Origin of the sequence: Hydrogenophaga flava NBRC 102514 (assembly GCF_001571145.1) — a bacterium.
In the GTDB taxonomy this organism is placed as follows: Bacteria; Pseudomonadota; Gammaproteobacteria; order Burkholderiales; family Burkholderiaceae_C; genus Hydrogenophaga; species Hydrogenophaga flava.
On record NZ_BCTF01000007.1, the window covers coordinates 1 to 57,671 of the forward strand.

The window sequence follows — 57,671 nt, forward strand, 5'->3', positions numbered from 1 at the left end:
GAACCAGTTCGGACGCAACCAGGACGGAGCCGTAGAGCTCATCCGCAGCTCCAGGCAGCGCAAAGCTCACAACGAACCAAATCGGGCAGAAAGTAGGAATCTGAACAGCACCCCAAGTGCTCAGTCCCAGGTCCAGAAGAGAGCTATTTGCTTGCTCTTCCCCAAACTCAGCAGTAGTGACAAACATTCCAATGACCTCCAGCGGTCATTGTTACGTATATGCGGGTGATGTTCAAGCGGGTGACATTTGCGTCACTTTGTTTAAACTAAACCTGTGATGCCCAAAAAGAAACTCACAGAATCTATTCAGCAGTGCAGCGCACGGGAAGCCCTGGCGTTCAATATGGTTCGTCTTCGCGCAGAGCACCGCTGGAGCCAAGAGGACCTTGCGTACGAAGCGCAAGTGCACCGGACTTTTGTTACCCAGGTTGAACGTCAGCAACGCAACATCACGTTAGACAACCTCGAGAAACTTGCCAAGGCGCTGGGCGTGACTCCAAGTGCCTTGCTTGCTGAGTAACTGTTAGGTTTGAGTGCTGGAGTTGTCGGACCTGACGGTGGCGCTGTCTTTGTCCCTACGACTTCAAGTGCGACGGCTTCTTTCTCGCGCTCAGGAGGTCTCTCAGCGATGTTTCGCGGGGCCATTGCGAAATCTCATCGTCCATCTCGATAGACACAGAAGTAACCTTCTGGCCTGAGTCAGTAGATACACAGAATACCGTTCCGCGCGAGAAGTATCTCGTCGAATAGTCAGCCCCGTTCTCGGCCGCTAGCGCTACACCTTGCGCTCCGAGATTGTCTTCGAGCACGCCGAACTCCAGGAGAGCGTGCCTCGTCAATAGCTGCTCGATGAACGTGCCATCGTCGAATTTCCATGCGTCGGCTTCGATTCGTACGTCTCCCTGGCACCAGTCCGCAAACAGCACTCGCTGAATTTCAGCACTCGTAAAAACTATGTCCTTCATGCAACCTCCAAAAATGTGGGTGCTGACCACCAGCCCCCTTTCCGATGTAGCGGGGGTGTTTATCTGAGGCGCAGACGCCTCGAGTTCCTTGGACGGCTACGAGTAGAGGTTGGAAACGCCGTCAAACAGTGAAGATGCCGCGAGAATGTCACCTAGCTTGCAACCAAATGTTAGACTGATTGCAGCTCTGGCTGCACCAGATTGAGCCGAGCCTTCGTCTAAAGAATCAAGAGCAGGGGGCGGCAATGGGTCTGACGTTTTCGAAGAGCGTCCGCTTCGGCGCTGTTCGCTTTAATTTCTCTGGCGCCGGCATTGGGATGTCGGTAGGTATCCCTGGGCTTCGCATCGGTACCGGACCTCGTGGCGCATACATAAGTGGGGGAGTAGGGGGATTCCGCTATCGGCGTAGCCTTGGCGCCGTCCCGAGCAGACCTACCAACCCTCGCAGACCTGCCGCGTACTTGCAGGGTGAAGGTGCGCCAGCACCTGAGTATGTAGAAGCATCACCCACCGTCGTTAGCACCAAGGAACACGACACGCTTAGCGTGTTGGAGCTCACTGACTCGAACAGCGATGGCCTCCTCCAGTCAATGAACGAGCAGCGTCGAAAGACGCTACTCTGGCCTTTCGTGGCTGGGGCGCTTTTTCTTCTCTACTTTGCGCTTGCCAATGCGACGAAGTCTTGGCCAGGTTTGGGTCACCTGGCGCTCGCTTTCGCCTTCTCGGCAGTTGTGGTGTGGGTGTCCTGGCGGGACAAGATGCGCAAGGTCACTGTGCTCTTCTTCGAACCAGATACAACCGTCACTGAGCATTTCGATGCACTAAGCCGTGCGCTCTCCCAAGCAGCGTCGATGCGCAAGCTCAAGGCAGTAGACAGCACCTCGCGTTACGCGGATAGCAAGTACTCGGCAGGTGCTAGTGAAGGTTTGAAGTTTTCGCAAACATCCTTGGCCATGGGGCAGGGGCCGGGAATTGTGGCAAATGTTGACGTGCCAGTGATAAAGACAGGACGCACAACGCTAGCTTTCTATCCGGACCGGATACTTGCCTTTCAAGGAAGCTCCGTCGGAGGAATCGCGTACGACAGCCTTGTAGCTGTTGAGGAACACGCTCGCTTCATCGAACACGAGTCAGTGCCAAGCGATGCACAGGTAGTCGACCATACTTGGCAGTTCGTCAATCGAAACGGTGGCCCTGACCGCCGCTTCAAGAACAACAAACAACTACCCATCTGCGCGTACAGCAAGTTGATGCTGTCAACACGAAGCGGTTTGGACATTCGTCTGCTCGGTTCAAGGGCGCGTGGGTTCGAACCTCTGGTAGTTGCATTGTCAGAGATGGGCTAAGTGGTGTTGTTGTACAGGTCGTAAGAGGAGTACTCGTGGAGCATGTAAACAAGTCCGCGCGGTGGCTACGCGATTTCGAGAGATTCCTCCCGCTCAAGAGCCAGTTTGTTCTCTCCGGCAATGTACGTGACTTGCAGGTGGTCGAGGTGCAGCCAGGTGTCGTCACTGCCCAACCCTTGAACCAGTGTGTCGCCACTGCACTCAAGCGGGCAGGCTATGCCCATACGGTTCTTTTTCAGCCGCTTGCAGGCTTCAGTGTTCTGACCGTGCCGGGGGAGACCTCTGGGGCGGGCGTGTCCTTACTGCAGGAGCTTGGACTGGCAGCCGAAGGTGCCCAAGGGCGGGCGGGAGCGGAGTTGTTGGCAGGAGCGCTGGAGCGAATCGTGAGACGCCAAGGTGAGCCCATCGCACTGGTTGTCGATTTTGCTGCCCGTCTGTTGACTCGCCCGAATGACCTTTCTGCCGCCGAACACCATTTGTTTACGCAAGCTCTGGTGCTTTCACAGCAAGCGGCACCTCGACCTGTAGGCGCAGACCGACGCCCATTTTTTAGCACCCTGCTTTGGATAGTGGAGAAGGAGGGCGACCTCCCGGATTGGTTCATCGTTGGCAATCCCCGCTTGCGCCACATTCCAGTACCTCGGCCAGACAATCGCGCGAGGCGAGCCCTTGCTCCGGCGCTGCTCAAACCACTCGCTGGTGCTGCTCAGGCCACGCCCGAAAGCATGAAGAAAGCCCTGGATAAATTCGTCGACGATACCGAGGGGATGCTCCTCCTGGACGTGAACTCGATATCGGTCTTGGCACGAGTTGAGGGCGTTCCACTGGACAAAATTGCTGATGCTGTTCGCCGGTACAAAGTTGGCGTCACAGAAGACCCTTGGCTGCAGATTGGAAGGGAAAAAATTCGGAATGCGGAGTCCTTCATTCGCCAGCGAGTCAAAGGACAACCAGATGCGGTTGTGCACATGCTTGACATCGTTAAGAGAGCTGTGACTGGGGTTGGCGGGGGTAGACGGGGCGGTCGACCCCGAGGGGTGGCGTTCCTCGCTGGGCCTACCGGCGTAGGCAAGACCGAGCTCGCAAAGACCATTACAAGCCTCCTTTTCGGGGACGAGAGTGCCTACATTCGCTTCGATATGTCTGAGTTCAGTGCTGAGCACGCGGACCAGAGGCTGCTAGGCGCACCACCTGGGTACATCGGATACGACGCAGGAGGAGAGCTCACGAACGCAATTCGAGAAAAGCCTTTCAGTGTGGTCCTCTTCGATGAGATAGAAAAGGCGCATCCGCGGGTTCTGGACAAGTTCCTACAGATTCTGGACGACGGTGTGCTGACGTCTGGCCGCGGCGACCGGGTCTACTTCTCCGAGGCCCTCATTGTCTTCACGTCGAACTTGGGCATTTACAAGATGACTGAGTCTGGAGAGCGCGAATTGAATGTCTCCCCGCAAGAGTCGTACGAAGTGGTCAAACAGAAGGTCGAGTCGGAAGTCGAGCGGCACTTCAAGTTCGTGTTGAACCGGCCGGAAATTCTGAATCGTATGGGCGAGAACATCATAGTTTTCGACTTCATCCGCGAGGATATCGCCGGTCAGATTTTTGAGCAGATGGTTGCAAGCACTCTGGCAGATATGAAGGAGCAAGAGCTCGACGTAGCTTTGGCGCCAGACGCGATGAACAGCCTGCGTGCGCTGTGTCTTGAGGACTTATCAAACGGCGGCCGTGGTATCAGAAACAAAGTGGAAGCCCACCTCATCAATCCTTTGGCTCGTGCGCTTTTTGACGCAGATGCCACTGCTGGCAGCTCGGTCTTGGTTAGTAGTCTTCAGGCTGACAAGCTCTCACTGACCTCTGCGTGATGAAGCTTGCTCTTTCGCGCGTGCACTTCCCTGTGACCACACTAGGCCCAGGCAGGAGGTTGGGTATCTGGCTACAAGGTTGCTCAATCCGCTGTCCTGGTTGTATCTCATCTGATACCTGGGCCAAGAGGACTCCCGATGTGGAAGTGTCCAACCTCCTCGAACAACTTGATTGTTGGCTTCAGGAGTGCGAAGGCGTCACGATTTCCGGCGGTGAACCGTTTGAACAGGCGGATGCACTGGAGCAACTTCTCTACGGAATACGTGAACGGACTGCAGTGAGCGTCCTTGTCTATAGCGGCCTACCGCTCGAGGAACTCAGACAACACACTGTGGTCATGAGAGGGCTCGTCGATTGCCTAATTTCCGACCCGTTTGATGTGCACATGAAGCAATCGAAGTACCTGAGAGGTAGCGACAATCAACGAATGACTTGCATGACCCCTTTGGGTCAGCGAGTGTTCGGTTCGCTGGACCGAGAACAAGCGGATACAGACCGCCAACTAGACGTGATGTTCGACGACAACGGTGAGGTCTGGTTGGTTGGCGTGCCGAGCAGAGGTGACATGCAGCGCTTGAAATCGGTTCTGGCAGGACAGGGGACCTCCCTCACTACCACGGAGGCACGCTCGTGACTGACCTTGTCCGTTACTGTCCAAGCTGCCATACCGAACGCTCGCTTCACGAAATTTCATGTGAAGGAGAGGTCAGTGGCCATCAATGCAACTGGCCGCTGCTGGAGGTTCAAATCACCCCGGCGGGGTGGCGGCCGGTCGAGGTCGTTCCTGCCGAATCCGCACCCACCGCTACACCATCGAATGGAGCCATTTGTGCCAATGGGCACCCCCTAGACGTAGGCGACTTCCTTTGTTCGGTTTGCGGAGCAGAGGCTGCTGGTGGCGAACAATCAACTGGGGTGGGTGAGTCCTCTGCGACCGCAACTTCAGAGACCGTTATTGCAGGGTGGCGAGTACTTCGACAAATCAGTTCGACTGCAGGGCGGCGGGACAGGTACTTCGTCGAAGAAGACGGAAGTGAGCGCTTCGGCATTCTCACTTTGTATCACCACGGTTGGGAGCCGGACCCGGCGGTCTATGAAGCTCTAAAACGCGTGTCGCTTGAGCACGTGCCGCAAGTTCTGGCAACTGGTCGCTGGGAGGACCGAGCCTTTGAGGTAACGGAGGAACTCGCCGGCGGAACACTTGCGGACCTGGGCATCGTGGCAACTGACTACGCCGGTGTGCGGCGTATCGCCTACGAACTAGGCAAGGCCCTCGATGCACTTTCTGAGGTCGGCCTTCGCCACCGAGACATCCGCCCAGGCACGTTGTTGGTTCGCAATCGAGACCCTGTCGACCTTGTCATAGGAGGCTTCGGGTCCGCACGCTTGTCGGAATACGACCTAGACATCGTATCGCCGCTTGAAGTAACCCGGTACACCGCACCTGAGGCAGTTGCAGGCGGGGTTGCCGCAGCATCTGACTGGTGGAGCTTGGGCATAGTACTGTTGGAGCAAATCACCAGTGGCAGGTGCTTTGAGGGTATTGAGCAACAGGCGTTCCTAATTCATGTTCTCGCCAATGGCGTTCCGATTCCAAGGGATATACCCGCGGAAGTGGCGCTCCTACTTCGCGGCTTGCTTGCGCGGGATAGGCACAAGCGTTGGAGGTGGAAGGAAGTGCAAGCCTGGCTTGAAGGCCATGCGCCTGATGCGCCAGAGTCTGGGGGTGAAAACGCTGGTGCTGGAGATGGACCAGCTCTCGCTCTGGGCGGGAAACAATTCCGTACTCTTTCGTCCTACGCCTTGGCAGCTGCAAGTGCTGCCGTATGGGATGAAGCAAGAGACCAACTGGTGCGCGGAGTAGTCACCGACTGGATACAGGCAAAAGGCGCGTCAGCGAAGCTTGTTGCTGGACTTAGGCGGATTGCTAAGGACGAATCCGTTACAGATGACTGGCGCTTGCTTGTCGCACTGAAGGTACTCAATCCAGACATGCCTCCTGTGATGAGGGGTGCCATTGTCGGCCCGAAGTGGCTATTGGAAAGCCCACTTGAAGGGTATTCACTGGTCACAGGGCCTGTGCCTGACCTCCTGCACGAACTGGACCAAGACAACTGGCTGCTACGACTGAAGCTAAGGGCAACGGCTGTTCGCGAACGGGCTGACCACCTCGCAATTGACCTGGACGAGGACACGCTCCGAATCTACCTGCTGGTCACTTCTAGGGCCCGCCTAAGCGCGGAGTGGGACAGCCGCAGGCGCGTGTTCCCGGATTCAGAGCATCTCGGACTTCTGAACCTCCTTGAGCGGCGCAGTCTCAGCGAGGAAGACCTTATCGTTGTCCTGAGCGCGGCACCTAGTCAGCTTCGCTCTTGCGACGCCATAGTGGAAGAGGCCCGACAGCTTGCGCTAGCTGGTGCGGTGACAACCTTCGACGTCACAGCCGCGGCTGATATGGTCACTTGGCCGCGCGGAGAGATTCTGGAGGCTTCGGCGGAACGGGTCGAAGGCTTTGCCCGTTGTAGCTATGCGATGGTGAACGAGTGGGCTGACCGCTTCCGCCTAGAAAAACGTATGCCGTTGGCGCAAGCACTGGTGCTTCTGTCTGTGCCGAAGGAGCAATGGCAAGAGCCGCATCGGCAGCAGTACTTTTCTCATCTGCTCTCCTTCTTTGAGAAAAAGGTGGTCACTACGGTCATGCGCGGTCCGCTAGTGCGAATGACCATTGGCAAAAGTACTGCGCGAGTAGACCTGAGAGAGCTCCATACGAGGCGAATGGATGCTGGTGGTTTGCTAGACCATTTGCTCAAGCGCAATGCAACAGCATTGCTCTTGGACCCCGAAGCGCTAGACCCGCTTGGCACGACTGCCTACCGATTGCAAGCACTGGACCGCCAAAGCCAGTTGTACAAGCGCGATACAGGCATTGACGGCCTGTATCTTGGTTTTCCTTTCCTGCTGACCAAGGAAGCGAAATCGGGCGCGAGGACGCGTATTGCACCTGTACTGCTCTGGCCGGTGCGTGTACACCACGAGGTGGGCGCGAGAACCAACGTACAGCTCTCGTTCGACAACGACCGAGAGGAAGTTCGACTCAACCCCGCACTCGAGAGTTTGGTTGGGCAGGAGACGGTCAAAAGATGGGCTTCAGTGGCCGAGGAGATTCTTGGACGCTCAGCCCTTCGCGCGGCGGACGTGGTGGATGCGTTTGGAGCATTGGCCACTCCACGTTCAAGAGAGTTGACCGCATTGCCAGGCCCGAAAGTTGAAGTGCCCGCAAGGGGCATGGAACTTGAGTGCGCTGGTGTCCTGTTTCACATGACCTTCATGGGTCAGGCTATCGGGGAGGAGATTCGGCAACTGAGGGCCATGCCGCCCTCCGGAACGGGGTTGGAGACCGCGCTTCGCCTGAAGGCAATCGAAACTGAAGCGCTCCCACTGCCAGTAAGGCCGAAGGAAGTAGACCGCTATTTCACAGTCTCTTCAGACCCATCTCAAGAAGACGCAGTGCTCAGAGCCAGGACTGCGCCGGGTCTGCTCGTGGAAGGGCCGCCCGGAACGGGTAAGAGCCAAACAATTGTGAACATGGTGGGCGACTCCATTGGCCGGGGAAAAAGCATTCTCATCGTTTGCCAAAAACACGCAGCTCTGGAGGTCGTGCACAAGCGCCTCGTAGCAGAGGGTCTGGGCGAGCGCATCGTCATGGTCAACGACGTCAATAAAGACCGAGAGCCAATCATTAGGGCTGTTCGTGAGCAGTTGGAGTCTCTTGCACGGCGACTTTCCGACAATGCACCGCAGATTGCCCGGAGGCGCGAGGCTACGGCTGCGCGCATTGAATCGAATGAAGCTGCCTTGGACAAGCACCATTCGGCCTTGCATCAGGTCAATGAATCTGTTGGTCTGAGCTATCGCGTTCTGCTTGGCGAGCTCATCGAACTGGAGCAGGCTGGTGTCGTGCCAGAGGTTCCCGCCTTAAGAGCAATGCTCCAACGGCTGAACATCGGGCAGTTGGCTATGTTGGAGGAAGAGGTTGCTCCCGTAGTGAGGCACTGGCTGCCCGCGAAATTTGAAGGGAGTGCCTTGGCACAACTGCAGCCGTTCGCTGCAGATTTGGCGACCTTGAACGACTTCCGCGAAGCCTTCGAAAATCTCGAAAAGGCCGAGGATGCTCGGCACCAAGTGCTGACCACCCGGCTAGCGAGCTTCGAGGTTGAAGACCCAAAGCCACATAGGACTTGGCTCTCGTCATACGGCAGCGAGTTTCTTGAGATGCGGGATGAGGAACGAGTGCTCCTTGCAAAGTGGCTGGAGTTGTTCAGGCATACGAAAGAAGGAGAGCTTCCCGGGCTGAAGAGCATTGACGAGCTCAAGAAGCTTCGTGGTGCACTCTCTGCTTGTCGAGTCCAGGACTATGACAAGAAGCTTTCACCGGTCATGTGTCGTGTCCCTAAAGACAAGTTGGAAAAGCTTAGGGTTCTGACTACTGAAGCTCTGGAGCCGCTCGGATTTTTCGCGAAACTAAATGTCTTTCGCATGATGCGGAAGGGAAAGGTTACGAAGTTTCTGCAATCCATTGGCGATGTCGGTTCTGCTGACCGTATGGTGAGCTTGCTGGCTGCCGTAAAGCTGGAACAGAGTTGGCGCTCCTTACGCAAAGCCGTTGACGAGGCGCATGCGCGCTTGTCATTGCCAGGCCTGGAGTCAGATGCTGGCCCGACGTTGCTGTCGACGGTTTCAAAGACGCTTGCCGAGCTGCAAGCCGTCGCCTCCCAAGCCGCACATCTCCAAGCTGCACCATGGTCGGAGCGGATGGACAAGGCAGCACTTTCAAACACTCGCGATGCCTTCCTCAAGCTGTACGCCGAATTTGATGCAGCTTTTGCACGCCACCAGGTGCGAACAGATAGCCTTGTCGCGCTTGGCTCGCTTACACCATGGATGCAGCCAACCTGGGCGCAGGAATGCCGACAAGCCGTACTCAAAAACGAGGGCAACGGCCAACGTGTTCAACCTATAGTCGCAGCAAAGCCATCCCTCGCGGCTTATCAGCTGTTTCGCGGGCGGGCAGCCCAAATGTCAGAGCAGGCGCTACAAGCCTTAGCTTTGCTCAGGTCGAAAGAGGGACAGTTCCAATCCTTCTCGCTTGGAGACCTGGAGGATGTCGTACGGCGCGTTCTGGGACGAGAGGCTCGGCTTGCATGGAAGCAAGTGATGGAACAGAGCACCCCCGAACTTGCGATGGAGAGAAGGGAGCTCGCCAGCAAGGTGCAAGTCCTGGAACAACTTGACCAAGACATGCGGGTTCTCAATCGCCAACTGCTACAGGTCAACTTTGACCTGGCGGGAGTGCGGCCCCTTAGGGAGTGGGAAGACTTCACGCGACTGCGAGGTCAGCGGGCGCGTCGTCTTCGTGAGTTCATTGAGCTGGGTGCCGGTCTCGGACTGATGAAGTTGCGCTCAGTCTGGATGATGAATCCAGACGTGGCTAGTCGTGTTCTCCCCTTAAAGGCAGGGCTCTTTGATACCGTCATTTATGACGAGGCATCTCAGATGCCTGTGGAGTTCGCCTTACCAACACTTTTCCGCGGCAAGGTAACGGTGGTCAGTGGCGACGAGAAGCAAATGCCGCCGACAACGTTCTTCGCGAGCAAGGTAGAAAGCGACGAGGCACACACGTTCGATGGAGAACTCCCGGACGAGGATGCCACTTCCGAGGAGAAGGACGCATTCGAAGAGAACTGGAACCGCAGGGAAATCAAGGATTGCCCAGACCTGCTGCAACTTGCCCGAGCAAACCTCCCCAACACGCGACTGCAAATTCACTACCGGTCTTCGTACCGCGAGCTCATCGACTACTCGAATGCAGCGTTCTATGCGAATGACCTTAGCGTTCCGGTCAGGCACCCGAGGGACATTGTTAGAGCGGCCAAGCCAATCGAAATGGTTAGGGTGGACGGCGTCTACGAAGAGCAGACCAATCCAGAGGAGGCGCGGCGCGTGGTCGACATAGTTGCGCAGTTGTGGAGTACACCTTTGGGGCAGCGTCCCTCCGTCGGGATAGTGACGTTCAATCGCAAACAGGCCGAGCTCATCGAGGATGGCTTGGAAGCGCGAGCGGAAGCAGATGCTGCTTTCCGAACTGCCTATAGCCAAGAGTCAGAACGCTACGAGGACGGTGAAGACATGAGCGTCTTCGTCAAGAACGTTGAGAACGTGCAAGGTGACGAGAGAGATGTCATCGTGTTCTCGTCCACATTTGGACGCAACGCTCAGGGCTCATTCCTACGGTTCTTCGGTGTGCTGGGGCAAAAGGGTGGAGAGAGGCGACTGAACGTCGCCGTTACTCGCTCACGCAAGAAGGTCTACATGGTGACTTCCATGCCTATCCCTGAAATTAGCGACCTTCTCAGCACGCGCCGCGCGCCTGCTTCTCCGCGAGATTACCTGCAGGGCTATATGGAGTACGCCCGCTTGGTGTCTTCAGGCGAATTCGAATCGGCAAAGTCACTGTTGGGGCGTATCACGCTTAGGCGTGATGTGAAGGGCGTCACCTCGTACAGCAGCGGCAGTGACGACGCTTTCTATCGCTCCGTGGGCGATTTTTTGCGCTCGTTAGGGCACCAGGTGGGGGCCACCGAGGACGCTGATGCGTTCGGTCTTGACTATGCCATCGAGCATCCGGAGACTGGCCTCTTCGCAATTGGTATCGAGTGCGATTCCCCACGCCACCCATTGCTACAGCACGCCCGAGCACGTGAGGTTTGGCGACCTCAGGTTCTGGGAAGGTCGTTGCCTTATCTGCACCGAGTCTCCTGCCACGGGTGGTACCACGACGGGGAGCAAGAACGCGGGAGACTTCTCTATGCCGTCAAGAAGGCGCTCGATGTGAGGCACGCTTCATGAGTGGACCCAAAGTAGTCAGAGTCGTAACCCGCGAAGAATTGGTCGCTGCTGGCGAGTCCCTCCTTCACAGGCTCGACGAAGCGCTATCGGAGTGGGAGCGAACTTGCGCGGCACTTGGCGTCAGTCCTACCGACCAGAAGTCTTGCAAGGACCGTCGTGATGAACTGGAGAAGATGCTGCGCGCAGACAAGTTTGGAGAGTTCGGGCAGGCCGCGGTAGCTGAGATTGATTTTCTAGAGTCAGATGCGTCTCGTCGGCGAGAAAGAGCAGCTCAAGCGCGCGCTCAGGAGCGTGCCCGATTGGTGAGTGGCCGTGAGCTTGCGAGCGTGTTGTTACGCCAAGTGACCAATGACGCGCCCGAACGACCGGCATTGGAGCTGGCGGCTGCAGGGGAGCTCACATTGAAAGAGTTGGACGCAGTACTTGCACGAGCGAGACTGTCGATGTTCCGCCCGACAACAACGCAACTCAGCGCGACTCAGCAGACCCTAGCTGCACGCCTCGCCGGTAGCGAAAGCTCGATGGTTGATTTTGAAGAATGGCGTGAGAAGTTGGTGGGAGGTGCTTCGAGACTGGAAGCATTGCTTGCGCATATCTCGGAACTGGAGTTGCTGGGTGAGGCCAGTCGTGCAGACGAACTGCACAAGGAGGTCTTGACTGCTGCTGCCATTGAAGATGACGGTTTGCGAGGGATGCGCCTCGATTCGATGGTTGTCGCTCTCAAGAAGGCCAAAGATGATGTTGTGGCCCGTGAGCGGCTGCGCCGCCAGGTAGCTCTAGTCGCTGCAGAGTTAGAGCGCTTCAATGAAGCCGCCGAAGTCATTGCTGTCATGAGGGCTGCAGCCGCCGCCCCAGCGTCCGACCTCAGGAGGGTGCTTGAGGTCGCTGAGGAACAGCTTAGGGAATTTCAGCAAGCTCAGGTTGCTGCTGCACGGCGAAAGGCTGTACTCGACGGGCTACAGCAACTTGGCTATCAGGTTCACGAACAACTCTCAACCATAACAAGTAAGGGTGGCAGATTGGTCGTGAGCAACCCAGCCACGGCAGGCTATGGGGTGGAGATTGCAGCTGGGGCCGGTCTGGAAAGGCTGCAGGTGAGAGCTGTAGCGTTTGACATGAATCGAGATGCTGCCGGAGACATTCCGGCCGAGCAGCGCTGGTGTGATGACTTTGGAGCTTTGAGCGGGGTACTTAAGGCAATGGGTTCTAGCTTGATAGTAGAGAAGGCCCTGGGTGTGGGTGCAGTGCCTATGAAGCTAGCTGTATCCGCGCAGCCTGAAGGCGAGCGTCGCACATCGAATGCCCCCCTACATACTGGACGCAAATCGTAGGAAGTCTGAATGTGGTTTGCTGGCGCCCATAGGATGACAGCGCGACCTAGCCCAATCCAGGCGACCTACATTTCAAAAGACCAGATGCGTCCAGCGCTTAACAACCGCCCGCCAACGCGTTGCAAGCTATCGGTGGCTCATTTATTGGAGATAGTATGGCTATAGTGGAAAGCGTGGACTTTGAAGATGCCCACCGTAGATTCCGACGGGTAGCGTTGCTTCATTCAGACCGACCGCCAATGGAGCAGTTTGAGACTACGCTTATCACGGGTCACAATGGCTCCCACAAGAGTACGCTGCTTAAGCAACTCGTAACTTCCTTAGTGGCACCTCGTAAACAAGACTTATTCTCGGAGCGCAACAGGCTCCTAAATCCGGATGCGCACCAAGTTTTTTGTCTTTCTGGCTCTGCTGCAGACAGATTCCCGTCAAAGGAACGTCCGCAAGGTATCCGCAGTGAATTCGATGTTCCCCATTACACCTATATAGGACAGCGAGTTGGCAACAACCTTTTGAGTCGAAAGGCCCCTCTTGAAACGATGCTCGCCTTTTCTTTACATCCGCGGGCTGAAAAGCGCTGTGGATGGAGCTTCTTTTCGGATGCTCATCGGCATGCTGGAATTATTCCGGCTTCAAGATACATCGTAGGCTTTAAGTCGGCCAATCGAGATACAAGAGCTTCGTTGGAAAATTTGGAGGAAAACCTCAGTGCGATTTCTCCTGAAACAGACGAAGTACGGTACGGCAGGCGGCCATTCCCGAACGTATCGTTTGCGATGGCAAGATGGTTACTAAAGGAATTCTCTCCTGAGGAGTTTTCCAATCTTCGAATTCTGCTTCAACAGCGCGCTCGCTTCGACATTGGACTTTCTACCCAGGGTGCTTATTGCGAAAGCACCACCCCCAATGTGCTGAGGCTAGGTCTTCTGTTGGACATTCTTCGTTTACAAGAGGTACATGTCCGTTCTCTATTAAACGACACGGAGTTCTCGGCGTTTGAACTAAGTTCCGGCGAGTACCATATGTTCTCGACCATTCTTGCGATAGGTTTTGGGCTTGATGAACAATCCGTCCTTCTGATGGATGAGCCTGAAAATAGCCTCCATCCACAATGGCAAAGGGACCTGATGGACACAGTGTTCAGTACATGCTCCAAGGTTATGCGCGATGGGCATGTAATTGTCTCCACGCATTCCCCCCTCATCGTCGGTTCAGCGTCCCAGGGCAGCACGGTGGTAGACATGACGTTAGTAGAACCTCAATTGAGCGTGGTTTCGTACGGCGCGTCATCGGATGAGCTTCTTTTGAATCAGTTTGGGGTTGGGTCAAGTCGAAACAAAGTTGTGGTTGATAGAGTGCAGTTAGCAGTTTCACTTGTCGAGCGTGGGGCATTTGACGCGCCTGAATTTTTGGCTCTGATTCCAGAGTTAATTAATATTCGAACTGCTCTTACCGAGGGCGACCCGATGGTTGAGGTGATTGATGCGCTCTTGGGAGGGGTTTCGAACAAATGAATATTGGGTTCGAGCGCATAAATCCGGTTCCTCTTTATCTTGCGGGAACGACGCAGGCTTTACTCAACGCATACACGTGGACGTCAAAGGCACGGATTGTCACTGATTTCAAAACTGAATTGAAGCGTAACCTCAGAACGTGTCAGTTCGGTCGTTGCTGCTTTTGCAGACGACTCCTTTACGACGATTATGCTGCTCAACTAGAGCATTTCGTCGACAAAGATTCATATCCCGAGCATCGTTTCGAGATTCGCAACCTAGCAGTTTCTTGTGGAACATGCAATGTAAAGAAGAACGGGTACTTCTCAAAATGGATGGCTGGATACAGGCGGCTGACCAACAATCCTAACGCGATACGTATTCCGGTATTTTCAATTCAACTTAATTCCGGTGCTCAGTTTCCCACCAATTCGGCAGATTTCAGATGGGTCAATCCATATGTTCATAATTACTCGGACCACATTGCCATAGCTCGTGGTTGGGTATTTACTTGGCATTCCCCTACAGGGCGAAGAACAGTCCGTGGACTCCGGCTGAACGATTTGGCAGAGGTTGAACTACGCGCACTGAAGGAGAAACTTGAAATGCGAGGAGGCATGCTCTCGATGCTTGTAGCATCTATGTCCGAACTGGAAGTGCATCGAGCACGAGACATCGCGAGGGTCGTTGCAAAAGTGATTACCCGTCGTCGTAACGCTCGGAATTAGTTGGGTCGATGCAGGGAATGGAAATAGCTTTCATTGACTGAGTCTGCTGTCAGTCATCTATGTCTTTGGGACGGCGCAAATATGCAAAGGCCTGCTACCAGGAGGTATCATGTTCCGCCAGGGGTCGCTAGCTTGAGTGACATCGAGAGCCTACTATGTCGAGTTCGTAAGAAGTCTCTTGAACTACGCGTTCTCAGTGATTTGCCCCTGTAGAGAGACCAAGCTCCTGTACTGCGGGTACATGAATCAATAACAGATAGCTTCAAAGGTATTTGTTGCTCTCAAACACGGTCGGCGAATAGAGTCACATTCAGATTGAAGGAGCGCTGAATGCTGGCCCCAGAGTGGATTTGTGATGACGGAACTGCCATCTCATTGGTGAGGATGAGCACTGCACACATTTTGAATGCGCGGGCCTACCTGCTGACTGGAACTGGACCGTACGGGTCGATGCTTCGCACCGAATGTTCTGGCTTCACCAACGCACAGTGGGTTCGCTTGTTTGAGGCAGAGATTCTGCGTCGCCTAAGAGCAGCGTAGTCGGCCCTGCCTTGAACTAGCTAGCGATGCGTACGGAACGGAAGACCTCACTAAGTTGCACAGCAGCGGCGCGCCTGTCGCCCATGTCTACGAGCCTGTCGAGTGCACGCAATAGTTTCTGCGCCATCGCCAAGGGCATCGGCTGCTGCCGCTCGCTGAAGCGCTGAATCAGCCCAGACAGCCGGCCTGGAAGTTGCGTACCCCGCCATCCTGGAGGAGTTCCCTCTCCGACCAGAACGTAGTCAAGGTTGTCAACGAAATGCTGAACAGGGTAGTGCTCCAAGCTGCTTTCGCAAAGGCTCACCCAGGCGCGGGAAACCAAAGGGGCAGACCCGTGGGCGGAAAGTATTGGCTCAAAGACGGAAATCACAACTCCAACTTCGGTCCAGTCTCGGTTGGCGAAGCGAACCGCCCCTCCAGCGTACCCAAGGTCGGCGAAGAACAAGTGATTGACTATGGTGACGAAGTCCAGCTTAGAGTGTCCGTCGTGTCTGAAGTGTTCCCAGCCCCGATGGGTTAGAACGCGCTGCGCGACAGCAGTGAGCAAGGGTAAGGCGTTCCTGGGAATCTTTGGGCTGTCCATCACTTGACCAATCAGATGGGCTGTGAATGGCTGAGTGAGGTTGGTGAACGCCTCATCATTGGCGGTCATTGCCGGTTGAAGGAAACGTCGCATTCCTTCATCCAGAGACACCATCAGCGAAATCCGAGCCAAGAACTGATATAGATGGTGACACCACTCAAAGTTGTTGGTTGCGAAGTCATCGTCAAGTTCTCGCCCGCTTCTCGCCCATGAAGGCGCGATTCGCTCGATGGTCCACTTGGCCAGGCCCTCGCACCAGTCAAGAAACATCGCCTCGTGTGCTTGGTTCGCCAGTGCGGCTTCAAAGGGGATGACCCGCAGTACCTTCTCGAGGAGTGAGGTGTCGACGTCCAATGGGTTGACACGCCACTCGGTATTGACGGTGCGGCCACGTCGCCCGCGTGCTTGAACAGCCTCGCCTTCGGGAATCGATATCCAGGGCTCAGGCCATGTGGGCATCGGGCTGGCCACAGGCTTTCCATCTTGCAGTCTTTGTAGTTCCTCGGTGACCGCCCCCTGAATTCGTACTTGGTACGGTTCTTCTGGTTCTCCATCTGGACCATACGGCACTTCCAAGAGCGCTAACGCTGTAGCCAGTCTTAGCGCTGCCCACGCGATGTCCGGATACCGCGGCCAGGCACCCAGTAAGGCGCCAAATGCCGCGACTGCGATTTCCTCGTAGGGATGGGCGCAAAGCTCCGTGAGGAAAGACTGCAGCGGCTTGACGTCATCATCGTCTCCAGCAACCGCAAACAATGCCCCCAGCCCCTTGGCGGCGTAGAGCACCGGATGGTGCATGAGGTTCACGCTGCGGGTGAAAGAAGGTTGCTGGCCCTTCGGCGTCTGCGCAGCACGAGCGCACACTTCACCCGCCCATTGGAAGTGCGCCTCTGCCTTCTCAAGCAAGAGGATTGCAGCTACACCAGCAACGGCCGATTGCCGTTGGTATGCCAGCTCCGTGTGTATATGTCCAGTGGCGAAAAGGCCTTCGGAATCGAGTTCCTTTGCTGCTGTTGCAGCAGCTTCAAGCGTGAGTGACGCCTTCAGCTTGCCGTCGTCAAAGTAGGAGTGGGCCCAGTTCAGAAGAGGGAGGTAGCGCCCCATCTCGCTTTGTCGGGCTTGTATCGCCTGAATGTCCTTGCCCGTTGCCTTGGGATTCTCGTGGGAGATGACGACCTTGGATTCATCCGGGCTGAGCTCTGCGCGATAGTTCTCCTGCTTGCCTAACTCCACCCATATCTCTGCAGTTCTTGCGAGGTCAGAACGTATGCCAGCGTTCGTTCGTTGCTCAGCGTAGTCAAAGGGCAAGTCCCCCGAGAAGCCTTGGATGGCCGCAGCAGCTAACCCACCTAGCTCTCCTCCTCTAAGCACCATAAGAGTGGCGAGCGAGCGGATTTCTGCACGGCGTACCGGTCTTTCATTGCCTTCCTTCACCGCCATGCCGTGAGGTTTGTCCTGCGGCTTGCTGAACCCGATAAGGTTCGCAATCTGCGACATGTCCTGCACTTGGCGCCGAATGTCCCAGTGCCAAAGGCGCTGATTCGTCGCAATAGGCAGAGTTGTCGCGGAGCTGTGCTGCTCCTGCAGAGCGATGGCAGCGGCAACAGCAAGGGCGCCCACGGACTGGTGCCCTTCCAAGACGGCTTTGAGGACGTCGTCAACCGGCGTGCCTTTCTCAAGTTCTCGGAACGCCCAAGCCTCAAGAGCCATCCAGCCTGAGTTGACGGTCGATGGCCCGAAATATCCACGTGCTCCCAAGTAGAGGCGGCTATCGCCCCAGAACACTTGCCTGCCCCACGGAAATTGCATGACGAGCGGGATAGGTGTTCCATCCTTCTCGTGCGAGAGCCGGTGCAGCTGGCGCCAAGACCGAGTGGCGTGGTTGGCTACCTCCCGAACCAGTCTTCTACCCTGGTCCGGTGCTTGCAGCAGTAGAGAGTGGAAAGGCTCCCTAGTAGGCGCCGAAGGGAAGAAAGAGTGTTGGTCGTCGATGGAGAGATGGTTCCATTCAAAGTGGCTGAAGCTGTTTGACACGAGGAAGTCGCGTCCTCGCAGCTCCTTCTTCACAATGACAGGAAGTCGCTTGCGGACTACGGAAAGCGTGAAGTCCGCCAACTCCTCTGGGCAAGCGCGCGAGAGAAATGGGGCATGTGTGAAAACGGACTGAACGGCCTGACGTGGCATTCGTTCTAGTCGGCGCAAATCGCGGAGGTACTGAGTGACCAAGAAGCGCTGGGTGAGCGAAGAGTTCAGCACCAAAGTGCGCAGCGCCGACTCGAGCTCGTCCAAGCCATCCCACCTGTCCTCAATCTCGGCCCAGACCCCGCGGTCCGTCGAGAACTCCCTTCGATGCAGTTGATGCTGGAGGTGGTAAAGCCAGGCGAGGCAGGTCTGAACGATGCGCTCGGACACCCGGTTTCGGTTTTGGGAGAACCTGTTCTGCCAGACCTCGAACGCCGAGACCACTTCTGGAATCACACTGGTTGGGATGTCTGAAGCGTGGTCCAGAAGCCAGTCGCAGAAGCGAGCCCAGGCTGCGACGTCCGACGGGTGTCCCAACATGTCCGCATACAGCATGCGCTTGGCGAGGTCGAGGTCAGGAGCGTCTGAGCGCTCGAGAACTGCCGTATTCGGCTTCGTCTTTTCAGCTTGGTACCAAACGACAACCTTGCGGACCCGCGAGTGGGCAGTGTCGAGCATCGCTCGGTCGAAGGCTGTGGAGTACTGCGCGAACGTCTCCAGGGAGAACGGCCCAGCCATCCACGCGCGCAGCCACTGGGAGCGAAGTCTCTGATTGCCTTCCAGGGCGGCCAAGTGGTTGGACCAGTTCTCGCCGTGGGCAAGCTCCGACTGGGAGAGCAGCTCGACGACCCGCCCGAGCGCCGGCGGCTCTCCAACTTCACGAATTACCTCTGGCCAGGCACCATCCGCCCGGACCAGGTGCTGCAGGAACGCCCATTCGAAGAAGATGTCGTGAGAGAACTGCACGGTATGTCCGCGTCTGACAGGTCGAACAATGCCGTCCGCCTCGAGTTCGGCGAGCGCCTGAGCATCGACATCGGCTATGGGGATACGCCTGCCAAGTTGATGCGCGCCAGTCTTGGCCAGCTGCACCAGGGCATTTCGCCGGTGGCCAACCCGCGTAGGGTCAGCGCCGTAGCCGCCGCGCTCCCACCACAAAGCTGCAAGGTCGACCTCGGAGGTAGCCTGTGCGTTCGATGAGTCAACCTCCTTGGCAAGCACGGCCGCGAAAAATGGCCTACGAACGACCGCGCGAACCGAATCACTGCCGAAAAGCAGAGGTCGAAGGGCAGGCTTGGCGCGCGCGAGAGCTTCAGCTTCCTCGTCGTCGAAAGAGTCAATGGTCTGCGTCCGCACTCCACTCGAGAACAGACTAGCTGGCAACCAAGTGCGCAATGGCTCCATACCCGTGTCGCGCACGGTGGCCACGACGCACCATCCTGACAGCAAGGGCGAGGAACTGATGGTGTTCAGCAGGTCCAGGATGATGCCTCGGTGTTCTACCTCCACACGGTCAATACCGTCGACGAACAGCACGCTGGAGCCAGACGCGGAAAGCTCGACTAGGAGCTCCTCCAAGTTGCCGTACGTCATGCCCGCAGCGGCGGCATACTGCGGCCACGTACTCCCCCGCAGACGGTCGGACTTTAGAAAGAGGACAGTTCCCGAGGCGGCGAGTTGCTCGACAGCCGAGCGGAGAACGACTGACTTGCCTGCACCTGGCAAGCCGCCAATCTGCACAAAGCCAGGCGACTTCGCAGCCTTGACCACCGCTTGAACGCAGGTGTCGCGCGGCACACTCAGGTCAGAGATGCAATTCGTGATTTCGGAAGCGGCAAGTCGACTCTCCTGCTGTATTGCTTGCAGTGCTCTCTGCGCACTCGGCGCCCCAGCAAGCCGGAATGCACCGTTTAGACGAGAGACCAATGTCTTACGGTCGTACCCTGCAGCGCGCCCTTGCGAAACGCGCACCAACGCTAGCAACCGGCGCCACAGGTCGTCGGCGCGGGGACGGTCCACTGGAGCAAGGGTAGTGGCAAGGCCTGCTACTGTCTGCGCTTCAGTCGGTGAGCCTTCGGTCAGCAAGTCCAAGCGTATGAGGACAAAGTGACTCAGTAGCTTGTGGGTGGTTGCATCAATTTCGCTGGGCGTCACTTTAAGCGAGAGGATTTCACGAACCGCCTCGAACTGTGTGAGCTTGTCTCCCGCGGCGCCATCGGTCTGCAGCTTGCGGACGAACTGTTCCGAGGTGCTTTCTGCCCGCGCCCACTCACAAAGCGTCTCAAAGCTCCTCTTGGCTGCGTCCGAGATTTCGCCGGCGATGACGCACACCCTGTCCAACGAAACCTGAAAACCCGCGTCCGAGAGCGTTTCATAAGCGTGCTCAATCGTCACTCGGAAGTCAGTGTTCGTTCTCGCAGCGCTGATTACCAGCTTGCGCTTGACCTGGGCGCTAAAGGCTATCGAGACGTGGTCGGCTCCTTCTGCCCGAATGATGAGGTCGTCCAGAGGCTGCCCGAACGAACCTTGTTGCACCGAGACATGTGTGACTACGCGGCCCGGCAGGCCCGGCGCTGTCGTCTCGCAGAGCAACGCTGCTGCGTATACGGAAGCAACCGCATCCTCAAAGCTGAAGCCTTGGCCGCCAGTCAGTTCAGGCGAAGTTCCATTCGGTGCTTCCTGCGGTGCGCCAGGTGTCTGCTGCCCTGCGGCGTCGTTTTGGGTCATCATTAACTACCGAATCAGTGGCGCAACTGATGATGGTACCTCCGCATCCCGCGGCCTATCCCTTTCACGCTAAAGCTCCCAGTCGGTCACTAGGCCTGTTGTCAGATGGCTCCTCGCTCACCAAGGTCGAAGACAGATAAATTCAAAGCATGGGTCGACACAATGATACGGAACGTTCACTTCGCACGCAGACTACAAAGAGGGGTGAGTCACTGACAGAAAGTCGCTTTGAAGAGCTGCTCAAGAGTGCGAGCAGCTTCTTCGCTGCGGCCGAAGGGCATTCCGATGAAGAGCGTCGCGCAGTGATTCTGGAAATCAACGCACTCATGAACGAGTACGGCTTAACAGTGGACGATTTCCTTTGAACGGGGCAAGTTCAAGACACGAGACTATTAGAGGGCGGCGAGCCTCCTCTCCATGCCGTCACGCTCTCAAAGTGACGGCCGCAACCGTCACAGACTATCGTGCTCGACTTCTGCATCTGAGCCAGTTCGTTGCGGACGATATCGTGGTGGTAGCTGGTTGAGCCACAGAAGTTGCAACAGTTGGCGGGGCGGGGTTTGGTGCTTTGCATGTTGGTCTAATTGTGCAAGTCAGAACACCATTTGCTACCGACATGGAGGGAATTGCCCGAGATTTGCAACCAGTGTCTCCGTCCCTCAGATGGGAGATGACCGGCTCAGTTCAACCTAAGACACTTCCTGGGAGCTTCGCGAGAAGCTCTCCTCCTTTGGCACAAGATGTGTCTTTCCTTGCCCGGTCCTCCTGGGCATTATTTTTCTAGGTTTTATGAAGAGTGTGTGGGTGTCCGCTTTCGTACTCGCTGCATCTTTTGGCGTGCATGCCGACGTGATTTCGGGAAAGGTTGTGCGTGTGGCTGATGGCGACACCATCACCGTCTTGGACGCGAACCTGCAGCAACACAAGATTCGTTTGGCTGGGATAGACGCACCCGAACGCCGGCAAGCCTTTGGTCAACGCTCGCGCGAGTTCCTTGCTTCGATGGTGGCGGCGCAGCAGGTCGACGTCGAGACAGAAAAAACTGACAAGTACGGCCGTTCTGTGGGCAAGGTGATTTTGGAGGGGCGGGACGTCAATCTGGCTGTTGTGGCAGCTGGTCTTGCTTGGCACTACAAGGAATACGAGAACGAGCAAACTCCCTCTGACCGAATGCTGTACGCAAGTGCTGAGCAGGAGGCGCGCAGATTCCGAAGGGGACTGTGGTTGGACAACGCACCGGAAGCCCCTTGGGACTGGAGACATAGCGGGCGATGAGGAATGCCCAGGTGCTCGCTTTATCGCTTCTTGTCTGAAGGCGCGGTCTTCAAGTTGAACTCCACTGCGTTGGATATTGCTCTCAGAACATCCACGAGGTCGTCACGACGGTCGGCATATCGCCACCAATGCGGGTCCTGACGGCGCTGAGCGTCTTGCAGCATGTCGTCTGCGTCGAACAACAGGTCCTCGACCCGCCTAAGCAGAGCTCCTGCGCTGGTGATGTCGCAGACCCCAATCTGCTCTGATTTGATTCGTTCCAGGTCAAGCTCCCGCAAGCCGGGTGTGCATGTCGGTGGCTCGGTTTTCATGGGGTCTCGTGAGCCTGAACTGGGGATGTCGACTGCAGCCAGTTCTTGATGGCGGTTTGAGCCGTTTCGTCCGAAATTCCGCGCTGAGGGTTGAGCAGCAACAAGTTGACCGCTGTGCCGGTGAACTCTTGCTTGTCGTCATCGAGTACCAGATGATGCCGAACACGTCGATTTGCCTGGAGCACCAGCTCTATCGATTGTTCGCGGGGTCCGCGCGGCGCACTGCCGACAAACTTCGGTCCCAACGGCCCGAGTAGTGCTCGCAGTTCTTGGTCGATGTACTCGTAGCGCCAACTGGAATGAACAACTATGTGTACGTCGGGGTGGCCGACGAGCAGAGATTCAAGTACAGGTAGCCAGCAAAATCGGCGCCCCTCGGGAAGCTCCGCATCAAGGGGATGGAGGACCCCATCAAAGTCGGTGAAGACCAGCCGCATCGAAGTCGCTTTCAGGTGCAGCTTGGGGTGGAGGATTTGTACTTTGGCTCTTGCCCGTCCTCTTCGTCGCGCGTCCTCGTGGCACCCGCGTGCCTGTTACCCAGCAGCCCTGCCGAATGTTTGGACGCAAACCCATGGACTGCATCATCAAGTAAGTGAAGGAAATCGTGTGGGACAGGCTGTTGCGCAGGCATCGCGCGACTGTACCCAGCAGCTGCAGTCTTGTCATCGTGTTCTAGTAGCAATAGCAACTGCACTGCCAGTGCATGGTGTGTCACCAGTCGTCCGGGCAGGTCATGCTCGCGGACAAAGAAGGTCCGGAAGACGGGGCATATTGACGCTAGATATGCAAGTGGTGCCTACCTGCGTGGAGCAGGCTTTCGGGCTTGGCTTTCGATACTCAAAGAGCAATGGTCAGTACATCGCGTACTGGCCGTTGGTGAATCAGTCAAGTTGCAGGCCGCGCTCAAAGTGCCGGTCGAGGGAACCGTAGCCACTCCTGCACTGCAGCAAGCTGCCACTGCCTGCGCGCGTAGCGGGCCAAGGCTTCGGGGACTAGGTCGCCATTGAGCACTAGGCGGTTGAGCATGACGGTCAGGTCCAGGTCTGCGATGCACCACTGACCAAACAGGTGGTCCTCGCCGTGCGCGAGCAAAGCAGAGGCTACCTGCAGCAGCTTCTGCGCAGCCACTTCGCCCGCAGGGCTGAGCGGCGAGACGGTAGGGCCGTAGAAGATGACTTCAGTCGACCTGTCTTGCCGCAGAGCCAGTAGGTCGCTGCGCAACCAGGCCTGAACCTGCCGTGCGCGTGCTCTGGCCTGTGAGGAGGAGGGATACAGCCGAGGTAGGGGGTGCAACTCTTCGAGGTACTCGGCAATGGCGGAGGACTCCGAGAGGGCGAACCCGTCGCAGACCAAGGTGGGCACCCTGCCGGTGAGCGAGGTTTCCTTGTAGTCAGGGGTGGCGTTCTGACTTGCTGCAAGGTCCAGTGGCACGACCTCGAACGAGAGGCCCTTCGTGCGAAGTGCAACGAAGGCGGAAAGCGCATACGGGGATGCGAATTGGGAGTCTACGTAGAGGAGCACGGTGGGGTGAATTTCTCTTGAGCTTGGAGGGTTGAGTCAACGTGGCGTGCCCACACAGGAGCGAAATCGCTGACCAAAGCCGCGTCCTATCGCTTTTTCTTGCCGCGGTCTGGGTCTGGCGTGGAATACAGGAGATGCGCTGGGTACTGGCGCATGAAGTCCATCGACTTTGACGGTGCCGCGGTCAGCCAGTCGTCGTACTGGTGCTCGTGCAGGATGACGACCATGCGCTTCTCATCGCCGGGCTTGTGAAAGTGCTTGAACAGTTCGTGGTCGTCAGCGTTGACGGTGAGCATAGTGAAGGTCAGCAGGTCCTCGCCTGATTCCAGCCGTTTGGAAGCCCACAAGCCCGCAACACCCATCGGCAAGCCATCTTTGCGTCGGATTTTGGTTGGGATGGCTCGCCCGGAACGCCAGTCCGGCTCGACCACTGCCTCTACCGGAATGATGCTGTGCTGCCCCTTGCGCCAGGCTTCCCTGAAGCTGGGTTTCTCAGCCACCGTCTCAGACCTGGCGTTGTAGGTACGCCGGCCGAAGGCAACTTCGCCAGCCCAGTGCGGAACCAGTCCGAACAATCCCACCATAGCCTCGCGAGGAGGAACAGCATCGTCACCTACGTCAGCATTCGGGTGGCGCCTTACGAATGGCGCTTGGTAGGTCGGCCAGACATCAGTGCGCAGGTTGGTTCCGGGGGGCAGCTCGACACCGAAGTGCAGTCGAAGGCGTTCGGTGCTGTTGCAGGCGTCGTAGTTAGAGCACATACGGGCATTCTGGTGCGCTCAGGGTCAAAGTACGTATACTGTACATATGAACAGTATATCGGTCAGTTGCACACCTCGGCCGCTAGCGGCCGTGCCGCTGTTGTTGCCCATGCCAGAGACAAATGTGCAGGCCGGGTTTCCGTCTCCTGCCGAGGATTTTGCGGTCAACCGCCTGGACCTGACAGAAATTTTGGTCCGGCATCCGCAGGCCACTTTTGTCTTGCGGGTCGCTGGCGCCTCGATGCGGGACATGGGCATTGATGACGGGGACCTGCTGGTCGTTGACCGGGCTCTAAAGGCTGTCCATGGACACAATGTCGTCGCTGTGGTGGACGGTGAGTTCACGGTCAAACAGTTGCACCAGCGCGCGGGTCGGATGAAGCTCAAAGCCGCGAATCCCACCTACCCAGACATCGTGCCCAAGGATGGTCAGACCATCGAGGTCTGGGGCGTTGTCACCAGCTGCATCAAGCGCTTCGTCGCCTGAGCCGGCATCCAATGCGAGGGATTTCATCGTGTTTGCGTTGGTCGACGGAAATAATTTTTACGTGTCCTGCGAAAGGGTGTTCCGCCCTAGCTTGAACGGGCGCCCGGTTGTGGTGCTGTCGAACAATGACGGTTGCGCCATCGCTCGCAGCAATGAAGCCAAGGACTTGGGCATCACGATGGCCGCGCCCTGGTTCAAGATTCGGCACTTGGAAGAGTCGGCTGGGTTGGTGGCCTTGTCGGCGAATTTTGTCCTCTACGGGGACCTGAGCGACCGTGTGATGACCCTGGCAGCGGGGCTTGGACCTACTCAAGAAATCTACTCAATTGACGAGAGCTTCGTCGGTCTTCAAGGAGTGAGTGGTGACCTGGTCGCTCGTGGCCGCAAGGTGCGCGAGCGCATCCTGCAGTGGACAGGCATCCCAACGTGTGTCGGTATGGCGCAGACCAAAACGTTGGCAAAGCTTGCGAATCACATCGCCAAGACCGCTGAACGAAAGCCCGGCAGCTATCCGGCAGAGTTTGCGCAGGTTTTCAACATGGCGGCGCTACCGGCGCAGGACCTGGACGACGTGCTGCAGGCTACCGACGTAGGCGAAGTGTGGGGTGTAGGTCCGCGTATCTCGCAGCAGCTCAGGGATGGTGGTATCCGAACCGTACTTGACTTGACCCGGATGGACCCTGCTACCGCGCGAAGGGGCTGGAGCGTGACTTTGGAGAAGACTGTGCGCGAGCTACAGGGTCATTCATGCATCGACTTGGATGACGCCCCTGGTCCGAAGCAGCAGATTGCTTGCACCCGGTCGTTCGGCAAGCCTGTCCACCAGCTTGCCCCGTTGGTTGAAGCGGTGAGCGAGTTCGCGGCGCGCGCGGCGGAGAAGCTCAGGACGCAAAGCAGCCTTGCCACGCAGCTGATGGTGTTCATGCACACCTCCCCGTACAGGCCTGGGCCCCAGTGCTCACGCAGCGTTGTGGTGCCCCTGCGCCGACCCACTGACGACACTTTGGCATTGGCAAAGGCTGCTGAAGAAGGCATGCGCTTCATGTACATCGCCGGTTTTCAGTTCATCAAGGCTGGCGTGATTTTGGTTGACCTGCAGCCTGCGAGCGTGCATCAGCGGGAGCTGGATTTGGGCGACTCCAACGAGCAGCAGGCAACACGTGACCGGTCACGACTGATGGCGGCAGTGGACGTCATCAACACTCGCTTCGGCAAAGGCACCGTGCATTCGGGCGGCACAGGCAAACCTGGGGCCAATCGAGTTTGGACGATGAAGCAAGAGCGCAGGACGCCGGCCTACACGACTTGCCTGGCCGATGTGCCGGTGGCGAGGGCATAGTCTCCTTGCCTCGGCTCGATTAGGGTAGGTGATGTCTCGGAGGTAGGCGTGGTTTGTAGCGTATCCAGGCTGTCGTCGTGCTCATGCAAGCGTTCGCTCAGTAGCGTATCAGCGTATGGAATAGCGATTCGGGTCTGGTCCATAGTGCGACCACGCCGAAACCGTTCGTGTTTGCCGGGGTATCATTTTTGCTTGGTCCGTTCAACGGACGCACTCAGAACGTCGAATGAGGCCTTCAGTTCACCGCATTGCTGACCCGGTACTCCATTCTCTTGACGCACGAGTCCGGCGTGGTGTGCTGCGCCGCATCGACGCAATGGAGCGGGAACTTGCCTTCATGGCGGAGCGCGAAGACGATAACGTCAATTTCATTCGAAGACGTGGCTGGAGTGACGAACGTCTGCAGGTCCTCTTCGTCCTGAACAGCGTATATCAGCAAGTCCTTGGACCAATCCAAGCAGCAGCAAAGGAGGGACCCGAGGGACTCGGCAGCACCATTCCGGTCAGACATGGCACAGCGTCGTTCAGTCGAAAGACAGCAGGCAGCGTGAAAGTTGCAATGAAAGATTTCATGGTGATGGTCGACACGCTCAAGCTACAGCGGAGCTGGCTTCATTCCAACACTTGTGGAGATGTGGTGTTTGCCGTTGCCACATTCGAACGCGAGCTGGAGCGAGGCTGAGTCTTGGTAACCACGGCATCCCCGGCAGTTCCAGCTTGGCTCGCGACGGCCCAGGACCTCATGACTAAGTTCGCGGCCAATCACCAGCTCGTGCTCAGCGCAACTGAGCGGCAACTCTCGGCGGCATTCGAAATCGCCTGCCTGCATGCGCTCCTGCGCTTCTACAAGCGTCAGGGTTACACGCTTACGCTCGAGAACCTGAAGGCGAACGAATACAGATACCTGACCTCGCCCTCCGGCAACCCTGCCAACTTTTCGTACGTGACCCTCAGTGGCAACGATGGCGAGTTCGAAGTGCGTCAGCAGGTCCGCGTCGAGTCCCATGTTGCATCGGACATTAGGTTCACACCTGACATCCTGGTGCTGTTGAAGGACTCCCCTATCGACGCGGCCACCAACGCGGACTTCGCTGCAGGGAAGCGCAAGCTCTTTTCAGTCAAGAGCGACAAGGTCGTGGCTGCGCACGAGTGCAAGTCAATGAATCCCTTTCCGGAATTGATGGTGAGCTTTGTTGGCATGCTGGTCACGGCGCACAGTTGGTACCCCAACGGAGCAGAGGTTGCGCCGGCGCCTAAGGGACACCTCGCGCCGACCTTGTTCGTCGGCGGCACAGCCCGGGCGCTGCACCTCAAGATGATTGCCGCAATGGAGGCTTCATACCGACTCAATATCGTCGTCGGTATGCACTCGGGAACCTGGAGTTTGAAGTCGGCCAAGAACAGGCTTTTGTGGAATGGTTCGAAGGCGGCGGGAAACCCTCCAATAGCGGGCGCGACCCAGTCATCGGGAACCACTTCGATGCAACCAGCCGCCCCTACCAAGGCGAAGAGCGCCAAGAGTGCCGTTGTGGGAAAGTGAGTGCCTTATTCACGCCCATTCCACGGGTTTGATGTCAATAAGGCTGTCACAGACGAAGAGCCCGTTAAGTGTCGGTTGCTGAGAAGCACTGCGTCCGCATACAAAGGAGGTTGCAAAGGTACTCCCAAGGCTTGGTCAAGCCTGATACGCCTTCTCCCAGCAAGCAGTCAGTGCCGCGTAAATCACGGGCATGTCCTGCTCAAACTGATTCTGGGTGATAACTGCGCCGAGAGCTCTTGCGAGTTTTGTCTTGTTCGTCAGATTGGGGAATTGGGCGCGTACCGCCGCGGGGTAGTAGTCTTCCAGCCCAGTCGTCGGAAGCATGTGGGCACGGTTGTTGTCGCGGATGTCAGTGTTTTGGTCAAGAAAGGCAGAAAGCCTTGCCTGCTTGTCTTGACCTGTTGGGGCGTCGAACAGCAAAACCGCGCACCGGCGATAGACTGGCGAGTCCTTTAGCGGCGCGTAGCATTTCATCAACGCCGCAAGATATTGGGCCTGACGCTCGTCATCCCCATTTGCTGCCACGACATGAATTTTGGGCTTGTCGAGGTAAAATTTGGCGCAAACCGCTTCGATGAAAAGGACCTCGCTCGGACCTTCGACGACCAAGAAGTTCGCAGGCAGCAAGAGGTCTGTCGGATTCCCGCCGAGCAACTCGTAGACCGTTCGAACCCGCTCCTTCTTCGTCATTGGGGTCACGGAGGTTGCCCCGTCTTCCTTCTCTACGACAAACTCTGCTTGCCCCGCGTTTGTGTCTGAAAGGAAGACTGATGAGTGGGTTGTGATGAATACCTGGTCCACATCCTCAGTTAGGCTTGCTAGTGCGTTCTTTAGCTGGCGCTGCGCCGCTGGATGTAGGTGAAGCTCAGCCTCATCAATAAAAAAAATGAACGACTTTCCAAGAGCCTCGTGACGACGCGTGTCTGCATGAGCCTTGATGATTGCGAGCATCAGCGCTCGCTGGTTTGTTTCAGCAGCTTTCGAACATTTGAATCTGGAGACTCAAACAGCTCTTCAAACTTCTGTTTGAACTCAACATAACGGATGTCCTGCTCTAGCGCTTCCGACACAACGCTGCTGAGCATCTGACCAATGGGTGTTGTGGCCTTGAACGCTGAGACCTCCTTGAGGTTCTTATCCGTCAGGACGAACTCAAAGCGAGGGATGCAGTTGTTGAACGCACTGTCGACGCCAACTGGCTGCTTTTGCCATTTCCCTTCCTTTGAGTTGTAGACATAGCGTGTCTTAGCATCGACACTGGTACGACGAACGCTAAAGACATCGTCTTCGCCAACGATGTTTCTCAACTTCTGTTGATTTTCCTTGTTCGAGATTTGCTCAAGACCAGCTTGAACCTCTGAAAACGCAATCTCAACGACGATTTCATCACCTTCAGCCGCCCCTGCGTGTCGTAGGTCGGCCAGGTCACCCTTTCCCGAATAAAACCATTCGATAGCTTCGAATAGGTTCGATTTGCCGTGGTTGTTTCGGCCGACAAGGATGTTGAATCCACCAGGCTCAAAATCCACGTTTCGCAACGAGCGAAAGTTTTTGATTGACAGCTTTGAGATTCTCATTTTTGTTCCCTTGTGACGATTATGTCCAAGTCCCCCAGAGACAAAAACAAACGTGCATATTACAGTTTGTTTGAAGCCTGAAGTCGACTTTGCCAGGTATACGACGAACTGGCGTCGGCTACCAGAGTGCTACTTTATTTCGCAAAGCGACCTATAAGCTGATGCTTCGCTTGCTGCGGTATGGATGTATCCCAGCTGTCGGTCTGATTGCACAGCTTTACCTCTTCACGTTTGAAAACCCCCCTTCGTGCCCCTTTGGGTTCGCCGCATTCCTCACGCCTGAAAACATTCGCACCTTGGATGTGGCTGGGGAACTGGGAAGTGGCCCAGACGAAGCCGGTCGTCGACTTCGTTTTCTAAAACCTAGGCATTTGTACTTGCTGTCGAGTATGGATGATGCCGAGAGGTCTGAAGACCTCAGCCGGACACTTTGTGATGAGGTATGCACTCGGAGCGACTATTTGTTGGAGAGGGCTCGTTCTGGAGTTTTCTGGCTTGCTGATGCCATCACTACGCTTCTCATTGTTCTCGAAATATTTGCGTTGATACGAGTTTCGCGATGGCTGTTGAAGGCGTTCTCTCTCTTGCGCACCGACTTGTTTGTGGTTGCTTTTCGTCTTGAGAATGCTGCAGTTACCGACTTATTGTTGAAAGCTGCGCCTAAACCGACTGTTTGTGCTTCACACCGAGTTGAATGTTGAAGCCCACAGCGCAGCGACTGGACCTTGTTTCGCGACACGGGTGTGGCTCATCTGATGAGCATCTCCGGTCTTCATGTCACCGTGTTTGCATGGCTGGCCACGGCGTGCATCGGCTGGGGCTGGCGGCGCTGGGCCCATGTGTGGCCGGGCGTGCTGCTGGCCGTGCCGGCGCCGCGGGCGGCGGCCTGGGGTGGTGTGGCGGCCGCGACGGCCTATGCCCTGTTTTCGGGCTGGGGTGTGCCGGCGCAGCGCACGGTGCTGATGCTGGCGCTGGTGGTGGGGCTGCGTCAGGGCGTGCGCCAGTGGCCCTGGCCCCTGGTCTGGCTGCTGGCGATGGTGGCGGTGCTGGCGCTCGACCCCTGGGCCCTGGTGCAGCCGGGGTTCTGGCTCAGCTTTGTGGCGGTGGGCATCCTGTTCGCCTCGGGATCGCGGCAGAAGGCGGGGCCGGTGCGCCGGCTGCTGCGCGAGCAGGCGGTGATCACGGTGGCGCTGGCGCCGCTGGGCGTGCTGCTGTTCGGTCAGCTCTCGCTGGCCGGCCTGGTGGCCAACCTGCTGGCCATTCCCTGGGTGACCGGGGTGGTCACACCTCTGGCCATGCTGGGTGTGGTCGTGCCGCCGCTGTGGGATCTGGCGGCGCTGGCCGTGCAGGGGCTCGTGGTGTGTCTGGAATGGCTGGGCGGCTGGCGCTGGGCCACGCTGTTCCGGCCCATCCCGCCGCTGCCACTGGCGCTGTGTGGTGTGGCTTGCGGGCTGTTGCTGGTGTTGCGCCTGCCGTGGTCGCTGCGCTCGGCTGGTCTGGTGCTGCTGGCGCCGATGCTGGTCTGGTCACCCAAGCGGCCCGACATCGGCGAGTTCGAGGTGCTGGCGGTCGATGTGGGGCACGGCAGCGCGGTGCTGGTGCGCACGGCCGGCCACAGCCTGCTCTACGACACCGGTCCGCGCTACGGCCCCGGCAGCGATGCCGGCGACCGGGTGGTGGTGCCGCTGCTGCGCGCCCTGGGCGAAGCACCCGACACGGTGGTGGTGAGCCACCGCGACAGCGACCACTCGGGCGGCTCGGCCGCGGTGCGCGCCGCCTGGCCGCGGGCGCGCTGGCTGTCCTCGTTCGGTGAGGGCGAGCGCTGCCTGGCCGGCCAGCGCTGGCAGTGGGACGGGGTGGACTTTGAAGTGCTGCACCCCACACCGGAGCACTTTGGCCCGGATGGACAGGGACGGCTGCCGAGCAACGCCATGTCCTGCGTGCTGCGCGTGGGCAATGGCCGGCGCTGGGCCTGGCTCAGCGGCGATCTGGACGCCGAGCGCGAAACCCGGCTGGCGCTGGCGCAACCCCATTTGCGGGCCGATCTGCTGCTGGCACCGCACCACGGCAGTGCATCGTCCAGCAGCCCGGTGCTGCTCAACACCCTGCGACCTTCGGTGGCGCTGGTCCAGTCGGGCTACCGCAACCGCTTTGGCCATCCGTCGCCGGTGGTGCGGGACCGGTACAACGCACGGAACATGCGGTGGGTGGCATCGCCCCAATGTGGTGCGGCTCTGTGGCGCAGCGATGACCCTTTGAGCGTGCAGTGCCACCGGGACACCGTGCGCCGTTACTGGCACCATCCGGGTGCGCCCGTGGCGGACGATGGCGATGAGGCAGACCCCGGCGGGTGACCACTGGCCCGCTCCTTGCTATGCTGGGTACAGGAGAAAAAGCCCATGAGCCGACCGATGTTTGACGAAATGAACGCCTCGCCCAGCGAGGTCCGGGCCCACTACCTGAACTACGCACGGTGGCTGGCACAACAACCCGAGGAGGTCATGGCATCGCGCCGCGAAGAGGCGGAAATGATCTTCCGCCGCGTCGGCATCACCTTCGCGGTGTACGGTGCCAAGGACGAGGACGGCGCCGGCACCGAGCGGCTCATCCCCTTCGACCTGATCCCGCGCATCATTCCCGCGCACGAATGGAAGAGCATGCAGGCCGGGCTGGTGCAGCGCGTGACCGCGCTCAACCGCTTCATCCACGACGTCTACCACGACCAGGAAATCATCAAGGCCGGCCACATCCCCGCCGACCAGATCTTCCAGAACGCCCAGTTCCGCCCCGAGATGATGGGCGTGCAGGTGCCCAGCCAGATCTATTCGCACATTGCAGGCATCGACATCGTGCGCGCGCCGAATGCACAGGGTGAGGGTGAGTACTACGTGCTCGAAGACAACCTGCGCGTGCCCAGCGGCGTGAGCTACATGCTGGAAGACCGCAAGATGATGATGCGGCTGTTCCCCGAGCTGTTCGGCCAGAACCGCGTGGCCCCGGTGGCGCATTACCCCGACCTGCTGCTGGAAACCCTGCGCGCGGTCAGCCCCGCCACCACGGCCGAGCCCACGGTGGTGGTGCTCACGCCCGGCATGTACAACAGCGCCTACTTCGAACACGCCTTCCTGGCGCAGCAGATGGGCGTGGAGCTGGTCGAGGGCCAGGACCTGTTCGTCAAGGACAACTTCGTCTACATGCGCACCACCCAGGGGCCCAAGCGCGTGGACGTGATCTACCGCCGCGTGGACGACGACTTCCTCGACCCGCTGGTGTTCCGCCCCACCTCCACCCTGGGCTGCGCCGGTCTGCTGGGCGTGTACCGCAGCGGCAACGTGACCATCTGCAACGCGGTGGGCACCGGTATCGCCGACGACAAGTCGATCTATCCCTACGTGCCCAAGATGATCGAGTTCTACCTGGGCGAAAAACCGATCCTCAACAACGTGCCCACCTTCATGGGCCGCAACCCGGACGACCTCAAGTACATGCTCGACAACATGGCCGAGCTGGTCGTCAAGGAGGTGCACGGCGCCGGCGGTTACGGCATGCTGGTGGGTCCGGCGTCCACCAAGGCCGAGGTGGACGAGTTCCGCGCCGTGGTCAAGGCCAAGCCCGACGGCTACATCGCGCAGCCCACGCTCAGCCTTTCGACCTGCCCGACCTATGTGGAGAGTGGCATTGCGCCGCGCCACATCGACCTGAGGCCCTTCGTGCTCTCGGGCAAGGAGGTGCAGATGGTGCCGGGCGGGCTCACACGCGTGGCGCTCAAGGAAGGTTCGCTGGTGGTCAACTCGTCGCAGGGCGGTGGCACCAAGGACACCTGGATTCTGGAAAACTGAGAAAGACACGACATGCTTTCGCGTACCGCCGACCACCTCTTCTGGATGTCCCGCTACACCGAGCGGGCCGAGAACACCGCGCGCATGCTCGATGTGAACTACCAGACCTCGCTGCTGCCGCAGTCCGCTGCGGTGGCGCAGGTGGGCTGGCAGGGCCTGCTGTCCATCAGCGAGCTCATGCCCAGCTACACCGCCAAGTACGGGCAGGACATCACGCCGCGCAACGTCATGGACTTCATGGTGCGCGACGAGTCCAACCCGTCGTCCATCGTGTCATGCCTGCGCGCGGCGCGCGAGAACGCCCGTGCGGTGCGTGGCGCGCTGACCACCGAGCTGTGGGAGACGCAGAACGCCACCTGGCTCAAGCTGGCGGGCTACCTCAAGTCCAGGGATTTCGAGCGCGATCCCGGCGCCTTCTTCGAATGGGTCAAGCACCGTTCGCACCTCTCGCGCGGTGTGGCGGTGGGCACCATGCTGCAGGACGAGGCCTTCCACTTCTACCGAATGGGCTCCTTCCTGGAGCGGGCCGACAACACCGCGCGACTGCTGGACGTGAAATTCCATGCGGTGCACAGCGATTTCTTCGGTGCCGCCAGCGAGCAGGATCAGGAGTACGACTTCTACCACTGGAGTGCGATCCTGCGCTCGGTGTCCGGCTTCGAGGTGTACCGCAAGGTCTACCGCGACGTCATCACGCCCGAGCGTGTGGCCGAGCTGCTGATCCTGCGCCCGGACATGCCGCGCAGCCTGGCCGCCTGCATGAACGAGGTGGTGGCCAACCTGAGCGTGGTGGCCAACGAGATCTCGGCCGAAACGCAGCGCCGCGCCGGCAAGCTCAAGGCCGACCTGCAGTACGCGCGCATCGACGAGATCCTCTCGACCGGCCTGCACGCCTTCCTCACGCAGTTCCTCGACCGGGTGAACGAGCTGGGTGGCCGCATCAGCCAGGACTTCCTGGTGCCGAGCCACTGATCCGGACGGGTACCATGCGGGTCCCCGGCGCGAACCGGAGCCTGCATGAAACTCGTCATCCACCACCACACCCGTTTCCGCTACAGCCAGCCGCTGCTCCACACGGTGCAGTCGCTGCACCTGTGGCCGGTCAGCAGCGCCTGCCAGAGCGTCGAGCACTGGGAGCTGCGCGTACCCAGCACGCTGTGCAGCCAGCCCGACATTGAGGGCAACCGCGTGCACAGCTTCTCGCTCTCGGCACGGCCTGAGAAAAATCTGCGCGAGAACAGCGTCACCGCCCGGGGCACGGTGGTGACCCATGGGGTCGCGGAGTTCACCGATCCACCAACCCTGCCGCCGCCGGGCTTCTACCTGCGCTCCACCCCGCTGGCCGAGCCGCACCCGCGCATGGCCATGTGGGCCCTGCAGGCGGTGCCTGGCCTGGTGGCGGCGCGTGCGCGGGGCGAACTGCCGAGCACCGCCGACCTCGTGGCCCTGGCCGCTGCCGTGGCCGACAAGGTGCAGTACCGCAAGGGCAGCACAGGGGTGGAGACCACCGCGCTTGAGGCCTTCGACTGGGAGCTGGGCGTTTGCCAGGACCAGGCGCATGTGATGGTGGCGGTGTGCCGCAGCATCGGCCTGCCGGCGCGCTACGTCAGCGGCTATTTCTACGCCGCCAACGAGCCCGATCTGGCCAGCCACGCCTGGGTGGACGTGTGCGTGGACCCGGTGCAGCGCCGCTGGCTCAGCCTGGACGTGACCCACCGCTGTCCGACCGACGAACGCCACATCCGCCTGGCGGCCGCCACCGACTACAGCGCCTGCACGCCGGTCAAGGGGCTGCGGCGCGGCGGGGGAGACGAGGACATGGCGGTGGACATCCGCATCGGCCCCTGGAGGTGAGTCACTGTCGGCGGTTGACCAAGGCTTCGATGGTCTGGCCCAGCTCGATCACCGCCAGGGCGTAGTAGCTGCTCCAGTTGTAGCGCGTGACCACGTAGAAGTTGTCGGTGCCGGCGAGGTAGGTGGGGGCCGACCCGCCATTGGCCGGGTCGCCGTTCTGCAGCTCGATCAGCGCCAGCTTGCCGATGTGCTTCTGCCCCTCGGCGTCCAGCACGGCGCCCTTGGCGCCAAAGCTCTCGGCGCTGAAGCTGGGCAGGATGTCGGGCGCGAGCAGGGCATCCTTGTCCAGCCTGCTCAGGTCGAAGCTCACCGGGTAGTGGGTCGGCTGGCCGGGCTGCCAGCCGTAGGCCTTGAAGTAGTTGGCCACCGAGCCGATGGCGTCGACCGGGCTGTTGAACAGGTCGATCTTGCTGTCGCCATCGAAGTCGATCGCGAAGCGCGCCCAGCTGCTGGGCATGAACTGCGGCCAGCCCATGGCGCCCGCGTAGCTGCCGCGCAGGGTCTGCGGGTCCATGCGGGTGCGGTGGGCCAGGCTCAGGAACTGTTCCAGCTCGCTGCGGAAGAACTCGGCACGGGCCTCGGCGCGCGGGTGACTGGCCGGGAAGTCGAAGGCCAGTGTGGCCAGCGCGTCGATCACGCGGAAATTGCCGGTGTGCTGGCCATACAGGGTCTCTACCCCGATCACGCCGACAATCAGGCTGGCGGGCACGCCGAACTCGCGCTCGGCGCGTTCCAGGGCTGCACGGTGGGTGTCCCAGAAGCGCTGACCAGCGCGCAGCCGCACCGGCTCGATGAATCGAGCGCGGTAAGCGGCCCAGTTCTTGAACGCGGCGCGCGGCGCGGGCAGCGACAGCCGGATCACGGTGGGTTGGCGGCGGGCGGCGCCGATCTGTTCGCGCACCCATAGCGGGTCGAGACCGCGGCGCTGGGCCAGATCGTCGGCGAACGCCATGGCCACAGGGGACTGTGCGTACGCGGTGATGTCCACCACCGGCGGCGTGGCCTCTGGTGTGGCTGGCGGTGGCGCGTCAGGCAGGGGTGCAACTGGTGGTGTCGCCGCTGGCGGCGGCACGTCCAGCAACGGTGCCGGGGGCAGGGCGGGGGGCAGCTCGGTGGCCGGTACGACGGTGGGTGCGACGGGTGAGGTCTCCACCGGTATCTGAGCCTGCACCTGCGCGGCCGCACAGGTCAGAGACAGGGACAGCAGCGCGGGAACCAGGGCGGGTCGGGATCGTGGGCTCATGAGGGTGCCCGCCGTGGGGGCCAGGACATCTGTTGAAACTGTTTCTGCAATGCGGTCAGCGTATCCGGGCTGTGGGGCGCGTAGCGCAGCGCTTCGAGGCGCAGCAGCCAGGCGCCCAGCTGCTGTGTGAATAGCTGCTCACCAAGCTGCTCGGATGCGACGCGCGCCAGCTCGCGCGGCGTGGCGTGCTCGCCGGCTTCGACGCCCAGTGCGGCCAGGCGGCGGCGTACACGCGCCAGCGTGCGCAGCCAGGGGTCGTGCTGCTGGCGTTCCCACAGGGCCCAGGCGGCGCCCGCGAGGCTGACCACCACGACCACGCCGACCAGCACATAGGCCAGATCAGTCCAGCTCGGCGACTCGAAGCCCAGGTTCTTCAGCAGGTCCAGCTGGCTGCCCTGCGTATAGTTCAGCACCCACTGGTTCCAGCCGTTGTTCACCGCTTCCCAGACGTCGCGCAGTTGCTGCGCAAGGGTGGGGTTCAGCGTGCCCAGGGCGGCACCAATGGCACCCTGGGGCGCCACCAATCGCTCGAACGACCCGATGCGGGATGGCGACACCGCGCTCGTGGGGTCCACGCGCACCCAGCCCTGGCCTTGCAGCCAGACCTCGGCCCAGGCGTGGGCATCTCGCTGGCGCACAGTCCAGTAGCCGTCGACGGCATTGAGCTCGCCGCCCTGGTAGCCGGTGACGATGCGGGCCGGGATGTCAAGCGCGCGCATCAGGATCACGAAGCTGGACGCGATGTGCTCGCAGAAGCCTTCCTTGCGGTCGAACCAGAACTCGTCGGCGGTGTGCTGGCCGTAGACACCGGGGTCGAGTGTGTAGGTGTAGCCGCCGGTGCGCAGGCGGTTGAGCGCCGCCTCGATCAGCGCCGGAGCGGACTGCGGCCCCGACCCGTGCTCGCGCCGCAGCTCCTGGGCGAAGGCCAGGGTGCGCGGGTTGAAGCCGGCGGGCAGCGCGATCTGGTCCTGCAGCGCCAGCGACGGCTCCAGCGGGCCGTGGCGGAAGCGGGTGTGGCTCTCGGCGCGGTAGCGCACCAGCTCCGTCACCGGCCGCCGCACGAACCACTGCAGTTCCGGTGTCATGAATGCCTTGAGGCCCTGCAGCTCGGGTGCCTGTGTGGCGGCTTCGAGCACGAATACCCAGGGGCGGTGGTTCGGTTCCATGGTGACTTCGTAGCGGATCGGCTCGCCTGCAAAAGCCAGGTTGGCCTGCAGCTCCATGTGCGGTGGAAAGGCCGAGCGCAGTGGCTTCCATTCCACGCCGTCAAAATCGGTGAGCACCGGTCCGCGGAAATACAGCTCGCGCTGCGGCGGCACCGGGCCGTCAAAGCGCACGCGCAGCGCGATGCGGTCGTCCAGCACCAGTTCGGCGATCTGGCCGACCCGCATTTTTCCGGACAGGCCCGAACGTCCGTCCATGCCGTCGCCCGGCACGCCCCACAGCGGCGAGAGGCGTGGGAACAGCATGAACGCCACCACCATGATCGGTGCGCCCAGCAGGGCCAGCCGCGCTGCGATGCCGGCGGTCTGCCGCAACGGTGGATGCCCCACCGGCATGTGGGCGTTGACGACGGCGGTCAGCAGACCCAGCAGCGCCACCAGGATGCCCGCTGCGGTGGGCAGCGACTGGGAATAGAAGAAATGGGTCAGCAGCGTGAAGAAGCCGAGGAAAAACACCACGAAGGCATCGCGGCGGGCCCGCAACTCCAGCGTCTTGAGCGCCAGCAGCACGACGATCAGCGTGACGCCCGCGTCGCGGCCGAGCAGGGTCTTGTGGGTCCACCATGTGGCGGCCAGGGTGACCAGCAGCAGGCCGATGCGCCAGCGCCAGCCGGGCAGCGGCCGGCCCCGCAGGGTGAGCGATGCGCGCCAGACCAGAACACCCGCCGTCAGCGCCGAACACCACCAGGGGATGTGCGGCACCTGCATCATCACCACCCAGGCGATGACGGCCAGCAGGAACAGGGTGTCGCGGGTGTCGCGTGGCAAGGCCCCCACGCTCCACCGCTGCGCGGGTCGCTGCCCCCCGAGGGGGCGCGTTTCGCCTTGGGGCGGCCCGGCGGCGAAACCTTTGTCGCTGTTGCGTTGTGTCTTGGTCAGCACAGGGCAAGCGCCTCCAGGCAGCGGGCGCGGTGGGTCGGGCCCTGGTCTGGGGGCAGTTCGCGGCCGGGAATGCGCAGGCCATAGTCCAGCCCCAAACGCTCGGCCATCAGCACCCAGGCGGTGAGGCGCGACAGGCGGGATTCCAGGTCTGAAGCGCCGCAGCGGGTGTGGTCCAGCCAGAGCTGCTGGCGCTGCGTGGACAGGGCATCCCGGCTGACCAGGTCGTCGCGACCGGCGGCAAAGGTCTGCGCCGCCTTCTTCCAGACGATGGATTTCTGCGGGTCACCCCGCCGGTAGGCGCGCACGCCGTCGAATTCACCCGTGGTCTGCACGCTCGCGCTGCCGGCGAAGCCCGGCTGCGCCTCACCGGGCGGCAGGGGCGGCGGGTGGGTCTCGGGGGCGGGGTAGACCAGCACCTGGGCCGCAGGGCGCCACACGGTCCAGACGCGGAAGGTGCCCATGGGAAACAGCGTGACAGCGGTCAGCGGTGCCAGAGCATGCAGGCCTCGCCGGGGAAACACCGATGCCACTTGCAGGCGCGTGCTGCCCTGGGCCGGCACATCGGTCCAGGCGAGGTGGGTGTCGCCAGCGGAAGCCTCACCGATCACGCCGATGCCGATGCTGTGGCGCACCTTGCCCTGCTCGTTGCCCAGCTGGATGTCCAGCGCCGCCGCATGGCCAGCGTGCACCGGTGCAGGCGGGCTCAGGTGCAGGGTGAGGCCGCGCAGGTTGGCGTGGCAGCTGTGCATGCCGGTCAGCGCACTGCCAGCCAGCAGGAAGGTCAGCAGATACCCCAGGTTCAGCTGGTAGTTGATGCTGCCCACCAGCAGCAGGAGCAGGGTCAGCGCCAGCATCCAGCCGGCGCGGGTGGGCAGGATGTAGACGTTGCGCTGCGTCAGCAGCAGGGTGTCGCTGCACGGCTGCCGCGCATGGAACCACTGTCGCAGCCGTCGGCGCAGGGCGTGCAGCGGGGCCAGCGGGCTCACGGGATGGGCGTGGCGTCGATCATGGCCCGCACCTGCTCCATCGCACCGCGGCCGGCGTCACTGACCGGCACCAGCCGGTGCGCGGCGGTCTGCGGCAGGATGGCGGCGATGTCGTCCGGGGCCACGTAGTTGCGCCCTTGCAGAAAGGCCTGGGCCTTGGCAGCCCGCACCACCGCCAGTGCGGCCCGGGGCGAGAGGCCCTGGGCGAACCAGCGGCCCGAGCGCGTGGCGGCCACCAGGTCCTGCAGGTACTCCAGCACTGGCTCGGCCGCATGCACGGCCAGCACCTCGGCCTGCAGGCGCGAGAGTTCCGCCGGCGAGAGCACGGCTGGCAGCTGTTCGATCAGCTCGCGCCGGTCGGCGCCGCGCAGCAGTTCGCGCTCGGCGGCGCGGTCCGGATAGCCCAGCGAGATGCGCATGTGGAACCGGTCCAGCTGCGATTCGGGCAGCGCGTAGGTGCCGAGCTGGTCGAACGGGTTCTGGGTGGCGATCACGAAGAAGGGCACCGGCAGGGCCCGGGTCTGCCCCTCGACGGTGACCTGCTTTTCTTCCATGGCTTCGAGCAGCGCGCTCTGGGTCTTGGGGCTGGCGCGGTTGATCTCGTCGGCCAGCAGCACCTGCGCGAACACCGGGCCAGGGTGGAACACGAAACCCTCACGGCCGCGTTCGTAGATCGAGATGCCGACCAGGTCGCTGGGCATCAGGTCGGCGGTGAACTGCACGCGCGCGAACTGCAGCCCGAAGGAGCGCGAGAGCGCGTGGGCGAGGGTGGTTTTGCCGACCCCGGGAACGTCCTCGATCAGCAGGTGTCCACCGGCCAGAAGACAGCCCACACAGTCCGAAACCTGGGCCGATTTGCCCACGATGACCGTGTTAAGCTGGTCCAGAAGCTGTCTGATTTTTGTGTCGGCTTGCATGCCGCGAACCTTACCGTAAAAAAGTGATGAGCCAGGCCACCGGTTATTTCACCCACAGGGACTGCTGGCGGCACGAGATGGGGCCGGGGCACCCCGAATGCCCCGCCCGCCTGGACGCCATCCAGGACCGTTTGCTGGCCTCCGGTCTGGACATTGCCCTGGACAAACGTGAGGCTACCGCAGCCGCCCTGGCCGATCTTGAGCTGGCCCACGGCCGCATGCACCTGGCAGCGCTGCGGGGCCTGTCGGACCAGCTGCGCGACGACATCGCTGCCGGCGGCCCCGACCACGCGCAGATCGACCCCGACACCTCGATCAACGTGCACAGCTGGGACGCGATCCTGATGGCCGCGGGCGCCGCCATCGACGCCACCGACGCGGTCATGGCCGGCGAGCTGGCCAATGCCTTCTGTGCTGTGCGTCCGCCCGGTCACCACGCCACGCGCAATCAGGCCATGGGCTTCTGCTTCGTCAACAACGTGGCGGTGGCGGCCAAGTACGCCCTGGAGCGCCACGGCCTGCAGCGCGTGGCCATCATCGACTTCGACGTGCACCACGGCAACGGCACCGAGGACATCGTTGCGGGCGACGAGCGCATCCTTATGTGCAGCTTCTACCAGCACCCCTTCTACCCACCCTGGAACCACTCGACCGCACCCAACCTGGTGAACCTTCCGGTGCCTGCGTACACCAAGGGCATGGATGTGAGGGAGCTGATCGACATGATGTGGCTGCCCCGGCTCGATGCCCACCGGCCGCAGATGATCTTCATCAGCGCCGGCTTCGACGCCCACCGCGAAGACGACATGGGCCAGATGGGGCTGGTGGAGAACGACTACGCCTGGATCACCGAACGCATCAAGGAAGTCGCAAAGCGCCACGCCCAGGGCCGCATCGTGAGCTGCCTCGAAGGAGGCTACGACCTCAGCGCCCTGGCGCGGAGTGTGGAGGCGCATCTGCGCGTGCTGGCGGGGCTTTGATGGATTGAAGGGCGCACCGTGCGGCCGAACAGGTTATGAGTTGAGATGCTGAAAAAGGTACTGAAACGGATGCCAGGTCTGAAAGGCCTGGCCCAGGAGCTGACGGATCTGCGCCTGCAGGTGCAGGCGGGTCAGGAACGCGAGCAGAGGGCCCATGAAGAGCGCTTGCGGTTGCAAGGGGAGCTGCAGCGGGCCCGGGACACGATCGGCCGATTGCAGTTGTGCGGGGCCAGCTCTGATCTGGACGACATCCTGGTGCCGGAGGCTGGTTCGCGAGCGCCGGCCTTCTGCGGGCACAGTGTCGTCTGGCCCTGGTTGCAGGAGCACATCAACCGGCCAGGGCTGGAGGTGCTTGAAATCGGTTCGCGCCTGGTGGTGGCGCGCGCTCTATGGAAGGAATACCTGCCCGATGTGCAGTACACCGGGTTCGACTACCTGTCGGGCCCCAATGTGGACGTGGTGGGCGACGCCCACCGCCTTTCTCAATACCTCCCCGGTCGACAGTTCGACTTTGTCTTCTCCTGCGCGGTGTTCGAGCATCTTGTGTGTCCATGGCTCGTGGTGGAAGAGATTTCGAAGGTGCTGCGCCCAGGGGGCAAGGCGTTCATCGAAACCCATTTTTCCTTCTCGGAACACGAAGCGCCATGGCACTTTTTCCAGTTCAACAGCCGCGCCCTGGAGCAGCTGTTTCACCCGAGGCTGGGCTTCCGGGTGATCGACAGCGGCCTCTCAAGCCCCATCGTCGGCCGATTCGCCAAGGGAAGCCAGAGTTACCTGCTGGATCAGCCGGTCAACAACCTGTACGGCCACTCGGAGATCGTGGTGGAGAAGGTAGGTCCCGCGGACCCGGCCTTCTCCTGGCGCGATGTGGCGCAGGACCTCGCCGCCACCAGTTCTTATCCGCCTCCCCTGGCATCTGTCGCTGATACGCAATGAATGACCTTGTCCTGATGCACACCCGCGACGAGCGCGGCGTGCACACCCTCACATTGAACAACCCAAAGGCCTTCAACGTCCTGTCCGAGGACATGATGGCGGCGTTCCAGCAGGCGCTGGACGCCGTGGCCGCCGACCCCGCGGCGCGCGCCGTGGTGATTGCCGCCGAGGGCCGCGCCTTCTGTGCGGGGCATGACCTCAAGCAGATGAAGGCCCGACCCGAGCTGGCCTACTACCAGTCCCTGTTTGCGACCTGCTCTAAGCTGATGCTGTCGATTCGCAAGCTGGAAGTGCCGGTGATCGCACGCGTGCATGGCCTGGCCACTGCCGCCGGCTGCCAGCTGGTCGCCCAGTGCGACCTGGCGGTGGCCGTGAAGGAGGCGAGCTTCGGCGTCAACGGCATCGACGTCGGCCTGTTCTGCGCGACGCCCAGCGTGGCGCTGTCGCGCAACATGCTGCCCAAGCAGGCCATGGAGATGCTGCTGACCGGTGATTTCATCTCGGCCGACGAGGCGAAGGCGCGTGGGCTGGTCAACCGTGTGGTGACGGCCGACGCCCTGGATGCCGAAGTGGCCGCGCTGGTCGATCGCATCCTGGGCAAGCCGCGCGAGGCGCTCGCCATGGGCAAGGCGCTTTTCTACCGGCAACTGGAAACCGGCATGGAATCGGCGTACCAGCTGGCCGGCCAGACCATGGCCTGCAACATGGTGCACGAAGTGGCGCAAGAGGGTGTGCAGGCCTTCATCGAGAAAAGGGCGCCCCGATGGTGAGCAACAACACCGCTGCACCACCGCCCATTCAGGACTTCGACGCCTGGCTTTCCGGATTTCAGCAGACCACCGTGTGGATTGAACTTGGCGTGCTGGCGCTGTGCGTCGGCATGGCCTGGGGGCTGGGCGCCCTGTTGCGGCGCGCGCTCAACAGGCAGCAGGAGGAATCGTCGATCCTGTTCGGCCGGCAGGTGATCGACGGCGTGCTGTTCCCCTTGCTGTTGCTGACACTGGCCTACGTGGCCCGCAGCGTGCTTGCGCAACAGATACCACTGGCGGTGTTCAAGGTCGCGATTCCGGTGCTGGTGTCCCTGGTGGTGATCCGGGTCGGCGTGAAGGTGCTGCAGGCCGCGTTCTCGTCGGCGCCCTGGGTGCGGGTGATGGAACGCACGATCTCCTGGATGGCCTGGGGCTTCATGGTGCTGTGGGTCAGCGGCCTGCTGCCCATCGTGCTGGAGGAAATGGAGCAGATTACGTGGAAGATGGGCTCCAGCACGGTGAGTCTGCGCACCCTGATCGAAGGCGCGCTGACGGCGGGCGCCATGCTCATCGTCACGCTCTGGATTTCTGCTGCGATCGAAGCGCGCCTGCTCAAGTCGGCCATCGGCGGCGACCTGTCGCTGCGAAAGGCGCTGAGCAATGCGACCCGTGCCATCCTGATGTTCCTGGGCCTGATCGTCGCACTGTCCGCAGTGGGCATCGACCTGACGGCGCTGTCCGTGCTCGGTGGTGCGGTGGGTGTCGGCATCGGTTTTGGCCTGCAGAAGCTGGCGGCCAACTACGTCAGCGGCTTCGTGATCCTGGCCGAGCGCAGCATGCGCATCGGCGACAACGTGCGCGTCGACAACTTCGAAGGGCGCATCACCGACATCACCACCCGCTACACCCTGATCCGCTCGGCGGCGGGACGCGAGTCCATCGTGCCCAACGAGATGCTCATCACCAACCGGGTGGAGAACCTGTCGCTGGCCGACCCGAAGGTCTGGCAGTCCACCGTGGTGTCGGTGGGCTACGACAGTGATGTGGACGCGGTGCGCCGCCTGCTGGTCGAGGCGGCGCTGGCACAGCCGCGCGTGCTGCGCGAGCCTTCCCCGAATGCCGCGTTGTCCGCATTCGGCGCCGATGGGCTGGAGTTCACGCTGGGCTACTGGATTGCAGACCCCGAAAACGGGCAGCTCAATGTGCGCTCCGACGTCAACCTGGCCGTGCTGGCCGCGCTGCGCACGCACGGGATCGAGATCCCATACCCTCAGCGCGTGGTCCACATGCGTGCCAGCGGCGAACAGCCCAGGTCCTCAGCGGGCCATGAAACCGGGTAACCAGAGCGAGATGACGGGGAACGCGATCAGGATGCCCAGGCGCACGATGTCGGCGAAGACAAAGGGCCAGACGCCGCGGTAGAGCGTGGTGAGCTTCACGCTGGGCAGCAACGAGTTGAGCACGAAGAGGTTCAACCCCACCGGGGGCGAGATCATGCCGATCTCGACGATGGTGACGACCAGGATGCCGAACCAGACCGGATCGAAGCCCAGGCCGGTGATGACCGGGAAGAACACCGGAATGGTCAGCAGCACGATGGCCAGCTCTTCCATCACCATGCCCAGAGCGAGGTAGATCCCCATCATCACGATCACCACCATGATGGGGTGGGGGCTGAACTGCAGCACGAAGTCGCGCAGGTCGCCCGGCATGCTGGTGAAGTTGATGAAGCTGGTGAACACCATGGCGCCGATGAGGATGGTGAACAGCATGGCCGTGGTGCGTGCGCTTTCCTGCAGGATGTCCATGACCACGCGCGGCGTGAGCGTGCGGCGGGCCAGTGCAAACAGGAAAGCACCCGCCGCGCCCACCCCCGCGCCCTCGGTGGCGGTGAACACGCCACCGTAGATGCCGCCAATGACCAGTGCGAACAGCAGGGCGACGCTCCAGATGCCGCGGATGGCGGCCAGGCGTTGCGACCAGGTGAATCGTTCGGCCGGGGGGCCGGCGGCGGGGTCGCGCCAGGTGACGAAGACCACTGCCATGCACAGGCAGAAGATGGCCACGATGCCAGGCAAGATGCCGGCAATGAACAGCTTGCCGATGTCGGTCTCGGTGATGATTCCGTAGATGACCAGAATGGTCGACGGCGGGATGAGGATGCCCAGCGTCCCTCCGGATGCGATGGAGCCGGTCGCCGGCGTGTCTTTGTAGCCGTGGGCTTTCATCTCCGGGTAGGCGACGCGCGACATGGTGGCAGCGGTTGCGATCGATGAACCGCAAATGGACCCGAACCCGCCCGAGGCGATGATGCTGGCCATGGCCAGCCCGCCGCGCCGATGACCCACGAAGGCATTGGCGGCGGTGAACAGCTCCTTGGCCATGCCTGCGCGGGCCACCAGGTTGCCCATGAGCACAAACAGCGGAATGACCGACAGCACGTAGTGAAAGCCGGTCTCGAAGATCACCTGGCTGGTGCTGGCAAAGGCCGGCTGCCAGCCGCGCATGAGCCCGAGCCCCCCCAGGCCGGCAATGGTCATGGCCACGGCCTGCGGCACGCGCAGAAAAGCCAGCCCGAACACCACCAGAAAACCCAGCAGCGCGGCGGTCATGGTGCGCTCTCCCCGTGGGCCACCGGAATGGGGGGCGAAAAGACGAAGATGGCGTGCACCAGCGCCGTCAGCAGCAACAGCGCCGCCATCAGCCATGCGACCGGGGATATGGCCAGCTGCAGGTGCACGGTGGTGTCACCGTACTCGGCAAAGCGCTGGGCGCGTGTGGTCATGAGCCAGGCCAGAAGGCCGAAGGTGCCCGCGCAGACCAGGTGCACCAGCCGCGCCTGGATGCCTTTGAGCCAGGCCGGGACGACGGCGTCCAGCGAGTCGAACACCACGTGCTCGCTGCGCCAAGAAACCAGCGGCAGCGCGCCGAAGATGACGATGACCATGAGGATCTCCGTCAGCTCCAGTCCGCCGGGCACGGAATGGTTGAAGAACTTTCGGCCCGTCACATCGATGAGGGTGAGCCACATGATGGCGAACAGCGCCATGGACGCGATCAGGCCGCTGGACCAGCGCAGGAACTTCTCGGGGGTCTGGAACATGGTGGGGTGTCAGACAAGACAAACCGGCGGGGCGGCCACCGCGGCCACCCCGCCGGTCATCAGACGGTGCCAGGCTGGCACCAGGCTTACTTGACCTTTGCGATCTCGGCTCGGAACTCGGCCAGCACCGCCTTGGCGTTCTTCAGGCCCTTGGCTTCAGCCGCTGCCGCCCACTTGTCTTCCAGCGGAGCCTGCTTGGCCTTGATCTCGTTCACGAAGGCGTCGGATGCCTTGATGCGCTGGACACCCTGCGCTTTTTGCACGCCATTCACCGATGCGTCATCGACCTTGTCCCAGCCGGCGCCGAAGCTGCGCGCAACGTATTCCCCCGAGAGTTTGTCCACCACGGCCTTGTCCTGCGCGGACAGGGCGTCGTACTTGGCCGGGTTCATCATGAACACGAAGCTGGTGTTGTACAGGCCACCGGGCAGGGTGGTGGCGTGCTTGATCATGCTCAGCTTGAAGGAGGCAATCGACTCGTCCGGGAACAGGGTGCCGTCCATGACGCCGGTGGACAGCAGTTCAAACGCTTCGGTCGCGGGCTTGAGGGTCGTGTTCCAGCCCATCAGCTTGGTCAGCTCGTTGATGTTGCCACCGCCAATGCGCCACTTGAGCGCGGCACCGTCGGCAAGGCTGTTGACCGGTTTCTTGCTGTTGAAGATGGTGCCTGGACCGTGGGTGAACACACCCAGCACCTTCACGCCCCTGTGCTCGCCCAGCGGGGCGAAGTACTTGCTGTAGATGCGCTGGTAGGCGACCGAGGTGGCCATGGAGTTGTCGCCCAGGAAGGGGAACTCGGCCATCTGGGTATTGATGAAGCGCCCCGGGGTGTAGCCGTCCACCGTGAAGGAGATGTCGGCCAGGCCGTCGCGCACGGCATCAAAAGTGCCGGGAGGGGCCGACACGGACTTGGGCAGGATGTTGCACTTCATGCGCCCGGCGCTTTCTTTCTCCAGCGCATCGCACCATTCCTTTTGTGCCACGCTGAGCGTGTGCGTGGGCGGCACCCAGGTCGAAGCGGTGAACACGGTCTGGGCCTGGGCGCCGGCGCCCGCGAACAGGGTGGCGGTGAGCGCCGCAGTGGCGGCAAGGCGAAACTTCATGCGTTGTCTCCTGGGGGTGGGTTGGATCGTTACGAAAGATAAACAAAATACCCTGATTCACTATAGGCGAATCCCCCTGTCGGCCCCCTAGAGAATTACCCGAATTGGCCGACCGACTGGTCGGTTAATAGGGATTTCCCTTGCTTTGTCGTTGTGGCGGCAGACGCGCCTGGGGGCATTCGCGATCATCAGCATTCTTCTTCTATAATCATAAAAAAGCACGATCGTTCTATTTTTGTGGCCGTGCAGCAAAAGTCTGGCCAGAAATGTCGCGTTGCTCGTCAGACGCCTACAATCCGAATTGACGTGTACGTCAATTCGAGCACCCGTTTCAACCCGCCTTTTCCATTCATCAGGAGCAACCGAACATGAAGGTCATCGTCCCCGTCAAACGCGTGGTGGACTACAACGTCAAGGTGCGCGTCAAGAGCGACGGCACCGGTGTGGACATCGCCAACGTCAAGATGAGCATGAACCCGTTTGACGAGATCGCGGTGGAAGAAGCCGTGCGCCTGAAAGAAAAGGGCGCAGCCACCGAAGTCATAGCCGTCTCCTGCGGCGTGGCGCAATGCCAGGAAACCCTGCGCACGGCCATGGCCATCGGCGCCGACCGCGCCATCCTGGTCGAGACCGATGTCGAGTTGCAGCCACTGGCCGTGGCCAAGCTGCTCAAGGCCCTGGTGGACAAGGAACAGCCGGGTTTGATCATCCTGGGCAAGCAGGCCATCGACGACGACGCCAACCAGACCGGCCAGATGCTGGCTGCGCTGGCCGACCTGCCGCAGGCCACCTTTGCTTCCAAAGTGGAAGTCGCCGACGGCAAAGCCAAGGTCACCCGTGAAATCGACGGCGGCCTGGAAACCCTGGAAATCACGCTGCCTGCGGTCGTCACCACCGATCTGCGCCTGAACGAGCCGCGCTACGTGACGCTGCCCAACATCATGAAGGCCAAGAAGAAGCCGCTGGAGACGGTCAAGCCCGCCGACCTCGGTGTCGATGTGACGCCGCGCCTGAAGACTTTGAAGGTCGCCGAACCCGCCAAGCGCGGCGCCGGGGTCAAGGTGCCCGACGTGGCCACGCTGGTCGACAAGCTGAAGAACGAAGCCAAGGTCATCTGAAGACCGCTGAACCCAACGATCCAGAGGAATACCGAACATGACCGCACTTGTCATTGCCGAACACGACAACGCTTCCATCAAGGGAGCCACCCTCAACACCGTCACCGCCGCCGCTGCCTGCGGTGGTGATGTGCACGTCCTCGTCGCGGGCCACAACTCAGGCGCCGCTGCAGCAGCCGCCGCTCAGATCGCCGGCGTCAGCAAGGTGATCCACGCCGACGGCGAAGGCTTCGCCCACGGCCTGGCCGAGAACGTCGCCGCCCAGGTGCTGGCCATTGCGCCCGCCTACAGCCACATCCTGTTCGCCGCCACCGCCGGCGGGAAGAACGTGTCCCCGCGCGTGGCCGCCAAGCTCGATGTCGCGCAGATCAGCGAAATCAGCAAGGTCATCAGCGCCGACACCTTCGAGCGCCCGATCTACGCCGGCAATGCGATTGCCACCGTGCAGAGCAGCGATGCCATCAAGGTGATCACCGTGCGCGCCACCGGCTTCGACGCTGCGGGCCAGGGCGGCTCGGCGGCGGTGGAAACCGTGGCGGCAGCAGCCGGCAACGGCAAGAGCGCCTACGTCGGCAGCGAAATCGCCAAGAACGACCGTCCTGAACTGACGGCGGCCAAGATCATCGTCAGCGGTGGCCGTGCGCTGGGCAGCAGCGAGAAGTTCAACGAAGTGATGACCCCGCTGGCCGACAAGCTGGGCGCGGCCATCGGCGCCAGCCGTGCCGCAGTGGACGCGGGCTACGCGCCGAACGACCTGCAAGTGGGCCAGACGGGCAAGATCGTTGCGCCGCAGCTGTACATCGCCGCCGGCATCTCGGGTGCCATCCAGCACCTGGCGGGCATGAAGGATTCGAAGGTGATCGTGGCGATCAACAAGGACCCCGAGGCCCCGATCTTCAGCGTCGCCGACTACGGACTGGAGGCCGACCTGTTCTCGGCTGTGCCGGAACTGGTGTCGAAGCTGTAAACCGACGGCACCCACAAGGGCATCGCGTGCGATGCCCTTTTTTTGCACCCGCATTCGATCCACGGAGACTTTCATGAGCTACACCGCCCCCCTCAAGGACATGCTGTTCAACATCGAGCACCTGGCGCGCATCGACCAGGTGGCGCAGCTGCCCGGCTTTGAAGACGCTGGTCTGGAGACCGCGCAGGCTGTGCTGGAGGAGTGCGCCAAGCTCAACGAAGGCGTGATTGCGCCGCTGAACTGGGAAGGCGACAAGAACCCGTCCTTCTTCAAGGATGGCAACGTCACCACCACGCCTGGTTTCAAGGAAGCCTTCAAGCAGTACGCCGAAGGCGGCTGGCAGGGGCTGCAGCACCCGGTGGATTTCGGCGGTCAGGGCCTGCCCAAGACCATCGGCGCGGCTTGCGGTGAGATCCTCAACAGCGCCAATATGAGCTTCGCGCTGTGTCCGCTGCTGACCGACGGTGCCATCGAGGCGCTGATCACGGCCGGTTCGGACGACCTGAAGAACATCTACCTGGAGAAGCTGGTCAGTGGCCAGTGGACCGGCACCATGAACCTGACCGAGCCGCAGGCCGGCAGTGACCTGGCCGCCGTGCGCAGCCGCGCCGAGCCGCAGCCCGACGGCACGTACAAGGTCTTCGGCACCAAGATCTTCATCACCTACGGTGAGCACGACATGGCCGAGAACATCGTCCACCTCGTGCTGGCCCGCGTGACCGGCGCGCCCGAGGGCGTCAAGGGCATCAGCCTGTTTGTGGTGCCGAAGTTCATGGTCAATGCCGACGGCTCGCTGGGCGCGCGCAACGACGTGCACTGCGTGTCCATCGAACACAAGATGGGCATCAAGGCCTCGCCCACCGCCGTGCTGCAGTACGGCGATCACGGCGGCGCCGTGGGCTACCTGGTCGGCGAAGAGAACCGCGGCCTCGAATACATGTTCATCATGATGAACGCCGCGCGTTACGCCGTGGGCGTGCAGGGCATCGCCGTGTCCGAGCGCGCGTACCAGAAGGCCGTGGGCTATGCGAAGGACCGCGTGCAGAGCCGCCCGGTGGACGGCAGCTTCACCACCGCCGCGCCCATCATTCACCACGCCGACGTCAAGCGCATGCTCATGACCATGCGCGCCGCCACCGAGGGTTGCCGCGCCATGGCCAGTGTGGCCGCCGCCGCCTACGACGCGGCCCACCACCACCCGGACGCCGAGGTGCGCAAGCAGAACGCGACCTTCTATGAATTCCTGGTGCCGCTGGTCAAGGGTTACAGCACCGAGATGAGCCTGGAAGTCACCAGCCTGGGCGTGCAGGTGCACGGTGGCATGGGCTTCATCGAAGAGACCGGCGCGGCCCAGTACTACCGCGACGCCAAGATCCTGACCATCTACGAAGGCACGACCGCGATCCAGGCCAACGACCTGGTGGGCCGCAAGACCGCGCGCGACGGCGGCACGTCGGCCAAAGCCATTGCGACGCAGATCGAGAAGACCGAAGCCGAGCTCAAGGCCCACGGCAGCGCCAATGCGCTGGCGGTCGCCAAGCGACTGGGCGCCGCGCGCCAGGCGTTCGTGGATGTGGTGGACTTCATCGCCGCCAACACCAAGAGCAACCCCAACGCGGCTTTTGCCGGCAGCGTGCCTTACCTGATGCTGGCTGGCAACCTGATGGCGGGCTGGCAGCTGGCGCGTGCGCTGCTGGTGGCGGAAGACCTGTCCGCCAAGGGACAGGACGTGCCCTTCATGCAGGCCAAGATCACCACCGCCCGCTTCTACGCCGACCACCTGCTCAGCCGCGCCCCGGGCGTGCGCGACGCGATCGTGGAAGGTGCCGAGGCAGTGACCGCACTGCCTGCCGAAGCGTTCTGATATCCGACACCGACAAGACTGGAGACCCCATGACCCAACGCCAACGCTACCTGCCCCCGGTGCTGCAGAACCTGCCGTTCCCGGTGATTGGCTCGCCGCTGTTCATCATCAGCAACCCCAAGCTGGTCATCGCCCAGTGCAAGGCGGGGGTGGTGGGCTCCATGCCGGCGCTCAATGCGCGCCCGGCCTCTCAGCTGGACGAGTGGCTGGCCGAGATCACCGAGGCCCTGGCGGCGCACGACAAGGCGAACCCCGACAACAAGGCCGCGCCGTTCGCGATCAACCAGATCGTGCACAAGAGCAACGACCGCCTGGAACACGACCTGGAGCTCTGCGCCAAGTACAAGGTGCCGGTGATCATCACCAGCCTGGGTGCCCGCGAAGACGTGAACCAGGCCGTGCACAGCTGGGGCGGCGTGGTGATGCACGACGTGATCAACAACGTGTTCGCGCACAAGGCGATCGAGAAGGGCGCCGATGGCCTGATCCCGGTGGCGGCCGGCGCCGGCGGCCACGCCAGCGTCAAGAGCCCGTTCGCCATGATCCAGGAGATCCGCGAGTGGTTCGACGGCCCGGTCGCGCTGTCGGGCTCCATCGCTTCGGGCGGCGCCATCCTGGCGGCGCAGGCCATGGGCGCCGACTTCGCCTACATCGGTTCGGCCTTCATCGCCACCGACGAGGCGCGTGCGGTCGAGGGCTACAAGCAGATGATTACCGAGTGCAACTCGGACGACATCGTCTACAGCAACTTCTACACCGGCGTGCACGGCAACTACCTCAAGGGCAGCATCAAGAACGCGGGTATGGACCCGGACCACCTGCCGGAGAGCGACCCCAGCAAGATGAACTTCAGCACCGGCGAAGGTGCCAACACCGCCAAGGCCTGGAAGGACATCTGGGGTTGCGGCCAGGGCATCGGCGCCATCCGCGAGGTGGTGCCTGCAGCCGATCTGGTGGCGCGCTTCAAGCGCGAATACGCCGAGGCCAAGGCCCGCATCTGCGCGGGCTGAGCGGGTCCGTTCCGCTCAGTTCTTGAATAGTTCCCGGATCGCGTCGAGGATCGTCGGCGGTCCGGCGTACTGCGCACCCGCAGCGTCCTCGATGGTCGCCACAGCGCCGCCGTTGGCCCACTCGGCGTAGAGCCAGTCGTCGTTCACGCGGGTCAGACCCGCCGGTGCATCGCCCAGCGCGGTGACAGGCACACCCTTGAGCGCGGCGGCCATGTAGTCGGTCCAGATGGGCAGCGCCAGCCGGCCGCCCGACTCGTGGTCGCCCAGGCTCCGGGGTTTGTCGTAGCCCATCCAGACCACTGCCGCCAGCCCGGGCTGGTAGCCGGCGAACCAGGCGTCGAGCACGTCGTTGGTGGTGCCGGTCTTGCCGTAGATGTCGCTGCGCTTGAGCCGGGCCTGGGCGCGGGCGGCGGTGCCCACACTGGTCACGTCGTTGAGCATGCTGCCCATCACATAGGCGTTGCGCGCGGGGATCGAGCGGTTCTCTTCGGTCAGCACGGGCGCGGCGGGCGCCTCGAACAGCACCTTGCCCTGGGCATCGGCGATCTTCTCGATCACCACCGGTTCGACCGACCAGCCGCCATTGGCCAGCGTGGCGTAGGCACGGGCCATCTGCAGGGGCGTCACCTGCCCGGTGCCCAGCGCCAGCGTGAGGTTGTCGGGCTGCTTGGCGACGTCGAGGCCAAAGCGCCCCAGCCAGTCGCGCGCGCGCTGCGTGCTGGTGTGCTGCAGCACGCGCACGCTCACCAGGTTGCTCGACTTGGCCAGCGCGGCGCGCACAGTCAGCGGTTCGCCGGTGGCGTTGCCGCTGTTGCCGGGTGACCAGCCGTTGGGTGCGGTGAAGGGGCCGTCGTCGACCAGGGTCGAGGGCATCACACGCTCTTCGAGTGCGGCCGAATACAGCAGCGGCTTGATGGTCGAGCCCGGCTGGCGCCAGCCCTGGGTCACGTGGTTGAAGGGCTGGCGCGCGAAGTCGAAACCGCCGACCAGGGCCCGCACGCGGCCGCTGCGCGTGTCCAGCGCGACCAGCGCGGCCTCGGCCTCGGGCCATTGCGTGATCGACCAGTCCTTGCCGTTTTTGACCACGCGCAGCACCGACCCCCGCTGGATGCGCAGCGCGTCTTTGGCCTTGGCCGACAGCCCCGGCTGGGCCCAGCGCAGGCCTTCGCCCTTGATGCGCACCTGCTCGCCGCTGGCCAGCTGCACGCGCACTTCCTTCGGCGTGGCGCCCAGCACGATGGCTGCGCGCAGTGTGTCGTCGTCGCGGTGGTCCTTCAGCGCCTCGGCGGCGGCGCGTTCGAGCTCGGGGTCGTCGGCCGCGGGCAGGTCTTCTTGCGCCTCGGGGCCGCGCCAGGGGTTGCGGCGGTCCTGTGCCAGCACCCCGCGCTGCACGGCGGCATAGGCGGCGCGCTGGTCGGCTGCGCGCAGCGAGGTGGTGACGCGGATGCCACGCGAGTAGGCGGATTCGCCGAAACGCTCGAACACCACCCGCCGCGCCATCTCGGCCACGTGGGCGGCATCGACATCGCGTTCGCTGGGGGAGCGCAGGGTGATCTTCTCGGCGCGGGCGGCGGCCAGCTGGGCGTCGTTGATCACGCCGACCGTGTGCATGCGCTGCAGCACGACGCGCTGGCGCGCTGTGGCGCGGGCCATGTTGGCCACCGGGTTGGCGTAGTACGGGTTCTGCGGCAGGCCGGCGAGCAGGGCGGTCTCGGCGATCGTCAGCTGGTCCATGGACTTGCCGAAGTAGGTCTGCGCCGCAGCGGCAAAGCCGTAGGCCCGCTGGCCCAGGAAGATCTCGTTGAGGTAGATCTCCAGGATGCGGTCCTTGGATAGTGCCTCCTCGACCTTGAAGGCCAGCAGGATTTCCTTGGCCTTGCGCTCGACCGTCAGTTCGCGCGTGAGCAGCATGGTGCGCACGAGCTGCTGGGTGATGGTGCTGGCCCCCTGCTTGCGGCCGCCGGTGATCAGGGCCAGGGCCGCGCGGGCCATGCCCTTGGGGTCGACGCCGGAGTGCTCGCGAAAGCGCGCGTCCTCCACCGCCAGCACCGCGTCTTGCAGCAGTTTGGGGGTCTTGGAGAGCGGAACGTATTCGCGCCGTTCGGCGCCGAACTGCGCCAGCTCCACGCCGTCGGCGGTGAACACCTGCAGCGGCAGCTTGGGCTGGTAGTGGACGATCCTGTCGATGGGCGGCAGGTCGAACGTGGACGCGTGGGCCGCTGGCGCGGTCAGCAGCAGCGGGGCAGGGGCGGCGAGGGCCAGACCCAGAAGGAGGCGGCGCGAGAGACGCAAAGACATGGGCGCGAATTATCCGGTCGGCGTGTGCGGCACAGGTGAATGGCAGGTAACCGAATGTGCCTTCGGTCCCCGGTTTGCCCCGGCGCCGGACCTGATGGTCGACAATTGTTGCGATGCAGCAGATGGAGCCTCCTTTGCCTGAAGAGCCCGGCCTCATGGTCACCCCGCCGCGGCGCGGTTGGCGCCCGTCCCGGCGCCTGGTGTGGATCGGTGCGGCGCTGCTGCTGGCGGGCGCGGCGGTGGGCGGTCTGCTGGTGTACGAGGCCCACACCTCCCGCCTGCAGGCCCGGTTCCTGAGCCGCTACGCCGCCGGGCTGCAGCACCAGACCGCCCCGGGTGCGAGCGACCAGATGCGTTTCCCCTCCCATGGCCCGTTCGACCAGCGGCTGGGCTACACCGCCATCCCGGACGCGGTGTCCCGGCTGGCGCCACGCGGGTTCGTGATCACCGAACAGGCCCGCCAGAGCCCGGCGCTGCTGGCCCACATCGACCGCAGCCTTTACGCGCCGTTCGCGGAGAAAAGCCGGACCGGCCTGACCGTGCTGGACTGCCACCGCGAGCCGGTCTACAGCTTCCGCTACCCCTACCGCACGTTCGAGCGCTTCGAGCAGGTGCCGCCACTGGTGGCCCAGGCCCTGATGTTCATCGAGAACCGCGACCTGCTCGACCCCGACCGGCCGCAGATGAACCCGGCGGTCGACTGGGTGCGCTTCACCCGCGCGGTGCTTGGCCAGCTCGGCAGCCGCATCGACCCCGACCTGGACACCCCCGGCGGCAGCACCCTGGCCACCCAGATCGAAAAGTACCGCCACTCGCCCGACGGCTTCACGCTGGACGCCCGTGAGAAGCTGCGCCAGATGGCGTCGGCCTCCGTGCGCGCCTACCGGCAGGGCGCCGACACGCTGCCGGTGCGGAGCCAGATCCTGCTGGACTACCTGAACACCGTGCCGCTGTCGGCGGCGCCCCGGCATGGCGAGGTGCACGGGCTGGGCGACGGCCTGTGGGTGTGGTTCGGGACCGACTTCGAGCGCGCGCGGGCGCTGCTGACGCCCGCCCAGGGACTCGCGGCCGACCCGGCCGAGCGGGCCCAGGTGCTGCGGCAGGTGGTGGCGCTCATGGTGGCGCACCGGCGGCCGTCCTGGTACCTGGCCGAGGGCCGCGGGGAGCTCGACCAGACCACCGACGCCTACCTGCGGCTGCTGGCCGCCGAAGGCCTCATCGACACCGGCTGGCGCGATGCCGCCCTGCAGCAGCGGCTGGTGTTCCGCGACATGGTCCGCCAGCCGCCGAAGCTGCCCGCCAGCCCGGGCAAGGGCACCACCGCCGCGCGCAGCCGCCTGGCCGGCTGGCTGGGCACCTCGCTCTACAACCTCGACCGGCTTGACGCCCGTCTCGACACCACGATCAACGCCGGACTGCAGGACGCAGTGAGCGGCTACCTCGGGCGCCTGGGCGACCCCGGGTTCGCGCGCAGCCAGGGCCTGATCGGCGAGCGCCTGCTGCAGCCCGGCACGCTGGGCGCGGTGCGCTACAGCTTCACCCCTGCTCGAACGCACGCCCGAAGGCAACCAGGTGCGCGTGCAGACCGACACCACCAACCAGCCGCTGGACATCAACGAAGGCAGCAAGCTCGAACTCGGTTCCACCGCCAAGCTGCGGGTGCTCGCGACCTACCTGGAACTGGTGGCCGAATTGCACGCCCGCCTGTCGCCGCAGGAGCCCAAGACCCTGGGCGGCATCGCCTTCGACCGGCAGGATACGCTCACCCGCTGGGCCGTGCAGCACCTGACCACCAGCCCCGACCGCAGCCTGGACGCCATGCTGGACGCAGCACTGGAGCGCCGGTTCTCGGCCGATCCGGGCGAGCGCTTCTTCACCGGTGGCGGCCTGCACAGCTTCAACAACTTCAACGCCGACGACAACGCCCGAGCGCCGACCCTGCGCGAGGCCATGCAGGCCTCGATCAACCTGCCGTTCGTGCGGCTGATGCGCGAGGTGGTGCGCCACACCATGTACCAGGTGCCGGGCAGCACCGCGCGCCTGCTCGAAGACGACCAGGACCCGCGGCGCAGCGCCTATCTGGCGCGCTTTGCCGACCGCGAAGGCCAGACCTTTCTGCGCCGCTTCTGGCGCAAGACCGACCAGCGCAACCCGGCCGAGCTGCGGGACTTGCTGCTGGACGGTCTGCGCCCCACGCCCGAGCGGTTGGCCGCGGTGTTCCGTTATCTGGAGCCCGAGGCGCCAGCCGAGGCGCTCGGTGCATTCCTGCGCGAGCGCCTGGGTGAGAAGGCGCCCGACGCGGCGCGCGTGGTGCGCCTGCACGAGCGTTTTGCGCCCGGCGCGCTGGACCTGCCCGACCGCGGCTACGTGGCCGGCGTGCACCCGCTCGAACTCTGGCTGGTGGCCTACCGGCTGCAGCACCCTGGCGCCAGCCTGTCGCAGGCGCTGGAGGACAGCGCCGACGAGCGGCAGGCGGTCTACGGCTGGCTGTTCCGCACCCGGGTCAAGAGTGCGCAGGACACCCGCATCTACACGCTGCTGGAGGTGGAGGCCTTTCTCGACATCCACAGCCGCTGGGCGCGGCTGGGCTACCCCTTCGGCCACCTCGTGCCCTCGCTGGCGACGGCGCTGGGCAGCTCGGGCGACCGGCCAGCGGCCCTGGCCGAGCTGATGGGCATCATCGTCAACGACGGGGTGCGCTTGCCCACCCGCCACATCACTGGCCTGCACCTGGCCAGTGGCACGCCCTGGGAGACGGCGCTGGGCCGCACCGCGGCGCAGGGCGAGCGTGTGATGGCGCCGGAGGTGGCGCGGGCGCTGCGCAAGGCCCTGTCCGAGGTGGTGGAGCGGGGCACCGCGCGCCGCCTGTCCGGTAGCTTCAAGACCGAGGGGGGCGAGGACCTGTCACCGGGCGGCAAGACCGGCACCGGCGACAACCGCGTGGTGGTGCGCGGCCGGGCCGCGCTGGCGCTCAACCGCACCGCCACCTTCGTGTTCCACCTCGGGCCGCGCTACTTCGGCAGCCTCACCGCCTATGTGGTGGGGCCGGACGCCGCGAAGTACCGTTTCACCTCGGGCCTGCCGGTGCAGATCCTGACGTCGATCGGGCCGGGCCTGATGCCCTATCTGGACGGTACCCAGGGCCGGGCCTGCCCGGTCACGCCGCGCCCTTGAAGCGCGTGAGGCTCTGGCGCCGGAACTCGGTGGGCGTCATGCCCTTGATTTCCAGAAAGCGCCGGTTGAAGTTGGCCACGTTGTTGAAGCCGACCTCGTAGCAGATGTGC

The 57,671-nt window shown here is 61.9% G+C and carries 42 protein-coding genes and 2 pseudogenes (1 of these 44 running past the window's edge); 27 read left to right on the forward strand and 17 right to left on the reverse strand.

Annotation, left to right across the window (positions count from 1 at the left end; translation table 11 throughout):
• Positions 1-187 (reverse strand): hypothetical protein (locus HFL01S_RS25555; protein ID WP_218008613.1); only part of this gene is annotated, 187 nt, incomplete at its 3' end.
• A gap of 90 nt (positions 188-277) precedes the next feature.
• On the opposite strand from HFL01S_RS25555, the gene HFL01S_RS07855 reads away from it, so the two are divergent.
• The 8 genes and pseudogenes from HFL01S_RS07855 (at position 278) to HFL01S_RS24610 (ending at position 13,925) form a co-directional block, all read left to right on the forward strand.
• Positions 278-520 carry a helix-turn-helix domain-containing protein gene (locus tag HFL01S_RS07855; RefSeq protein ID WP_066257057.1) on the forward strand — a complete coding sequence of 81 codons (243 nt, stop codon included), beginning with the start codon at positions 278-280 and terminating at the stop codon, positions 518-520.
• A 690-nt stretch (positions 521-1,210) separates the two neighbouring features.
• Positions 1,211-1,357 (forward strand): annotated as a pseudogene (locus HFL01S_RS25975) (DUF4236 domain-containing protein); the annotation flags it as partial.
• 153 nt (positions 1,358-1,510) lie between these two features.
• Positions 1,511-2,311: a hypothetical protein gene (locus tag HFL01S_RS07865; protein ID WP_066257063.1), complete on the forward strand. Its 801-nt coding sequence runs from the start codon at positions 1,511-1,513 to the stop codon at positions 2,309-2,311.
• 35 nt (positions 2,312-2,346) lie between these two features.
• Positions 2,347-4,173 (forward strand): AAA family ATPase, encoded by a 1,827-nt coding sequence (locus HFL01S_RS07870; RefSeq protein ID WP_066257065.1) that lies wholly within the window; start codon positions 2,347-2,349, stop codon positions 4,171-4,173.
• Complete coding sequence (locus HFL01S_RS07875) at positions 4,173-4,808, forward strand: 4Fe-4S cluster-binding domain-containing protein (protein ID WP_066257066.1); 636 nt, start codon at positions 4,173-4,175, stop codon at positions 4,806-4,808. Before HFL01S_RS07870 ends, HFL01S_RS07875 begins: the two co-directional genes overlap by 1 nt.
• The gene (locus HFL01S_RS07880; protein ID WP_066257069.1) at positions 4,805-11,080 is read left to right on the forward strand and encodes an AAA domain-containing protein; all 6,276 of its coding nucleotides are present in this window, start codon (positions 4,805-4,807) and stop codon (positions 11,078-11,080) included. The genes HFL01S_RS07875 and HFL01S_RS07880 overlap by 4 nt, the downstream gene beginning before the upstream one ends.
• The gene (locus HFL01S_RS25035; protein WP_157538804.1) at positions 11,077-12,411 is read left to right on the forward strand and encodes a hypothetical protein; all 1,335 of its coding nucleotides are present in this window, start codon (positions 11,077-11,079) and stop codon (positions 12,409-12,411) included. The genes HFL01S_RS07880 and HFL01S_RS25035 overlap by 4 nt, the downstream gene beginning before the upstream one ends.
• Positions 12,412-12,650: 239 nt before the next feature.
• Positions 12,651-13,925, forward strand: a complete 1,275-nt coding sequence (locus tag HFL01S_RS24610; RefSeq protein ID WP_245644755.1) for an ATP-binding protein — start codon at positions 12,651-12,653, stop codon at positions 13,923-13,925.
• A 1,263-nt stretch (positions 13,926-15,188) separates the two neighbouring features.
• Here the strand turns inward: HFL01S_RS24610 and HFL01S_RS07885 are convergent.
• Positions 15,189-20,504: an NACHT domain-containing protein gene (locus tag HFL01S_RS07885; protein WP_169802320.1), complete on the reverse strand. Its 5,316-nt coding sequence runs from the start codon at positions 20,502-20,504 to the stop codon at positions 15,189-15,191.
• Between the two features lie 804 nt (positions 20,505-21,308).
• Between HFL01S_RS07885 and HFL01S_RS07890 the strand changes: the two genes are divergently transcribed.
• Positions 21,309-21,779, forward strand: coding sequence for a thermonuclease family protein (locus tag HFL01S_RS07890; RefSeq protein ID WP_245644756.1), 471 nt, complete (start codon positions 21,309-21,311; stop codon positions 21,777-21,779).
• Positions 21,780-21,799: 20 nt separating this feature from the next.
• Here the strand turns inward: HFL01S_RS07890 and HFL01S_RS07895 are convergent, their stop codons facing one another.
• The 4 genes from HFL01S_RS07895 to HFL01S_RS07905 form a co-directional block, all read right to left on the reverse strand.
• Positions 21,800-22,090 (reverse strand): hypothetical protein, encoded by a 291-nt coding sequence (locus HFL01S_RS07895; RefSeq protein ID WP_157538806.1) that lies wholly within the window; start codon positions 22,088-22,090, stop codon positions 21,800-21,802.
• Positions 22,087-22,527 carry an HAD domain-containing protein gene (locus HFL01S_RS25040; RefSeq protein WP_157538807.1) on the reverse strand — a complete coding sequence of 147 codons (441 nt, stop codon included), beginning with the start codon at positions 22,525-22,527 and terminating at the stop codon, positions 22,087-22,089. Before HFL01S_RS25040 ends, HFL01S_RS07895 begins: the two co-directional genes overlap by 4 nt.
• Before the next feature lie 466 nt (positions 22,528-22,993).
• On the reverse strand, positions 22,994-23,611 hold the full coding sequence (gene yfcF / locus HFL01S_RS07900) for a glutathione transferase (protein ID WP_066257080.1): 618 nt from the start codon (positions 23,609-23,611) through the stop codon (positions 22,994-22,996).
• Between the two features lie 86 nt (positions 23,612-23,697).
• Complete coding sequence (locus tag HFL01S_RS07905; protein WP_066257082.1) at positions 23,698-24,372, reverse strand: SOS response-associated peptidase; 675 nt, start codon at positions 24,370-24,372, stop codon at positions 23,698-23,700.
• Positions 24,373-24,418: 46 nt separating this feature from the next.
• Between HFL01S_RS07905 and HFL01S_RS07910 the strand changes: the two genes are divergently transcribed.
• The 4 genes from HFL01S_RS07910 (at position 24,419) to HFL01S_RS07925 (ending at position 27,738) form a co-directional block, all read left to right on the forward strand.
• Positions 24,419-24,859, forward strand: a complete 441-nt coding sequence (locus HFL01S_RS07910; RefSeq protein WP_066257084.1) for a LexA family protein — start codon at positions 24,419-24,421, stop codon at positions 24,857-24,859.
• A gap of 28 nt (positions 24,860-24,887) precedes the next feature.
• Positions 24,888-26,198 (forward strand): Y-family DNA polymerase, encoded by a 1,311-nt coding sequence (locus HFL01S_RS07915; RefSeq protein ID WP_066257086.1) that lies wholly within the window; start codon positions 24,888-24,890, stop codon positions 26,196-26,198.
• 295 nt (positions 26,199-26,493) lie between these two features.
• On the forward strand, positions 26,494-26,880 hold the full coding sequence (locus HFL01S_RS25045; RefSeq protein WP_157538808.1) for a hypothetical protein: 387 nt from the start codon (positions 26,494-26,496) through the stop codon (positions 26,878-26,880).
• Positions 26,881-26,940: 60 nt separating this feature from the next.
• Positions 26,941-27,738: a hypothetical protein gene (locus tag HFL01S_RS07925; RefSeq protein WP_066257092.1), complete on the forward strand. Its 798-nt coding sequence runs from the start codon at positions 26,941-26,943 to the stop codon at positions 27,736-27,738.
• 135 nt (positions 27,739-27,873) lie between these two features.
• Here HFL01S_RS07925 and HFL01S_RS07930 read toward each other — a convergent pair whose 3' ends face one another.
• Positions 27,874-28,689 (reverse strand): ATP-dependent nuclease, encoded by an 816-nt coding sequence (locus HFL01S_RS07930; protein ID WP_066257094.1) that lies wholly within the window; start codon positions 28,687-28,689, stop codon positions 27,874-27,876.
• Complete coding sequence (locus HFL01S_RS07935) at positions 28,689-29,315, reverse strand: AAA family ATPase (RefSeq protein ID WP_084383154.1); 627 nt, start codon at positions 29,313-29,315, stop codon at positions 28,689-28,691. Before HFL01S_RS07935 ends, HFL01S_RS07930 begins: the two co-directional genes overlap by 1 nt.
• 725 nt (positions 29,316-30,040) lie before the next feature.
• Between HFL01S_RS07935 and HFL01S_RS07940 the strand changes: the two genes are divergently transcribed.
• The 4 genes from HFL01S_RS07940 to HFL01S_RS07955 are packed head-to-tail and all read left to right on the forward strand — an operon-like array spanning position 30,041 to position 35,008.
• Entirely contained in the window at positions 30,041-31,669 is a 1,629-nt protein-coding gene (locus tag HFL01S_RS07940) for a DNA internalization-related competence protein ComEC/Rec2 (protein ID WP_369407713.1), read from the forward strand.
• Between the two features lie 45 nt (positions 31,670-31,714).
• Entirely contained in the window at positions 31,715-33,154 is a 1,440-nt protein-coding gene (locus HFL01S_RS07945; RefSeq protein ID WP_066257100.1) for a circularly permuted type 2 ATP-grasp protein, read from the forward strand.
• 12 nt (positions 33,155-33,166) lie between these two features.
• Positions 33,167-34,126, forward strand: a complete 960-nt coding sequence (locus HFL01S_RS07950) for an alpha-E domain-containing protein (protein ID WP_066257104.1) — start codon at positions 33,167-33,169, stop codon at positions 34,124-34,126.
• A 45-nt stretch (positions 34,127-34,171) separates the two neighbouring features.
• Positions 34,172-35,008, forward strand: coding sequence for a transglutaminase family protein (locus HFL01S_RS07955; RefSeq protein WP_066257106.1), 837 nt, complete (start codon positions 34,172-34,174; stop codon positions 35,006-35,008).
• Between the two features lies 1 nt (position 35,009).
• Here the strand turns inward: HFL01S_RS07955 and mltB are convergent, their stop codons facing one another.
• The 4 genes from mltB to HFL01S_RS07975 all read right to left on the reverse strand — a co-directional run bounded on the left by mltB (position 35,010) and on the right by HFL01S_RS07975 (position 40,259).
• A complete protein-coding gene (mltB, locus tag HFL01S_RS07960; RefSeq protein WP_439648600.1) occupies positions 35,010-36,116 on the reverse strand; it encodes a lytic murein transglycosylase B in 1,107 nt (368 codons plus the stop codon).
• A 131-nt stretch (positions 36,117-36,247) separates the two neighbouring features.
• Positions 36,248-38,185 (reverse strand): transglutaminase TgpA family protein, encoded by a 1,938-nt coding sequence (locus HFL01S_RS07965; RefSeq protein ID WP_084383160.1) that lies wholly within the window; start codon positions 38,183-38,185, stop codon positions 36,248-36,250.
• Between the two features lie 164 nt (positions 38,186-38,349).
• The gene (locus tag HFL01S_RS07970; protein WP_439648599.1) at positions 38,350-39,342 is read right to left on the reverse strand and encodes a DUF58 domain-containing protein; all 993 of its coding nucleotides are present in this window, start codon (positions 39,340-39,342) and stop codon (positions 38,350-38,352) included.
• Positions 39,339-40,259: an AAA family ATPase gene (locus HFL01S_RS07975; RefSeq protein WP_066257108.1), complete on the reverse strand. Its 921-nt coding sequence runs from the start codon at positions 40,257-40,259 to the stop codon at positions 39,339-39,341. Before HFL01S_RS07975 ends, HFL01S_RS07970 begins: the two co-directional genes overlap by 4 nt.
• A 26-nt stretch (positions 40,260-40,285) precedes the next feature.
• Here HFL01S_RS07975 and HFL01S_RS07980 point away from each other — a divergent pair, with 26 nt between their 5' ends.
• From HFL01S_RS07980 to HFL01S_RS07995, 4 genes are all read left to right on the forward strand, one after another.
• The gene (locus tag HFL01S_RS07980) at positions 40,286-41,239 is read left to right on the forward strand and encodes a histone deacetylase family protein (protein WP_066257111.1); all 954 of its coding nucleotides are present in this window, start codon (positions 40,286-40,288) and stop codon (positions 41,237-41,239) included.
• A 69-nt stretch (positions 41,240-41,308) separates the two neighbouring features.
• Positions 41,309-42,175 (forward strand): class I SAM-dependent methyltransferase, encoded by an 867-nt coding sequence (locus HFL01S_RS07985; RefSeq protein ID WP_169802321.1) that lies wholly within the window; start codon positions 41,309-41,311, stop codon positions 42,173-42,175.
• On the forward strand, positions 42,172-42,945 hold the full coding sequence (locus tag HFL01S_RS07990; RefSeq protein WP_066257115.1) for an enoyl-CoA hydratase: 774 nt from the start codon (positions 42,172-42,174) through the stop codon (positions 42,943-42,945). Before HFL01S_RS07985 ends, HFL01S_RS07990 begins: the two co-directional genes overlap by 4 nt.
• Positions 42,939-44,264 carry a mechanosensitive ion channel family protein gene (locus HFL01S_RS07995; RefSeq protein WP_066257117.1) on the forward strand — a complete coding sequence of 442 codons (1,326 nt, stop codon included), beginning with the start codon at positions 42,939-42,941 and terminating at the stop codon, positions 44,262-44,264. The genes HFL01S_RS07990 and HFL01S_RS07995 overlap by 7 nt, the downstream gene beginning before the upstream one ends.
• Here HFL01S_RS07995 and HFL01S_RS08000 read toward each other — a convergent pair.
• The 3 genes from HFL01S_RS08000 to HFL01S_RS08010 all read right to left on the reverse strand — a co-directional run bounded on the left by HFL01S_RS08000 (position 44,241) and on the right by HFL01S_RS08010 (position 47,130).
• Positions 44,241-45,536 (reverse strand): TRAP transporter large permease, encoded by a 1,296-nt coding sequence (locus HFL01S_RS08000; RefSeq protein ID WP_066257119.1) that lies wholly within the window; start codon positions 45,534-45,536, stop codon positions 44,241-44,243. The genes HFL01S_RS07995 and HFL01S_RS08000 overlap by 24 nt on opposite strands.
• The gene (locus tag HFL01S_RS08005) at positions 45,533-46,027 is read right to left on the reverse strand and encodes a TRAP transporter small permease (protein WP_066257122.1); all 495 of its coding nucleotides are present in this window, start codon (positions 46,025-46,027) and stop codon (positions 45,533-45,535) included. Before HFL01S_RS08005 ends, HFL01S_RS08000 begins: the two co-directional genes overlap by 4 nt.
• Positions 46,028-46,113: 86 nt before the next feature.
• Positions 46,114-47,130: a TRAP transporter substrate-binding protein gene (locus HFL01S_RS08010; RefSeq protein ID WP_066257124.1), complete on the reverse strand. Its 1,017-nt coding sequence runs from the start codon at positions 47,128-47,130 to the stop codon at positions 46,114-46,116.
• Positions 47,131-47,498: 368 nt separating this feature from the next.
• Between HFL01S_RS08010 and HFL01S_RS08015 the strand changes: the two genes are divergently transcribed.
• From HFL01S_RS08015 to HFL01S_RS08030, 4 genes are all read left to right on the forward strand, one after another.
• Positions 47,499-48,248, forward strand: coding sequence for an electron transfer flavoprotein subunit beta/FixA family protein (locus tag HFL01S_RS08015; RefSeq protein WP_066257126.1), 750 nt, complete (start codon positions 47,499-47,501; stop codon positions 48,246-48,248).
• 37 nt (positions 48,249-48,285) lie between these two features.
• Positions 48,286-49,215 carry an electron transfer flavoprotein subunit alpha/FixB family protein gene (locus tag HFL01S_RS08020; RefSeq protein WP_066257129.1) on the forward strand — a complete coding sequence of 310 codons (930 nt, stop codon included), beginning with the start codon at positions 48,286-48,288 and terminating at the stop codon, positions 49,213-49,215.
• Positions 49,216-49,288: 73 nt separating this feature from the next.
• Positions 49,289-51,079, forward strand: coding sequence for an acyl-CoA dehydrogenase (locus HFL01S_RS08025; RefSeq protein WP_066257132.1), 1,791 nt, complete (start codon positions 49,289-49,291; stop codon positions 51,077-51,079).
• Positions 51,080-51,108: 29 nt separating this feature from the next.
• Positions 51,109-52,089 carry an NAD(P)H-dependent flavin oxidoreductase gene (locus tag HFL01S_RS08030; RefSeq protein ID WP_066257135.1) on the forward strand — a complete coding sequence of 327 codons (981 nt, stop codon included), beginning with the start codon at positions 51,109-51,111 and terminating at the stop codon, positions 52,087-52,089.
• Between the two features lie 15 nt (positions 52,090-52,104).
• Here the strand turns inward: HFL01S_RS08030 and HFL01S_RS08035 are convergent, their stop codons facing one another.
• Positions 52,105-54,387 carry a penicillin-binding protein 1A gene (locus HFL01S_RS08035; protein WP_066257137.1) on the reverse strand — a complete coding sequence of 761 codons (2,283 nt, stop codon included), beginning with the start codon at positions 54,385-54,387 and terminating at the stop codon, positions 52,105-52,107.
• Positions 54,388-54,737: 350 nt separating this feature from the next.
• Here HFL01S_RS08035 and HFL01S_RS25900 point away from each other — a divergent pair.
• Both HFL01S_RS25900 and HFL01S_RS25905 read left to right on the forward strand, forming a co-directional pair.
• A pseudogene (locus HFL01S_RS25900) lies at positions 54,738-55,358 on the forward strand (transglycosylase domain-containing protein); the annotation flags it as partial.
• A gap of 607 nt (positions 55,359-55,965) precedes the next feature.
• Positions 55,966-57,561, forward strand: a complete 1,596-nt coding sequence (locus HFL01S_RS25905) for a hypothetical protein (RefSeq protein ID WP_281179902.1) — start codon at positions 55,966-55,968, stop codon at positions 57,559-57,561.
• Here HFL01S_RS25905 and HFL01S_RS08045 read toward each other — a convergent pair.
• Positions 57,545-57,671 carry the final stretch of an AraC family transcriptional regulator gene (locus HFL01S_RS08045; protein ID WP_066257140.1) on the reverse strand. 809 nt of this gene lie beyond the right edge of the window, so 127 of the gene's 936 nt are visible here — the last part of the coding sequence; its start codon lies off the right edge, out of view; the stop codon is at positions 57,545-57,547. The genes HFL01S_RS25905 and HFL01S_RS08045 overlap by 17 nt on opposite strands.

What these genes read in the sequence shown, in the direction of transcription:
- HFL01S_RS25035 (WP_157538804.1), top strand. Translation starts at nt 11,077, where the DNA reads ATGAGTGGACCCAAAGTAGTCAGAGTCGTAACCCGCGAAGAATTGGTC.
- HFL01S_RS08015 (WP_066257126.1), top strand. Translation starts at nt 47,499, where the DNA reads ATGAAGGTCATCGTCCCCGTCAAACGCGTGGTGGACTACAACGTCAAG.
- HFL01S_RS07875 (WP_066257066.1), top strand. Translation starts at nt 4,173, where the DNA reads ATGAAGCTTGCTCTTTCGCGCGTGCACTTCCCTGTGACCACACTAGGC.
- HFL01S_RS07980 (WP_066257111.1), top strand. Translation starts at nt 40,286, where the DNA reads ATGAGCCAGGCCACCGGTTATTTCACCCACAGGGACTGCTGGCGGCAC.
- HFL01S_RS08000 (WP_066257119.1), bottom strand. Translation starts at nt 45,536, where the DNA reads ATGACCGCCGCGCTGCTGGGTTTTCTGGTGGTGTTCGGGCTGGCTTTT.
- HFL01S_RS07905 (WP_066257082.1), bottom strand. Translation starts at nt 24,372, where the DNA reads ATGTGCTCTAACTACGACGCCTGCAACAGCACCGAACGCCTTCGACTG.
- HFL01S_RS07885 (WP_169802320.1), bottom strand. Translation starts at nt 20,504, where the DNA reads ATGACCCAAAACGACGCCGCAGGGCAGCAGACACCTGGCGCACCGCAG.
- HFL01S_RS08030 (WP_066257135.1), top strand. Translation starts at nt 51,109, where the DNA reads ATGACCCAACGCCAACGCTACCTGCCCCCGGTGCTGCAGAACCTGCCG.
- HFL01S_RS07950 (WP_066257104.1), top strand. Translation starts at nt 33,167, where the DNA reads ATGCTTTCGCGTACCGCCGACCACCTCTTCTGGATGTCCCGCTACACC.
- HFL01S_RS08025 (WP_066257132.1), top strand. Translation starts at nt 49,289, where the DNA reads ATGAGCTACACCGCCCCCCTCAAGGACATGCTGTTCAACATCGAGCAC.
- HFL01S_RS07985 (WP_169802321.1), top strand. Translation starts at nt 41,309, where the DNA reads ATGCCAGGTCTGAAAGGCCTGGCCCAGGAGCTGACGGATCTGCGCCTG.
- HFL01S_RS08035 (WP_066257137.1), bottom strand. Translation starts at nt 54,387, where the DNA reads ATGTCTTTGCGTCTCTCGCGCCGCCTCCTTCTGGGTCTGGCCCTCGCC.
- HFL01S_RS07995 (WP_066257117.1), top strand. Translation starts at nt 42,939, where the DNA reads ATGGTGAGCAACAACACCGCTGCACCACCGCCCATTCAGGACTTCGAC.
- HFL01S_RS08005 (WP_066257122.1), bottom strand. Translation starts at nt 46,027, where the DNA reads ATGTTCCAGACCCCCGAGAAGTTCCTGCGCTGGTCCAGCGGCCTGATC.
- HFL01S_RS07895 (WP_157538806.1), bottom strand. Translation starts at nt 22,090, where the DNA reads ATGAAAACCGAGCCACCGACATGCACACCCGGCTTGCGGGAGCTTGAC.
- HFL01S_RS07925 (WP_066257092.1), top strand. Translation starts at nt 26,941, where the DNA reads ATGACTAAGTTCGCGGCCAATCACCAGCTCGTGCTCAGCGCAACTGAG.
- HFL01S_RS24610 (WP_245644755.1), top strand. Translation starts at nt 12,651, where the DNA reads ATGGAGCAGTTTGAGACTACGCTTATCACGGGTCACAATGGCTCCCAC.
- HFL01S_RS07975 (WP_066257108.1), bottom strand. Translation starts at nt 40,259, where the DNA reads ATGCAAGCCGACACAAAAATCAGACAGCTTCTGGACCAGCTTAACACG.
- HFL01S_RS07955 (WP_066257106.1), top strand. Translation starts at nt 34,172, where the DNA reads ATGAAACTCGTCATCCACCACCACACCCGTTTCCGCTACAGCCAGCCG.
- HFL01S_RS08010 (WP_066257124.1), bottom strand. Translation starts at nt 47,130, where the DNA reads ATGAAGTTTCGCCTTGCCGCCACTGCGGCGCTCACCGCCACCCTGTTC.
- HFL01S_RS07945 (WP_066257100.1), top strand. Translation starts at nt 31,715, where the DNA reads ATGAGCCGACCGATGTTTGACGAAATGAACGCCTCGCCCAGCGAGGTC.
- HFL01S_RS25040 (WP_157538807.1), bottom strand. Translation starts at nt 22,527, where the DNA reads ATGCGGCTGGTCTTCACCGACTTTGATGGGGTCCTCCATCCCCTTGAT.
- HFL01S_RS07930 (WP_066257094.1), bottom strand. Translation starts at nt 28,689, where the DNA reads ATGCTCGCAATCATCAAGGCTCATGCAGACACGCGTCGTCACGAGGCT.
- HFL01S_RS08020 (WP_066257129.1), top strand. Translation starts at nt 48,286, where the DNA reads ATGACCGCACTTGTCATTGCCGAACACGACAACGCTTCCATCAAGGGA.
- HFL01S_RS07855 (WP_066257057.1), top strand. Translation starts at nt 278, where the DNA reads ATGCCCAAAAAGAAACTCACAGAATCTATTCAGCAGTGCAGCGCACGG.
- HFL01S_RS07965 (WP_084383160.1), bottom strand. Translation starts at nt 38,185, where the DNA reads ATGATGCAGGTGCCGCACATCCCCTGGTGGTGTTCGGCGCTGACGGCG.
- HFL01S_RS07990 (WP_066257115.1), top strand. Translation starts at nt 42,172, where the DNA reads ATGAATGACCTTGTCCTGATGCACACCCGCGACGAGCGCGGCGTGCAC.
- HFL01S_RS07910 (WP_066257084.1), top strand. Translation starts at nt 24,419, where the DNA reads ATGAACAGTATATCGGTCAGTTGCACACCTCGGCCGCTAGCGGCCGTG.
- HFL01S_RS07935 (WP_084383154.1), bottom strand. Translation starts at nt 29,315, where the DNA reads ATGAGAATCTCAAAGCTGTCAATCAAAAACTTTCGCTCGTTGCGAAAC.